The 54,305-nt window shown below is 61.0% G+C and carries 59 protein-coding genes and 1 pseudogene (2 of these 60 cut by a window edge); 23 read left to right on the top strand and 37 right to left on the bottom strand.

From position 1 onward, the window contains the following. Positions 1–501: the start of a cytosine permease gene (locus tag M2400_RS20340; protein WP_259197757.1), read on the bottom strand. The gene continues 915 nt to the left of window position 1, outside the view; the window shows 501 of its 1,416 coding nt (coding positions 1–501); it begins with the start codon at positions 499–501; its stop codon lies off the left edge, out of view. A gap of 251 nt (positions 502–752) precedes the next feature. On the opposite strand from M2400_RS20340, the gene M2400_RS20335 reads away from it, so the two are divergent. After that, on the top strand, positions 753–1,664 hold the full coding sequence (locus M2400_RS20335; protein ID WP_177041613.1) for a LysR substrate-binding domain-containing protein: 912 nt from the start codon (positions 753–755) through the stop codon (positions 1,662–1,664). A 130-nt stretch (positions 1,665–1,794) separates the two neighbouring features. On the opposite strand, the gene argE is transcribed toward M2400_RS20335, so the two are convergent. The 4 genes from argE to M2400_RS20315 are packed head-to-tail and all read right to left on the bottom strand — an operon-like array spanning position 1,795 to position 5,391. Next, complete coding sequence (gene argE / locus M2400_RS20330) at positions 1,795–2,940, bottom strand: acetylornithine deacetylase (protein ID WP_177121584.1); 1,146 nt, start codon at positions 2,938–2,940, stop codon at positions 1,795–1,797. Further along, a complete protein-coding gene (locus tag M2400_RS20325; protein ID WP_177041617.1) occupies positions 2,937–3,614 on the bottom strand; it encodes a DUF1028 domain-containing protein in 678 nt (225 codons plus the stop codon). Before M2400_RS20325 ends, argE begins: the two co-directional genes overlap by 4 nt. 10 nt (positions 3,615–3,624) lie before the next feature. After that, positions 3,625–4,035, bottom strand: a complete 411-nt coding sequence (locus tag M2400_RS20320; RefSeq protein ID WP_003207327.1) for a RidA family protein — start codon at positions 4,033–4,035, stop codon at positions 3,625–3,627. 24 nt (positions 4,036–4,059) lie between these two features. Then, positions 4,060–5,391, bottom strand: a complete 1,332-nt coding sequence (locus M2400_RS20315; RefSeq protein ID WP_405046198.1) for a flavin-containing monooxygenase — start codon at positions 5,389–5,391, stop codon at positions 4,060–4,062. A gap of 144 nt (positions 5,392–5,535) precedes the next feature. Here M2400_RS20315 and M2400_RS20310 point away from each other — a divergent pair, with 144 nt between their 5' ends. From M2400_RS20310 to M2400_RS20300, 3 genes are all read left to right on the top strand, one after another. Then, positions 5,536–5,970 (top strand): GNAT family N-acetyltransferase, encoded by a 435-nt coding sequence (locus M2400_RS20310; RefSeq protein WP_259197772.1) that lies wholly within the window; start codon positions 5,536–5,538, stop codon positions 5,968–5,970. Between the two features lie 17 nt (positions 5,971–5,987). After that, on the top strand, positions 5,988–6,455 hold the full coding sequence (locus tag M2400_RS20305; RefSeq protein WP_259197774.1) for a GNAT family N-acetyltransferase: 468 nt from the start codon (positions 5,988–5,990) through the stop codon (positions 6,453–6,455). A gap of 300 nt (positions 6,456–6,755) precedes the next feature. Continuing rightward, positions 6,756–7,085, top strand: coding sequence for a DHCW motif cupin fold protein (locus M2400_RS20300; protein WP_177076545.1), 330 nt, complete (start codon positions 6,756–6,758; stop codon positions 7,083–7,085). A 6-nt stretch (positions 7,086–7,091) separates the two neighbouring features. On the opposite strand, the gene M2400_RS20295 is transcribed toward M2400_RS20300, so the two are convergent. After that, entirely contained in the window at positions 7,092–8,006 is a 915-nt protein-coding gene (locus M2400_RS20295) for a LysR family transcriptional regulator (RefSeq protein WP_177041626.1), read from the bottom strand. A 118-nt stretch (positions 8,007–8,124) separates the two neighbouring features. Between M2400_RS20295 and M2400_RS20290 the strand changes: the two genes are divergently transcribed. After that, entirely contained in the window at positions 8,125–9,357 is a 1,233-nt protein-coding gene (locus M2400_RS20290; protein WP_177076538.1) for a cation:dicarboxylate symporter family transporter, read from the top strand. Positions 9,358–9,495: 138 nt separating this feature from the next. Here M2400_RS20290 and M2400_RS20285 read toward each other — a convergent pair whose 3' ends face one another. The 4 genes from M2400_RS20285 to M2400_RS20270 form a co-directional block, all read right to left on the bottom strand. After that, positions 9,496–11,106, bottom strand: coding sequence for an argininosuccinate lyase (locus M2400_RS20285; RefSeq protein ID WP_177041630.1), 1,611 nt, complete (start codon positions 11,104–11,106; stop codon positions 9,496–9,498). 20 nt (positions 11,107–11,126) lie between these two features. Then, complete coding sequence (locus M2400_RS20280) at positions 11,127–12,374, bottom strand: OprD family porin (RefSeq protein WP_259197792.1); 1,248 nt, start codon at positions 12,372–12,374, stop codon at positions 11,127–11,129. Positions 12,375–12,571: 197 nt separating this feature from the next. Next, the gene (locus tag M2400_RS20275) at positions 12,572–13,048 is read right to left on the bottom strand and encodes a copper chaperone PCu(A)C (RefSeq protein ID WP_177131325.1); all 477 of its coding nucleotides are present in this window, start codon (positions 13,046–13,048) and stop codon (positions 12,572–12,574) included. Further along, positions 13,048–13,653 carry an SCO family protein gene (locus M2400_RS20270; protein ID WP_259197794.1) on the bottom strand — a complete coding sequence of 202 codons (606 nt, stop codon included), beginning with the start codon at positions 13,651–13,653 and terminating at the stop codon, positions 13,048–13,050. Before M2400_RS20270 ends, M2400_RS20275 begins: the two co-directional genes overlap by 1 nt. A 382-nt stretch (positions 13,654–14,035) precedes the next feature. Between M2400_RS20270 and M2400_RS20265 the strand changes: the two genes are divergently transcribed. Continuing rightward, positions 14,036–14,419, top strand: a complete 384-nt coding sequence (locus M2400_RS20265) for a DUF2946 domain-containing protein (RefSeq protein ID WP_259197795.1) — start codon at positions 14,036–14,038, stop codon at positions 14,417–14,419. 62 nt (positions 14,420–14,481) lie between these two features. Further along, positions 14,482–15,036, top strand: coding sequence for a putative natural product biosynthesis protein (locus M2400_RS20260; RefSeq protein WP_259197799.1), 555 nt, complete (start codon positions 14,482–14,484; stop codon positions 15,034–15,036). Here the strand turns inward: M2400_RS20260 and M2400_RS20255 are convergent. Next, on the bottom strand, positions 15,011–15,940 hold the full coding sequence (locus tag M2400_RS20255; protein WP_177131329.1) for an aromatic alcohol reductase: 930 nt from the start codon (positions 15,938–15,940) through the stop codon (positions 15,011–15,013). The genes M2400_RS20260 and M2400_RS20255 overlap by 26 nt on opposite strands. Positions 15,941–16,030: 90 nt before the next feature. On the opposite strand from M2400_RS20255, the gene M2400_RS20250 reads away from it, so the two are divergent. Both M2400_RS20250 and M2400_RS20245 read left to right on the top strand, forming a co-directional pair. Further along, positions 16,031–16,483, top strand: a complete 453-nt coding sequence (locus tag M2400_RS20250) for a helix-turn-helix domain-containing protein (protein ID WP_259197800.1) — start codon at positions 16,031–16,033, stop codon at positions 16,481–16,483. Between the two features lie 107 nt (positions 16,484–16,590). Next, entirely contained in the window at positions 16,591–17,091 is a 501-nt protein-coding gene (locus M2400_RS20245; protein ID WP_259197801.1) for a DUF2165 domain-containing protein, read from the top strand. 123 nt (positions 17,092–17,214) lie between these two features. Here M2400_RS20245 and M2400_RS20240 read toward each other — a convergent pair whose 3' ends face one another. After that, positions 17,215–17,868, bottom strand: a complete 654-nt coding sequence (locus tag M2400_RS20240; protein ID WP_259197897.1) for a metalloregulator ArsR/SmtB family transcription factor — start codon at positions 17,866–17,868, stop codon at positions 17,215–17,217. A gap of 190 nt (positions 17,869–18,058) precedes the next feature. Between M2400_RS20240 and M2400_RS20235 the strand changes: the two are divergent. Then, positions 18,059–18,664 (top strand): annotated as a pseudogene (locus M2400_RS20235) (DUF1016 N-terminal domain-containing protein); the annotation flags it as partial. Positions 18,665–18,825: 161 nt separating this feature from the next. Then, complete coding sequence (locus M2400_RS20230) at positions 18,826–20,025, top strand: lysozyme inhibitor LprI family protein (RefSeq protein ID WP_259197802.1); 1,200 nt, start codon at positions 18,826–18,828, stop codon at positions 20,023–20,025. A 4-nt stretch (positions 20,026–20,029) separates the two neighbouring features. Here M2400_RS20230 and M2400_RS20225 read toward each other — a convergent pair whose 3' ends face one another. The 4 genes from M2400_RS20225 to M2400_RS20210 form a co-directional block, all read right to left on the bottom strand. Further along, the gene (locus M2400_RS20225; protein WP_259197803.1) at positions 20,030–20,317 is read right to left on the bottom strand and encodes a hypothetical protein; all 288 of its coding nucleotides are present in this window, start codon (positions 20,315–20,317) and stop codon (positions 20,030–20,032) included. 68 nt (positions 20,318–20,385) lie between these two features. Beyond that, on the bottom strand, positions 20,386–20,562 hold the full coding sequence (locus tag M2400_RS20220) for a general stress protein (RefSeq protein WP_256348026.1): 177 nt from the start codon (positions 20,560–20,562) through the stop codon (positions 20,386–20,388). Between the two features lie 104 nt (positions 20,563–20,666). Next, positions 20,667–21,143: a hemerythrin domain-containing protein gene (locus M2400_RS20215; RefSeq protein WP_177041641.1), complete on the bottom strand. Its 477-nt coding sequence runs from the start codon at positions 21,141–21,143 to the stop codon at positions 20,667–20,669. Positions 21,144–21,333: 190 nt separating this feature from the next. Then, entirely contained in the window at positions 21,334–21,891 is a 558-nt protein-coding gene (locus M2400_RS20210; protein ID WP_177041643.1) for an ATP-dependent Clp protease proteolytic subunit, read from the bottom strand. A gap of 155 nt (positions 21,892–22,046) precedes the next feature. Between M2400_RS20210 and M2400_RS20205 the strand changes: the two genes are divergently transcribed. Continuing rightward, entirely contained in the window at positions 22,047–22,268 is a 222-nt protein-coding gene (locus M2400_RS20205) for a PLD nuclease N-terminal domain-containing protein (RefSeq protein WP_003207401.1), read from the top strand. A 54-nt stretch (positions 22,269–22,322) separates the two neighbouring features. Here the strand turns inward: M2400_RS20205 and M2400_RS20200 are convergent, their stop codons facing one another. Next, positions 22,323–22,883, bottom strand: a complete 561-nt coding sequence (locus tag M2400_RS20200; protein ID WP_177114593.1) for a type 1 glutamine amidotransferase domain-containing protein — start codon at positions 22,881–22,883, stop codon at positions 22,323–22,325. A 202-nt stretch (positions 22,884–23,085) separates the two neighbouring features. On the opposite strand from M2400_RS20200, the gene M2400_RS20195 reads away from it, so the two are divergent. Both M2400_RS20195 and M2400_RS20190 read left to right on the top strand, forming a co-directional pair. Beyond that, positions 23,086–23,310, top strand: coding sequence for a hypothetical protein (locus M2400_RS20195; RefSeq protein ID WP_177114595.1), 225 nt, complete (start codon positions 23,086–23,088; stop codon positions 23,308–23,310). A gap of 15 nt (positions 23,311–23,325) precedes the next feature. Further along, positions 23,326–23,757 carry a DNA methylase gene (locus M2400_RS20190; RefSeq protein WP_177041649.1) on the top strand — a complete coding sequence of 144 codons (432 nt, stop codon included), beginning with the start codon at positions 23,326–23,328 and terminating at the stop codon, positions 23,755–23,757. Between the two features lie 11 nt (positions 23,758–23,768). Here M2400_RS20190 and M2400_RS20185 read toward each other — a convergent pair whose 3' ends face one another. The 4 genes from M2400_RS20185 to M2400_RS20170 form a co-directional block, all read right to left on the bottom strand. Beyond that, positions 23,769–24,824 (bottom strand): D-isomer specific 2-hydroxyacid dehydrogenase family protein, encoded by a 1,056-nt coding sequence (locus M2400_RS20185; RefSeq protein ID WP_259197814.1) that lies wholly within the window; start codon positions 24,822–24,824, stop codon positions 23,769–23,771. 38 nt (positions 24,825–24,862) lie between these two features. After that, positions 24,863–25,651 (bottom strand): DeoR/GlpR family DNA-binding transcription regulator, encoded by a 789-nt coding sequence (locus M2400_RS20180; RefSeq protein WP_259197815.1) that lies wholly within the window; start codon positions 25,649–25,651, stop codon positions 24,863–24,865. 337 nt (positions 25,652–25,988) lie between these two features. Further along, positions 25,989–26,930: an alpha/beta hydrolase gene (locus M2400_RS20175; protein ID WP_177041655.1), complete on the bottom strand. Its 942-nt coding sequence runs from the start codon at positions 26,928–26,930 to the stop codon at positions 25,989–25,991. A gap of 98 nt (positions 26,931–27,028) precedes the next feature. Next, positions 27,029–27,916, bottom strand: coding sequence for a LysR family transcriptional regulator (locus tag M2400_RS20170; protein ID WP_259197819.1), 888 nt, complete (start codon positions 27,914–27,916; stop codon positions 27,029–27,031). Between the two features lie 121 nt (positions 27,917–28,037). Between M2400_RS20170 and M2400_RS20165 the strand changes: the two genes are divergently transcribed. From M2400_RS20165 to M2400_RS20155, 3 genes are all read left to right on the top strand, one after another. Continuing rightward, positions 28,038–28,901 carry an SDR family NAD(P)-dependent oxidoreductase gene (locus M2400_RS20165; RefSeq protein ID WP_177076520.1) on the top strand — a complete coding sequence of 288 codons (864 nt, stop codon included), beginning with the start codon at positions 28,038–28,040 and terminating at the stop codon, positions 28,899–28,901. A gap of 87 nt (positions 28,902–28,988) precedes the next feature. Next, positions 28,989–29,576 (top strand): GDP-mannose pyrophosphatase NudK, encoded by a 588-nt coding sequence (gene nudK / locus M2400_RS20160; protein WP_259197898.1) that lies wholly within the window; start codon positions 28,989–28,991, stop codon positions 29,574–29,576. Then, a complete protein-coding gene (locus M2400_RS20155) occupies positions 29,576–30,778 on the top strand; it encodes a lipase family protein (protein ID WP_259197823.1) in 1,203 nt (400 codons plus the stop codon). Before nudK ends, M2400_RS20155 begins: the two co-directional genes overlap by 1 nt. A gap of 32 nt (positions 30,779–30,810) precedes the next feature. Here the strand turns inward: M2400_RS20155 and M2400_RS20150 are convergent, their stop codons facing one another. Further along, a complete protein-coding gene (locus M2400_RS20150) occupies positions 30,811–31,251 on the bottom strand; it encodes a hotdog fold domain-containing protein (RefSeq protein ID WP_259197825.1) in 441 nt (146 codons plus the stop codon). 143 nt (positions 31,252–31,394) lie between these two features. On the opposite strand from M2400_RS20150, the gene M2400_RS20145 reads away from it, so the two are divergent. Then, on the top strand, positions 31,395–32,012 hold the full coding sequence (locus M2400_RS20145; protein WP_177041956.1) for a TetR/AcrR family transcriptional regulator: 618 nt from the start codon (positions 31,395–31,397) through the stop codon (positions 32,010–32,012). Here the strand turns inward: M2400_RS20145 and solA are convergent. Both solA and M2400_RS20135 read right to left on the bottom strand, forming a co-directional pair. Continuing rightward, on the bottom strand, positions 32,009–33,181 hold the full coding sequence (gene solA / locus M2400_RS20140; protein ID WP_259197826.1) for an N-methyl-L-tryptophan oxidase: 1,173 nt from the start codon (positions 33,179–33,181) through the stop codon (positions 32,009–32,011). The genes M2400_RS20145 and solA overlap by 4 nt on opposite strands. Before the next feature lie 34 nt (positions 33,182–33,215). Next, complete coding sequence (locus M2400_RS20135; RefSeq protein WP_177041666.1) at positions 33,216–33,665, bottom strand: Rrf2 family transcriptional regulator; 450 nt, start codon at positions 33,663–33,665, stop codon at positions 33,216–33,218. Between the two features lie 144 nt (positions 33,666–33,809). Here M2400_RS20135 and M2400_RS20130 point away from each other — a divergent pair, with 144 nt between their 5' ends. After that, positions 33,810–34,697, top strand: a complete 888-nt coding sequence (locus tag M2400_RS20130) for an NAD(P)/FAD-dependent oxidoreductase (protein WP_177041667.1) — start codon at positions 33,810–33,812, stop codon at positions 34,695–34,697. A 4-nt stretch (positions 34,698–34,701) separates the two neighbouring features. Here the strand turns inward: M2400_RS20130 and M2400_RS20125 are convergent, their stop codons facing one another. The 3 genes from M2400_RS20125 to M2400_RS20115 all read right to left on the bottom strand — a co-directional run bounded on the left by M2400_RS20125 (position 34,702) and on the right by M2400_RS20115 (position 38,073). Further along, positions 34,702–35,232 (bottom strand): hypothetical protein, encoded by a 531-nt coding sequence (locus M2400_RS20125; RefSeq protein WP_177041668.1) that lies wholly within the window; start codon positions 35,230–35,232, stop codon positions 34,702–34,704. A 131-nt stretch (positions 35,233–35,363) separates the two neighbouring features. After that, positions 35,364–36,713, bottom strand: a complete 1,350-nt coding sequence (gene gudD / locus M2400_RS20120; protein WP_259197831.1) for a glucarate dehydratase — start codon at positions 36,711–36,713, stop codon at positions 35,364–35,366. A gap of 10 nt (positions 36,714–36,723) precedes the next feature. Then, positions 36,724–38,073 (bottom strand): MFS transporter, encoded by a 1,350-nt coding sequence (locus M2400_RS20115; protein WP_177076516.1) that lies wholly within the window; start codon positions 38,071–38,073, stop codon positions 36,724–36,726. Positions 38,074–38,362: 289 nt separating this feature from the next. Here M2400_RS20115 and M2400_RS20110 point away from each other — a divergent pair, with 289 nt between their 5' ends. Then, complete coding sequence (locus M2400_RS20110) at positions 38,363–39,073, top strand: FadR/GntR family transcriptional regulator (RefSeq protein WP_177041671.1); 711 nt, start codon at positions 38,363–38,365, stop codon at positions 39,071–39,073. 6 nt (positions 39,074–39,079) lie between these two features. Here M2400_RS20110 and M2400_RS20105 read toward each other — a convergent pair whose 3' ends face one another. After that, positions 39,080–39,922, bottom strand: coding sequence for an alpha/beta fold hydrolase (locus M2400_RS20105; RefSeq protein WP_177114609.1), 843 nt, complete (start codon positions 39,920–39,922; stop codon positions 39,080–39,082). A gap of 285 nt (positions 39,923–40,207) precedes the next feature. Between M2400_RS20105 and M2400_RS20100 the strand changes: the two genes are divergently transcribed. Beyond that, positions 40,208–40,795, top strand: a complete 588-nt coding sequence (locus M2400_RS20100) for a LysE family translocator (protein WP_177041675.1) — start codon at positions 40,208–40,210, stop codon at positions 40,793–40,795. A 1-nt stretch (position 40,796) separates the two neighbouring features. Here the strand turns inward: M2400_RS20100 and M2400_RS20095 are convergent, their stop codons facing one another. Together M2400_RS20095 and M2400_RS20090 are read right to left on the bottom strand one after the other, a co-directional pair. Next, a complete protein-coding gene (locus tag M2400_RS20095; RefSeq protein ID WP_259197836.1) occupies positions 40,797–41,621 on the bottom strand; it encodes an AraC family transcriptional regulator in 825 nt (274 codons plus the stop codon). A gap of 125 nt (positions 41,622–41,746) precedes the next feature. Next, on the bottom strand, positions 41,747–42,658 hold the full coding sequence (locus tag M2400_RS20090) for a LysR family transcriptional regulator (protein ID WP_259197837.1): 912 nt from the start codon (positions 42,656–42,658) through the stop codon (positions 41,747–41,749). A 110-nt stretch (positions 42,659–42,768) separates the two neighbouring features. On the opposite strand from M2400_RS20090, the gene M2400_RS20085 reads away from it, so the two are divergent. Next, on the top strand, positions 42,769–43,614 hold the full coding sequence (locus M2400_RS20085) for an oxidoreductase (RefSeq protein ID WP_177114615.1): 846 nt from the start codon (positions 42,769–42,771) through the stop codon (positions 43,612–43,614). Positions 43,615–43,733: 119 nt separating this feature from the next. On the opposite strand, the gene M2400_RS20080 is transcribed toward M2400_RS20085, so the two are convergent. The 7 genes from M2400_RS20080 to gloB all read right to left on the bottom strand — a co-directional run bounded on the left by M2400_RS20080 (position 43,734) and on the right by gloB (position 53,608). Beyond that, entirely contained in the window at positions 43,734–45,347 is a 1,614-nt protein-coding gene (locus M2400_RS20080; RefSeq protein ID WP_259197840.1) for an ABC transporter ATP-binding protein, read from the bottom strand. A gap of 1 nt (position 45,348) precedes the next feature. Continuing rightward, complete coding sequence (locus M2400_RS20075; protein ID WP_177041684.1) at positions 45,349–46,368, bottom strand: ABC transporter permease; 1,020 nt, start codon at positions 46,366–46,368, stop codon at positions 45,349–45,351. Between the two features lies 1 nt (position 46,369). Beyond that, positions 46,370–47,443, bottom strand: a complete 1,074-nt coding sequence (locus tag M2400_RS20070; protein ID WP_177041685.1) for a microcin C ABC transporter permease YejB — start codon at positions 47,441–47,443, stop codon at positions 46,370–46,372. Between the two features lies 1 nt (position 47,444). Then, entirely contained in the window at positions 47,445–49,283 is a 1,839-nt protein-coding gene (locus M2400_RS20065) for an extracellular solute-binding protein (protein ID WP_177131382.1), read from the bottom strand. Further along, positions 49,280–51,109 (bottom strand): extracellular solute-binding protein, encoded by a 1,830-nt coding sequence (locus tag M2400_RS20060; protein WP_259197847.1) that lies wholly within the window; start codon positions 51,107–51,109, stop codon positions 49,280–49,282. The genes M2400_RS20065 and M2400_RS20060 overlap by 4 nt, the downstream gene beginning before the upstream one ends. A gap of 220 nt (positions 51,110–51,329) precedes the next feature. Next, entirely contained in the window at positions 51,330–52,742 is a 1,413-nt protein-coding gene (locus M2400_RS20055) for a lytic transglycosylase domain-containing protein (RefSeq protein WP_259197848.1), read from the bottom strand. A gap of 98 nt (positions 52,743–52,840) precedes the next feature. Continuing rightward, positions 52,841–53,608 carry a hydroxyacylglutathione hydrolase gene (gloB, locus tag M2400_RS20050; RefSeq protein WP_177041688.1) on the bottom strand — a complete coding sequence of 256 codons (768 nt, stop codon included), beginning with the start codon at positions 53,606–53,608 and terminating at the stop codon, positions 52,841–52,843. A gap of 65 nt (positions 53,609–53,673) precedes the next feature. Here gloB and M2400_RS20045 point away from each other — a divergent pair, with 65 nt between their 5' ends. Further along, positions 53,674–54,305 carry the 5' portion of a class I SAM-dependent methyltransferase gene (locus M2400_RS20045; RefSeq protein ID WP_010171669.1) on the top strand. It continues 127 nt past the right edge of the window, so 632 of the gene's 759 nt are visible here — the first part of the coding sequence; the start codon lies at positions 53,674–53,676; the stop codon falls past the right edge of the window.

Below are 54,305 nucleotides of genomic sequence, written 5' to 3'. Positions count from 1 at the left end.
GCGGTTGAGCACGTGGATGAAGCGGTAGCCGATGATGCCGATGATGCCCGAGCCGATGGCGCCGATGACGATGCCCACCGGCACCGGGATGGCGTCGACCACGCCGTGCAGGGATTTGCCCGCCAGCACGATGTTGGAGGCGAAGAAGCCGATGTACATCACGCCGGCGATCACCACCACCAGCAGCGCGCCGAGGGAGCCGAACTGGGCGCGGCTCTGGATCATTTGCGGGATGCCCATTTGCGGGCCCTGGGCCGAGTGCAGCGCCATCAGCACGCCGCCGACAAGATGCCCGACGAGGATGGCGATGATCCCCCACACCAGGTTCAGGCCGAACAGTTGCACGGCCAGGGCGCCGGTGACGATGGGCAACGGCGCGATGTTGCCGCCGAACCACAGGGTGAACAGGTCTCTTACCTTTCCGTGGCGATCTTCCGGGGGCACGTATCCAATCGTGTGTTTTTCGATAAGCGGGGCGGAGGATGTTGCAGTGGTAACCATGACGAGCTCCAAGGCAAGGTGAGTACGTTGACGTACTTCGCTGGGCGGCGCGTGTGCGTCGCCTTTGTTGTTGGAGTGATCATGTGCAATGGTCACAGGGAGGTAAATTAGTAAGTTTGTTGCTATAGACCTTAAAAATAATATCTCGCGGTGGTTTTTGCTCCGGTATGTTGCATGTACTTGAATCAGTGTGAAAAAGCCGATTTCCACGCACTTGTTTGGGGCGAAATCCCACGTTTCTGGAGGTCCCGATGGCTGCCTATAATCTGCGCCAGCTCAAATATTTTGTAACCACCGCCGAGTGCGGCAGCGTGGCAGAGGCCTCGCGCAAGCTCTATATCGCACAACCGTCGGTGTCGACGGCCATCAAGCAGTTGGAAGACAGCTTTGGCGTGCAGCTGTTTATCCGCCATCACGCCCAAGGCGTGTCGCTGACGCCCAGTGGTGCAAGGTTTTACCGCAAGGCCCTGGAGCTGCTGCGGGTAGCCCATGAATTCGAGCAGAACGCCCTGGCAGACAACGACGTGGTGGCGGGGCAGATCGATATCGGTTGCTTCGAGACGGTGGCGCCGCTGTATTTGCCGCGTTTGATTGCCGGCTTCAAGCAGCGCTGGCCAGGGGTGGAAATCCGCTTGCGGGACGGTGAGCAGCAGGAGCTGGTGCAGGCGCTGACGGCCGGCAGTATTGATGTGGCGATGCTGTTTGAGCATGACCTGGGCAGTGCCATCGAGACCACGCCGTTGATGCCGCCGCAGCAGCCGTATGCGTTGTTGCCGGCGGATCACCGGTTTGCGCAGCAGGCCAAGGTGTCGCTGACAGATCTGGTGCTGGAGCCGATGATTTTGCTGGACGTGCTGCCGAGCCGGACGTACTTCGTGAGCATCTTTGAAGAGCGCGGGCTGACGCCGAATATTGTGTTCAGCTCGCCGTCGATCGAGATGGTGCGCGGGATGGTGGGGCGCGGGTTCGGGTTTTCGATTCTGGTGACCAAGCCGTTTTCCGAATACACCTATGACGGGCAGAAGCTGGCGTGCGTGCCGCTGGCGGAGACGGTGACGGGGTCGGGGTTGTCGGCGGTGTGGTTAAGGCGGGCGCCGTTAACCAAACCGGTGCAGTTGTTTGTGGAGTATTGCCGGGAAGAACTGGCGCAGTTGTTGGGGTAGATACAGAACCAAAAATGTGGGAGCCGGGCTTGCCCGCGATGGCGGTGCATCAGTTTGCAAATTTGCTGGCTGATACACCGCCATCGCGGGCAAGCCCGGCTCCCACAGTTGATTTGAGTTGTTTGGGGAATCAGGTACGGATCGAGAGCAACATCCGCTGCAGCATATCGTCGCAGCCGTTCAGTTGCTCCATGCTCACAAACTCATCCGGCTTATGCCCCTGATCCATGCTCCCAGGCCCGCACACCACGGTCGGAATCCCCGCCGCATCAAACAACCCACCCTCAGTCCCGAACGCCACGGTGCCAAATTCCCGTGAGCCCGAAAATGCGGCAATCAACTCCGCCGCCTGGCTACGCTGGTCAGTGGCCAACCCCGGATACGCCGACAATTCACTGAAACGAATCGAACTCTGCCGGCTCACCGCCTGCATCCGCGGCAACACCTGTTGCATCGCGTAGGCTTGCAGTTCCTCAGCCACTTCACCCGGGTCCATCGAGGGCAAGGCGCGCACTTCAAAGTCGAAGCGGCAGTCCGCCGGGACGATATTCAACGCCTTGCCCCCGGAAATCACCCCGGTTTGCACGGTGCTGAACGGCGGGTCAAAGCGCTCGTCCTGATGCGCCCTGAGACGCTGGCCAATCCGTCCCAGCTCACCGATCAACTGCGCCGCATATTCGATCGCGTTCACACCCTGAGGCGCGTACGCCGAGTGGCACGCCTCGCCATGCACATCACAGCGCATCGCCAGCTTGCCCTTGTGGCCCAGCACCGGCTTCAACTCGGTGGGTTCGCCGATAATGCACAGCAACGGTTTCACCGGCCATTGCTCCAGCACCTTGAGCAACGAACGTACCCCAAGGCAGCCCACTTCCTCGTCGTAGGACAGGGCGATATGCACCGGCATGCGCAAGTCGGCTTCGACCAGCGCCGGCACCAGTGCGAGTACGCAGGCGATATAGCCCTTCATGTCCGCCGTGCCCCGGCCATACAGCTTGCCGTCGCGCTCGGTGAGCGCAAACGCCGGCAGTGTCCACGGCTGGCCGTCCACCGGCACCACATCGGTGTGCCCCGACAGCACAATCCCGGGCACCTGCGCCGGGCCGATGGTGGCGAACAGATTGGCCTTGCTGCGCTCATCGTTGTAGATCAGTTCGCTGGCGACACCGAAACCCGCCAGGTAATCGCGCACAAACTCGATCAACATCAGGTTGGATTCGCGGCTGGTGGTATCAAACCCCACCAGCGTCTGCAGCAATTCGCGGCTGGTGCTCATCGGTCGTCTCCGGCCACGCCGTAGCCCGGCGAACGGTCCGGGGCGAGGGCGCGGTCGATGTAGTCCTGCACCTGTGGGCGGTAGGCGTCCCAAAGCTTTTGCAGCTCGGCGATCGGCTGCTCATCGGCCCAGTCCACCCGCAGGTTGATGATCGGCCAGGTCAGCTCGCCCACTACCACCAACGCGGCTGAATGCACCGGCCCGGCTTCGCCCCCGGCGGCGATGGCCGCATGCATCGCCGCCAGCAGTCGGTCTGCCAATTGGCCTTCGCCTTGTTCAAAGGCGTTGACCATCGCCTCGATCACCGCGCGGTCAGCGAGCATGTTGCCGGCGGCCACGCACTGTTCACCCGACACGGCGTTATGGGTGCCGAGGGTTTCACTGCCGCTGAAATGCACGGTGCGCCCCAGGTGATCAATCGCCGTCAGTTGCCGGTATTGGCTGTAGCCATTGCGGGTCAGGGCCTTGTCCACGGCGTCGGCCGGTGCGAGGCCTTGTTCCAGCAAGTCGAGCACCTCCGGGCCGAGGGCCGGCAGGGTGATGTTCTGGGTCGAGACCGCACCCACGCCGGGCCGCAGCCAGGGGCAACGGGCGCCCACGGCAATGCTCGATGAACTGATGGCAATGCCCATCTGGCCGGTGTCCGCGCAACGGGCGACGATTGAAAAGGTCATGTGCGGCTCCTTATTCGGGGATGACGGCGATCACATCGATTTCCATCAGCCATTGTGGCTGGCCCAGTGCCGACACCACCAGCCCGGTGGAGATCGGGAACACGCCCTTGAGCCACTTGCCGACTTCCTGGTACACCGGCTCGCGGTAGCGCGGGTCGATCAGGTAGGTGGTGGTCTTGACGATGTGGCTCAGGTCGCTGCCGGCTTCTTCCAGCAATTGCTTGACGTTTTTCATCGCCTGTTCGGCTTGCGCGCGCGGGTCGCCAAGGCCGATCAGGTTGCCGTCGAAATCGGTGCCCACCTGGCCACGTACATACACCGTGTTGCCGGCACGTACGGCCTGGCATAGGTCGTTGTCCAGGCTCTGGTTAGGGTAGGTTTCCTTGGTGTTGAACATGCGGATACGTGTATGAGTAGGCATCAAAAAAACTCCGAAAATAAGTGATCAGGCGCTGACAGGCGAGGTGTGAACAACCGGTGCGGGTTCGCGGTACTCAAGGTATTGGCGCTGGATGGCGATATGGTCGGCCACGTACTTGGCGTCATGCCACACGCCCCAGATAAACGACGAGCCCCGGCGCGACTGCCATGGCAAACCGAGGAAGTAGATGCCCGACTCGCTGGCCACGCCGCGCTGGTGCTGCGGCTTGCCGGCGGCGTCAAACGCATCGACTTTCAGCCAGCTGTAATCCACGGCAAACCCGGTGGCCCAGATGATTGACGTGATGCCGGCCTTGGCCAGGTCCAGTTCAAGGATCGGGTGCTTGATGCACTCTGCATCGGGAAACACGCGGCGCGCTTCGGGCTCTACCGGCAAGTCCAGGCCGTTGCGCTCGATATAGGCATCCGCCGCATCCAGCAGGGCCAGGTAGTTCTCGTCGCCGCGGGCCAGGTTTTCCACCAGGTTGGGTTGGAAGCTCGCAACGCTGCCGTTGAAGGATTGGGTCAGGCCGACCAGGGTCATGCCTTGCTGGGCCAGCTCACGGAAGTCGATGGTCCTGCCGCCGTGAGCGCCGCTCACCGCAATGGTCACGTGCTCGCGGCCGGGTTTCATTGCGGCCTGGTCCCACTCACCCAGCACGCCCAGCCACCAGCAGAAATCGCGGTTGCGATAGGCACGCGGTGGGCGGTCGTGGGCGCCTACCGACAGGTACACCTGGCGACCGGAGCGTTGCAGCTCATCGGCAATCTGTACCCCGGAGGAACCGGCACCCACCACCAGCACGGCGCCGGCCGGCAGTTGCGCAGGGTTACGGTAGTCGGCGGAGTGGATCTGGTGCAGCGCGGTTTCTTTAGGTGCAATCGCCGGAATCACCGGCTTCTGGAACGGCCCGGTTGCCGCCACCACGCGGTTGGCTTCGATCACGCCTTCGCTGGTGTGGATGGTAAAGCCTGGGCGACCGACATTGCGCACCACGGAAGTCACCTCCACGCCGGTGCGAATCGGCGCATTGAACTTTCGTGCATAGGCTTCGAAGTAATCCGCCACCCGCTCTTTCGGCGCAAAGCCATCGGGGGCGACGTTATCGAAGGCCAGGCCAGGGAAACGGTCATGCCAGGCCGGGCCATTGGCGACCAGCGAATCCCAGCGCCCGGTGCGCCAGCGCTCGGCGATACGGCTGCGCTCCAGCACCAGGTGCGGCACGCCTTGCTTGCTCAGGTGCTCGCTCATGGCGACGCCAGCTTGACCTGCTCCCACCACCAGCGTGTCTGTTTTTGTTATTGCTTGAGTCATGTGTCTGTCCTTGCGTAATGCAGTTGGATTCAGCTTGGGCATGGCTTCAAGGCTAGGGGGAGGGCGGTTTTTAATAAAATATTATTAAGCTGGGAAGTGAGCATAAATAACTGATGCAGAGCGGTGCAGGATGGCCGGCGGTGCTGGTAGGCTGCCCCTCAGACCCACACATCCTGGTTCAAGCCCATGCTTAACATCCGCACCATGACCCTCGACGACTACGATGCCGTCACCGACCTGATGCAAAACACCCCCGGCATCTCCCTGCGCGACGCCGATTCGCGCGAGGCCACCGAACGTTACCTGGAGCGCAATCCCGGCATGAGTTTCGTGGCCGAGGTGGAGGGGCGGCTGGTGGCGTGCGTGATGTGCGGGCACGATGGCCGGCGCGGCTATTTGCAACACTTGCTGGTGCTGCCCGATTACCGGCGCCAGGGCATTGCGAATGCGCTGGTGGAGCTCTGCCTGAACAGCCTTGCGCAGTTGGGCATCCGCAAATGCCACCTGGATGTGTTCAAGACCAACGACAGCGCCGCCCGCTATTGGCAGGGCCAGGGCTGGCAGTTGAGAACCGATATTGATCGCTATTCGTTTACCCGACCGGGTGACGAGAACGCCTGACGTCCATGGAGGGACAGATGCTCGAGATAAGACGCGCCACGCTGGACGACGCACAGGCTGCTTTTGATATTCGCCTGTTGGCGATACGTGGCCAATGCATTGGCGCTTACACGTCTGAGCAGATGAAGCTCTGGACGAGGGGCGCAGCCGAGGATGGCTATGACGCGCTGATGGACAAGCATTTTTACCTGGGATGCGTCGACGGTGAGCCGGTGGCCACTGGCATGCTGGATCTGACGAACAACGAAATCGGCGCGTTGTTTGTGCTGCCCGGCTTCATCGGGCGTGGGTTTGGCCAGCAGATGTTGGCGTACCTGGAGGCGTTGGCACAGGAGTTGGAGATAGAGGAACTGATCCTCGACGCGACGTTGAATGCGGCGGATTTTTATCGGCGGTTTGGGTATGTGGGGACTGAGCAGGCGATCTACCATTCGCCGTCGGGGTTGCAGCTGGCCTGTATTCCTATGCGCAAATACCTGTGCTGACACCCCAAAAAAACGACGGCGAGGGAGCTTCCTGTGGCGAGGGCGCTTGCTCCCGCTGGGCTGCGAAGCGGCCCCAATAGGCCTGATGCAATCTGACTGAAAGAACTCGCTGACGTACTTGGGGCTGCTGCGCAGCCCAGCGGGAGCAAGCTCCCTCGCCACAGGTCATGTGGTGTCTTACGGGTTGTGAGCAGCCAATAGTCGCTGCCCTGTATGCCGCAAATGCAGCGGATCTGTCTCTATCGTCCCGCGCACTTGATCGGTACGGTCTGCCCACACGTATTCGCAGGCGAGACCCTTATGGACCTGACCGCAATCCCCTTTGGCACCACCGATTGGTCAACCATCGAGCCGGTGCTGCACCCCGGCGAAACCGGCAGTGCGTATTGGCGCACCTGCCAGTTCGGTTCAACCCGCGTGCGCATGGTCGAATACAGCGCCGGCTACCTGGCCGATCACTGGTGTTGGCGGGGGCATATCCTGCTGTGCCTGGAAGGCGAGTTGCACACCGAACTGGAGGATGGCCGGCAATTCACGTTGACTGCCGGGATGAGTTACCAGGTGGGCAATGACATGGAAGGGCATCGGTCATCGACCACCCAGGGGGCGAAGTTGTTTGTGGTTGATTGAGGGTGTTCAACCCTTGCGATAAACCCCCGCCAACTCCCGCGCCAACCCAATGAAATTCTGCAACGGCGCCGACGGATTGAACGTGCGCCGCACCAGGGTGATCGGTGCCAGCAACCTTGGCCGCGCATCGCTGATCCGGCAATACACCACGCTCTCGCGATGCACATCGCGCATCGACGCCGGTACCACGGAAATGCCTTCACCGGCGGCCACCAGGCTGACGTTGGTCAGCATGCGTTCCACTTCAAAGGCGATTTTCGGCTCGAAGCCGGCGTTCTGGCAGGCCTTGATCAGGTTGGCGTACATCCCCGGCGCGCCGGGGCGGCGGACCAGGATGAAGCGTTCGTCCTTGAGGTCGGCCATGGTGATCCTGGGCATGTCGCCCTTGAGCAGCGGGTGTCCGACGGGCAGGGTCAGCAGCATTTCTTCGTTGAGCAGGCGGTGGAAGGTCAGGCTCTGGTGGTCACCCACCGGGGCGCGCAGGATGCCGATGTCGATGCGTTTTTCGATAGTGTCTTCGGTGACTTCCCGGGCGCTGCCTTCGTTGATCGAGAGTTCCACACCCGGGTATTGCTCGCGGTAGGCGCGGATGATGCGCGGGATCAGCGGATGGGCGGCGGCGGAGCTGGTGAAGGCGATGACCAGGGTGCCTTCGATGCCCTGGGCGGCGCGAGAGGCTTTGAGGGAGCCTTGTTCGACACGGGCGAGGATGATCCGCGCCTCATCGAGAAACACCAGGCCGCCGGCGGTCAGGTCGACGCCCTTGGGGTGGCGCTTGAACAGGTCGAAACCGAGCTCTTGTTCCAGGGCACGAATCTGTTGGCTGAGGGGCGGTTGCTGCATGTTCAAGCGAGCGGCGGCGCGGGTGAAATGTCGCTCTTCGGCCACCATGATGAAATAACGTAAATGGCGAAGTTCCATGGTGGTATATCCCGTGACAAGACTTTATTATTTGTGGCCTGAATGCGCCTTGGCGACCAATATGCCGAAAGTGGCCTGATACGACAATAACAATAAATAAAAAGACCACGGAGCATTGATGCCAGCCCGACTTTCCAATAATGCGACCTTGCCTATTTTGATTGCCATTGCACTTGGCATGGTGTTAGGGCTGCTTTATCCGGGTGTGGCAGTAGAAATGAAACTGCTCAGTGACGCCTTTATAAAAGTGGTCGGGCTGCTGATGCCGTTTCTGTTGTTTGTGCTGGTCTCCACCGGTGTGGCGGGGATCAAGCGCGAGCCCCACCATCGGCATGTAGTAGGGCGGATTGTCTTCTATTTTCAGCTGATGTCCCTTGCCGCGTTGCTGCTGGGGATGGCGACGGGGTTGCTGTTCAACCTCGATCATACGGCGGTGGCCAACCTGGATTTTGATCACCTGACACCGCCCGTTGTGCCCGAAACGCTGTTGCACGAACTGTCGATGACCTCGATTTGGTCCAGTCTTTACAAGGTTTTCACCCAAAGCCTGGTGTTGCAGGTGATGCTGGTGGCGGTGCTGTGCGGGCTGGTGCTGGGGCGTGGCGGCGAGGTCGGCAACCGCTGCCTCGGCTGGCTGGAAGCCGCGGTCGGCGGGTTGTTCTGGCTGCTGCGGTTTATCTTGAAGTTCGCACCGCTGGCCGCCTTTGGGGCGATGGCATTTGTGGTGGGGAAGTACGGTTTAAGTTCGGTGCTGCCGCTCTTGAAGTTCATTGTTGTTATTTATCTGGCTTGCGCGGTGTTCGTCATACTAGTGTTCGCCACGATTACCCGCCTGCTCGGCGTTAAATTGACTCGGCTAATTATTTACTTGAAAGAAGAGTTGTTGTTGGTGACATTTACCGGCTCATCAGTGGCTGCACTTCCCGGTTGTGTCAGCAAGCTTGAGGCGCTGGGCTGTGATCGCCAATTAGTGCGCCTGGTGCTGACCACCGGCTACACCTTCAACTTGACCGGCACCAATATTTACCTGACCACCGCAATCATGTTCCTGGCGCATCTGGCCGGGGTGGAGATTGCCGTGCCCGAGTTGCTGGCGGTGCTGGTGATCTGCCTGTTTACCTCGCTCGGGTCCACCAGTGTCGCGGGCTCGGCGCTGTTTACCCTGATTGCCACCTTGAACATCCTGCAACTGGTGCCGCTGGAAGGGGTGGGATTGTTGTTGGGGGTGGAGCGGTTGATGAAGTGTCGGTCGTTGACCAATGTGCTGGGCAATTGTGTGGCGTGCCTGGCGATTTGCGGGTGGCAGAAGTCGATTGATCGCGAGGTGTTGAAGCGGGAACTGAGCCACTGAGCCGAACACAATCTCCAGACTGACACCGAGTAAATGTGGGAGCTGGCTTGCCTGCGATGGCGGTGTGTCAGTCGATAAATCTGGTGTCTGACACACCGCCATCGCGGGCAAGCCCGGCTCCCACATTTAAAACGCATTTCAGCCCTTGGCGTTCAGCAACTTGTCGAATGCCTTGTCCAGGTTGCCTTCCGCACCTTTCAATTTCTCACGACGTTCCTTCAACCAGCTCTGGTCTGCGTCGAGGTTCTTGCGCGCCTCCACCAACATGCGCTTGACCTCTTCCGGCTGCGGCCCACCCGTGCCTTTACGGGTCTTGACCATCGTCGTCGGCGACAGCGCCGCACGGAAACCTGCCTCATCCAGCGGCAAGGTATTCGGCGTCCATTTGTATTTGTCCGCCGCTTGGGTGTACAGCTTCTGCGCGTCCGCATACGGGAAGGTCTTCGGCGTGGTGCCGTTGCTGCGCGCCTCGGTGACGATCAACGAAGCGAAGCTGTGGCCAATGCGGAACGGCACCTTGAACTGGCGCTCCAGGGTGTCGGCCAACTCCATCGAAGTCGTCCATTCCGACTCCAGCTCATCCAGGGCACGCTGCGGGTTGATTTGCAGCGCATCCAGCACGGCGTCCATGCTTTTGAACATCTCGTCGGTGGACTGGAACAGCCCCAGGGAATCAAACGCGAACTTGTAGTCGGTCATGCCGGTGGTGACGTTATGCGCGCGCAGGGTCACGGTCTGCGCCAGGCCCACCACGTCCGAGGCCGACTCGCGGGTGCGCATCAACAAGCCCGGGTTGCGCTTCTGCGGCATCGCACTGCTGGTGTAGGTGGACTCTTCGTCCAGCAGCAGCCAAGGGCGGATCTGATGGTATTGGGTATGGATATCGCCAATCATCGCGCCAATGCGGATCGCCGAAGACGCCGCCAGGTTGGCCGCCTCGATCGGGATGTCGTAGGTCGATACCTGGCTCGAATCCAGGGAGTTTTCCCGCACGCCGTCAAAGCCCAGCAACTCGGCCAGGCGTTCGCGGTTCAGCGGGTAGGCGGAGTTCGCCAGCACCGCGGTGCCCATCGGGCTCTGGTTGAGGCGGGTGTAGAGCTCGCGGATGCGCTGGCCGTCACGGTCAAACGCGGCTTCGAACGCCAGCAGGTAATGCGCATAGCTGATGGGCATGGCCTGCACGCCGTTGGTGTAGGCGGGCACCAGGGTGTCGATGTTCTTGTCGGCGATGTTCAGGATGCGTTGGCGGGTGGCGTTCAGCGCGTCGCTGTAGGCCAATACCTGCGAGCGCAGTTTGGCCAGGCGGTAGGTGGCGAGCATGTCCTGGCGGCTGCGGCCGGAGTGGATCAGGGACGCTTCGGGACCGATCTTGTCGGTCATGATCTTTTCCAGCTGCAGCACGTCTTCCGGGCGCTTGCCGTCGGGCTGGTCGGCCTGGTCGATGGCAAAGCGCACACCGCCGGCGATCTTGTGGCCCATGTCCGGCTTGACGATGCCCTCTTCGGTGAGCATCACGATCGAGGCTTTGTTGATGCGGTTCAGCCAGGCGAACTGGGTTTGGGTCGGGTCGCCCTTGGCTTTGTGGGCCGTTTGCGAGGAGCCCGGCGTGGCGCCGACTTTGGCCGCTTGGGCCGCGCACTCTTCGGTGGTCTTGCAGGGCAGCGCACCGGTGTCGGCGGCATAGGCGCCGTAACTGCTGAACAGGGCAAAGGCGACGGCCAGGTGGATCAGGCTTTTTCTGGTATTCATGTGCAACGCTCCGGGAAAAATCACAACAAGGGCAGGGTGTAGCTGACGATAAAGCGGTTCTGGTCGATATCGCTGCCGCTGCCATTGCTGCGATACGTGCCATTGCGCCATTTCACTTCAAGGTTCTTCAGGGCTCCGCTCTGGAAGACGTAGCCGATATCGGTGTTGCGCTCCCACTCGGTGCCTTCCAGGGTCCCAGTGCGCACGAAGTTGTCACCTTTGAGGTAGCGGGTCATGAAGGTCAGGCCGGGAATGCCGATGGCGGCGAAGTCATAGTCGTAGCGGGCCTGCCAGGACTTTTCCTCGGGGTTGGCGAAGTCCGGCGAGATCATCACGTAGTTCACGAGGTAGGAGTCGGTACCGTCCAGGTGGGGGAAGCCGGTGGTGCCTTTCATGCGCTGGTAGGCGGCGCCGAACGAGTGGCCGTGGAGGCTGTAGGTGAACTTGGCGCCGAAGGCCTGGTTATCGATGTTGCTGTTGCCTTCCTTGCTGGAGTCGGCGTAACGCAGGTCGGTCTTGAACGACTGGGCGTCACCCAATGGCAGCGTGTGGACCAGGTTGAAGATGTGCTGCTTGTAGTTGTTCTCGAGGTTGGCGTAGTGGTAGCCGGTGACGAAGGTTTTGGTCCAGCTGTAGCTGGCACTGGCGAAGTCGAATTTATCGCTGGGCACGGCACCTTTGATGCCTTTGCCGTCGACTTCGATGTCGGCATGGCCGCTATCGTTGCGCAGGGTGTTGCTGGTCAGGCGCCCGGCGTCGAAGGTCAGGCCGGCGATGTCCTGGCTGGTCAACTGGGTGCCGCGAAAAGTCTGTGGCAGCAGCCTGCCGTCGTTGGGCAGTACGGTCGGTAGCTTGGGGATCAGCGTGCCGAATTTCAGCACGCTTTTGGAGATGCGCGCCTTGGCGGTGGCGCCCATTCGGCTGTAGCTGTCCGGGGCGCCATCTTCGCCCACCGGGAGCAGGCCGGTGTTTTGGCGGTCGGGGCTGGAGTCCAGTTTCAACCCCTGCAGGCCGATGGCATCGAGGCCAAAGCCCACCAGGCCTTCGGTGTAACCCGACTGGTAATTGAGGATCAGGCCTTGGGCCCACTCGTCGCGTTTGGACTGGGTGGCGTTGGGCTGGCGGTAATCGCTGTTGAAGTAGAAGTTGCGAAATTCGAGGTCGGCCTTGCTGTCTTTGAAAAAGTCAGCTTCGGCAAAGGTTGGAAAGGCGAGGGTCAAACCCAGGGTGGCCGAAGTCAGGCCCAGGGTAATGGGGGATTTGCTCATTGTTATTCCCGTTGTCTGCTGCTTGTTTTTAGAATTATTTGGCCGGACGTCGACAGGGAGACGCGTCCGGCTTGCGCAGGCTAACGAGTTGGTTTGCAGATTGAAAATATATAGAAAGTGTTGAAGCGAGATGTTTTCAGTATGGAGACCTGCCTGGCAGATGATGAGGGAGTTGCTCCCTCATCACAGGCGTTTGATCAATGCATCTTGCTGTGATCCATCGGCTCCATCGCATTCAACGCCCGGGCCTCGGCCTTGACCTCGATCGACTGCTTTTCACCCTTGGCATTTTCCACGGTGACGGTCAGCGGCACCTGGTCGCCTTCCTTGATCTGCGCGGTGAGGTCGATCAGCATCACGTGATAACCGTCCGGGTCGAGCTTGACGGGCTTGCCGGCCGGCAACGGAACCGAATCCACCGGGCCCATGCGCATCACGTCATCTTTCATGGTCATCTCATGGATCTGCACGGTCTTGGCGACCGGCGACGCCACACTGAGCAGTTTGCTGTCGCTGTCGGCCGTCACGGTCATGAACGCGCCGCTGGACGGCTGGCCCGGTACCGAGGCGCGTACCCAGGCGTCGGTGACCACCGCCTGTGCACTGGCGTGTGCCGCGAGGCCCAGCAGGGAGAGACCGAGGGCGATGCGCTTGAAGTGTTGAACGGCAGTCATTAGCAGACCTCCATGACGGTGAGCAGGTCTTCTGCGCACTCTTTGGCGTTAAGCGAGGCGGACAGGCCCAGGCGCAGGGTGCCCCGGGTGTCGAACACAAAGCTGGTGGCGGTGTGGGAGAGGGTGTAGCTGTCGCCGGCGGGAATCTTTTCATAAAAGATCCCGAACTCTTTAGCGGCCACGGCGATTTCTTCCGGGGTACCGTACAGCGCTTTGAAGCTCGGGTCGAAGGCCTTGACGTAGGCGTCGAGAATCTCGGGGGTGTCGCGTTCGGGGTCGAGGGTGATAAACACCACCTGCATGATCTTGCCGTCGCGGCCCATCAGTTTCTTCGCCTGGGCCATGCGCGCCAGGGTGGTCGGGCACACGGCCGGGCACTGGGTGAAGCCGAAGAACACCACCGGCATCAAGCCACGGAAGGAACTCAAGGTGACGGTTTCGCCGTCAGTGTTCTTGAGCTTGAAGGTGCGGCCCATGATCTTGTCGCTCAGATCCTTGCCGTACTTGAAGTTCAGTTTCGGGCTGTTGTCACAGCCGGCCAGCAGGCCCAGGCCCAGCAATCCCATGCCGGAGAGGACTTTGCGGCGGGTGAATAACGTACTCATCAACTGTGCATCCTGTGAAGCGCCTGGGTACCACGAAGCGTTAAATCAGGCGAGGAGAGCGTGGCATTCTAACAACCCCTGCCTGCGGGCGTAATCTGCGACGTTCTGTCACAGGCCCTGCCGGGCAAGACCAAACTCTGTAGGAGCTGTCGAGCTTCAGCGAGGCTGCGATGGGATCGCCTCGGTCTCCCTGCAAGACCGCAGCGCCTGCATCGCGGGCAAGCCCGGCTCCCACAGTTGACCGCAACCCCCTGTAGGAGCTGTCGAGCTTTGGCGAGGCTGCGATGGGATCGCCTCGGTGTTGCTGCAAGGCCATGGCGCCCGCATCGCAGCCTCGCTAAAGCTCGACAGCTCCTACAGGGGGAGTGGTAAAGTCGCCGCCATGAAACTCTCCCGCCCGGACCGTTCACTCATTGCCTGGACCCTGTATTTTTGCGTCCTGTTCAATGTGTTCGTCTGCGGTTTGGGCCATGGGCAGATGATGGGCCTGGAGCTCAGCGGCCTGGGTGGGCAATTCTGTTCAAGCCTGGGCACCAAGGCGCCGGCCTCGGACTCAGGCCTCGGCAATCCGACGGCCAGCAGTTGGTCGAATTTCTTCGCGTGCCCGGTGTGCTCCGCCGTGACCCTGGGCATCGTCTTCCTGTTTTGCCTGGCCTGGCTGCTGGGGCTCGGGCAAAAGCCGCGCCCGGCCCATGAGCGGCGCAACAAGGCCCCTCCGCGTTACTCCTGGCCCTCGGCCAACCCTCGCGCTTCACCTGCATTCTGACGTGTGCCCCGGGCTTCCTGGTACCAGGAGGCGTTCTATCGTCACGAGTGTGAGTGCGTTCCATGAGCTCTATCCTGCCTTCCGGCGCTGCCCGTCTGGTCAGCAAGGCGTCGCGCCGTCCGTCCCGCAGCGAAGTATTGTTGCCGTCTGTCGAATACCCGAGTAACGCCCGTTGTTTCGTCCACCTGGATGCACGTTTGCTGCCGTATTGGCACACCTTGTTCGACATCTGCCCCGGTTTGCTCAAGCTCGACCCGCCAGAGGGCTTGAACCTGTTTCGCAGTTTCATGACCTGGGCGTATCGCAACCGTCCGTCGCTGAACTGGACCTATCACGTGAACGTGTGCCGTTGGTTGCTCGGTTCGGTGTATCGCACGCAGATCGATGAAGAGCCCATCGAAGCGTTCATGACGGCGGCGGCGGCCCGCTGGGTCAGCGATGACACTGGCCAGGCCCGGGGCGTGGTCCTGGCCTGGCAAGGTTCGCCCGTGCCGGTGCTGGACTGGAAACCGGGCAGTGGCGGGCAACTGCCAATGTTGCCGCCACCGCCCGGGGATTTCGCCTGGTGCGCGCTGGATGGCCAGGGGCGGTTCAGCGGGTGGTTGCCGGTGCCTTGAGGTTCTGCTCAATCCACTGGGCAACGCTGGTCACGGCGATTTGCTGTTGCGCATTGAAGGTCACGGCGGGGTCCCAGGCCACGCCGTTGCCCTGGGCGAACGCCACCCGGTACTTCATCAGGTTGTCCTCGGGCGCAGCAGCCAGTTCGGCTTCCAGGTACGGCACCGACCAGCGTTCGCGTTTCAGCGTGCGCGCCAATTGCGCATCCACGGTATCTGCCAGTTCGCCATAGGTCAGGGTATCGCTGGCGGTGTACACCACCTGATCGACGATCGGCGGTTCGCTGAACAGGATGCGTGCGGTCAGCAGGCCGATGTCTTCAGGGGTGGTGACGGTGACGGCGGTGTCCCAGTCCCCCAGTGCATGCACGGTGTTTTGGGCCAGGTCGACGACGCCGAAGGACGGTTCAAACAGGAAACTGGTGAACATCCCGGTGGATACGATCACCCATTGCGTGCCTTGCTGGGCGCGCAGCAAGTCGCGTACGTCGAGCTGTTCATCCCACAGGTCCTGGGCCGAGCCACGGCCGATCACGTCGTAATCCACACCGAACTGCCACGGCACATACCGCTTCACGCCGCCGGCGATGGCGGCGCGGGTCAGTTTGCGCTGGGTGCCAACGCCTGCGGCGAAGCCGATGCAACTGATCACGGTGTGGTAGTCAGCGAATATCGCCGCCAGTTCGGCCTCGGAGTCGTTGGCCAAATCACCCGCCAGCAGCTCAATGCCGAGGGCGCGCAGTTCAGTGATTTCCCGTTGTTTGGCCGGGTCTTTCGAGTTCAGTGTGGCGGGGCGCAGTAACACGGTCACCGGCACATTTTTCGGGGCGGCCAGGCGTGACAATTGGCGCAGTACCGCCAGGCCCAGTTCGCCGGCGCCCAGTACAAGGATCGAAGCAGTCATAGGGTTCTCGGTTCAGGTGAAAGTCGTGCCATGCTTGCAGAATTGCCGACCGCGCATAAGAAGGCACACCAGTGATACCGGGAGTAGAAGGTGGATAACGACGAGATCATCAGGCGCTCACAGGCCGCCTGCGAAGCCCTCAGCGCCGATGAAGACGGGCTCAAGCGCCAGGTGCTGACCCACGCGGGAAACCGCTGGTCGTTGGGCATCGTGCACCTGCTGGGAGTTAACGGGCGGCTGCGTCACGCCGAGATTGGCCGGCGCATGGAAGGCGTCACCCAGCGCATGCTCACGCGCACCTTGCGCCAGCTGGAACGCGACGGCCTAGTGTTGCGCCATGACTTTCAGGAGGTGCCGCCCAAGGTCGAATACCAGTTGTCCGAGCTGGGCAAACAGCTGTTGGTGCACATGATTCCGCTGTGGACCTGGGTGGTGGAAAACGCCGACGGATTCAGGTGTTCCCGGGAACGGTTTGATGCTGATCAGGTGCTGAGTTCAGAGCTTGGGCCGCCAGTGCCGAATGTGCATGAGGCTGCCAATTAAGAAAGTATTTGCTTGTGTAATTAAGCGGGCTCTACGTATTATCCAAATGTATTCTTGGGTATAGGCCCAAGAGCGGGTTTTCGCTTTTAGTGAGCAAGGAGCTTTGGATGAGCGTGGAGGCGTTTTTGCCGGGCGGTTCAGCGGGTCTGTTCCTGGGGACGCAAGCCCTGGGCTTGAGTGTCTGGCTGACCCTCGCCGTGGTTAACAACGGGCAGGCTTTTCGCAGCTCGGTGGGGGCGGTGGGCGCGACCATGGCCATGGCGCCGCTGCACCAAAGTCCGCCTATCGACACGCCTTTGCTGAGGCGTGCGGTGCGCTCGCCGCGCCTGCATCAGTTCGCCCTGCTGGTGGTGCTGGTCCTGCAAATCGTCGCGGCCGTCGCGGCATGGGTTGGCAGCTACCAGCTTGTCCTGGGCGATGGCCTGGCGGTGGCCCGGCCATGGCTCAACCTGGCACTCAGCGGCTTTTCTGCGTTCGTTTTCGCGATGCTGCTGGGTGGCTTGTGGTTTGGCTACTGGATTCGTCAGGAAGGCCTGCAACTGACGCACCTGGTGCTGTCGGCCTGGGCGCTGTTGGCGTTTGCGCTGTTCAACCTGCAATGGGCCTGATGTCGGCCTGAGGCTAAGGCTGCGATGGACTGCGCAGCAGGTGTGACACCTGAACCGTTGGTGTATCCGGGACACTGCGGTGATGGGGTTACGTTTGTTGCGCAGCCCATCGCAGCCTTTTTCTTACTTGCGGGGCTGGATGCTGTAGGCGCAGCGCCGGTCCCCGGAAATCATGTGTTCGCACCGTTCTACGACGTTCTCATCCCCCAGCGCCGCCTGGAAAATCTGCAGCTCCGAGCGGCAGAACCCCTGGCATTTGCGCGCGGCCACGCAGATGGGGCAGTGGTTTTCCACCAATAGCCAGCCTTCGTCCAGCGGCTCCATCTGCGCCATGTAGCCGGCGCGTTCGCGAATCTGTACCAGGATCTCGACTTTCTCCTGCAGGGTCGACGCGGCGGAGCAGGCCTGGATGTATTCGTGCTTGGCGGTTGCTTCCATGCTGGCGATGACCTTTTCCACGCCTTCGCTGCCAAAAATGCCTTCGATGGAGTCGATCAGGTGCAGCGTCAGCACGCTGTGGGAATCCGGGAATTTGCCCTGGGCGGTTTCGGTCAGCGCCCACTTCAGCGAGGGCCGGCCGGCACCCGAGATGGGGGCCGATACGCCGACGATCAATTCCGCGACCTGTAGCTTCTGGATTTGCTGGCGAGCGGCTTCGGAGGTGATGTCCAACAGCGCAGCCAGGTCCGTGGTTTTCAGTGGGCCACGGGTCTTGAGCAGGAACAGGATGCGGTCCCCGGTGGATGCCTGGCTGTCGTCGGTGGGTGTGGCGTTCATAGATCGGGAATAACCATGGAAGTGACCGGTCCATTTGACCACAGCGGGCACGCCGGGGCACCTCTTGATCTGCATTAAGGCGCGCTGATGGAGGGTTCCAGCTGATTTGTATCGAAAGCATTCTGCTGGCCCATTCTGCATTTTCCCCTCGCTACCATCGGCCGCCTGCCAAACCCATGAGGGAAAAGGAATGAGTGAGACCTGCGAAAGCCTGACCACACCACCCGAGGGGTACAGCGACTGGCTGACCGACCTCAAGGGTCGGATCCACTGCGCCCAGCAACGCGCCACGTTGGCGGTAAACCGCGAGCTGGTGCTGCTGTACTGGCAAATCGGCCAGGATATCTTGACCCGGCAAGCACAGCAGGGCTGGGGGAGCAAGGTGATTGGGCGACTGGCGCAGGATCTGCGTTCAGCCTTTCCGGAGATGAAGGGGTTTTCGCCGCGCAACCTGAAGTACATGCGTGCGTTTGCGGAAGCATGGCCGGATCCCGAATTTGTGCAACAGGCTGCTGCACAATTGCCTTGGGGTCATAACCTGGTGCTGCTGGACCGCCTGCCCGGCCCTGAAACGCGTCGTTGGTACATTGCCCAGGCCATCGAACACAACTGGTCGCGCAACGTCCTGGTGATGCAAATCGAAGGTCGCCTGCTGGAGCGCAGCGGCAATGCCGTCAGCAACTTCGAGGGCCTGCTGCCCAAAGCCCAGTCCGACCTGGCGCGCGAATCGCTCAAGGATCCCTACCGTTTCGACTTTCTTGGGCTGACGCTCGATGCGCAGGAGCGTGAAATCGAATGGTGGAATCCCTGCCGGCAGAGTTGCAAACCAGCCTGCCCAGCATCGAACAGATTGAGCGTGAACTGGCGAGCAATTCGTAGCGCTGCGCCGCCAGGCTGGACATTGGCAATGGCCTCGGCACAATGGGCGCCTTGAAAGGAACTCATCCAAGGAATGCCATGGCCCGCCGTGTAAATACCGCCTGCTCACTGTTGTTGCTCACTGGACTGCTGATGGGGGCAGGCATGCCTGCCAGTGGCGCGTCCTTCGAGTGTAAAAAGGCCTCCACATCGGTGGAAAAGGCCATTTGCACCAGCCCCGAGTTGAGTGAACTCGACAGTACGCTGGGCGTTTACTACAGCCAGGCAATGGCCAAACTGGCACCCGACCAGCGGGACGAATTACGTCGCGGCCAGCGCGCCTGGCTGCAGACTCGCAACGCATGTGCGAGTGAGCCGCAAACACTGGCCGGCTGCCTGCAATCCCGACTGAGCCAGCGAGTGGTCGAGGTGGGGTCGATCAGCCACAAGGATACGGCGGCCCTCGACGCAATCATTGCCAGTATTCCTTATCACCCGGCACACGCAGCAGAAGGGCTCAGGCGCTTCCCGATGAACGACCTGGCGGCCGCCTGGCTGGTCTACCTGCAGCGCTTTGAACCCGACAGTGGTGTGACGGAGAGCGAGGCCGAGGAGAATCGCAAGCAGATCCTCGTAGCGCTCAAGGAAGACAACTTTCCCTGGTCGATCTGGCAGGACCTGCAAAACGATCCCGCCGTCAGCCGTGATCGGGTGACGTTGACCTTGCTGCGCATGATGATTGAGCGCGAGCAATACGAGCTGTTTGCCGACCAGCGCCCCTATGTGCACTGCTTTGTTTTCAGCCGTCAGGGCGAGGTTGCGTATGAGTCGTTCGGGTCGCTGTACGGCTCCACCCGGGACAGCTTTGCGCCGATTTGCGCGCCGCAGGGTGACCTGTTTGCGCAGCCGGCGTGGAAGCGGCTGGACGATAGCCTGAGCGAGCCTTTGTCCACGGCAGGGCAGAACGAGGGCACCATCCGCTTTGCCAGCTATGCCGATTGGAGCGCTCTTTCGCTCAAGGCCACCGCATCGCCTCGGCTGTTTCTCCAACCGGCCACTGCTGGGCAGAACCAGGATCCTGAACTAACCCTGCGCGACTGGGGTGTTGATAAGCAGTGGCCCGCCAGGCAACGCCAGCAGACGCTGGCGGCTGTTGAGCCGGCACGGCAAGTGACCAGTGAGTGGTTGCAGCGCGAGCGCGGCTTTACTGCCGCTGATGCCCGCCAAGCGGCCCGGGAAATCGTCAGGCAGTGGTTGAATCTGCGCCTGGACTTTATCGGTGGCCCAAGCGAACTCTGAACACTCAACTTCCCGATTGGGGAACGGCTTTTTTACCGGTCTTGCTGGCAGGATGCTGGGGCGAGGAACCCTTGTGGCGCGTTCCTTTCACGGTTTTTGACGGAGCTGGCGCTTTTGTTTCGGCGGCCTTGCTGCCACTGCTGTCGGCACCGGACGGGCTGCTGGGGTAGGTGCCCGGCGGCAGAGCCGAACCCGGGGCGGTGTTGTCGCCGAAGGCTGCATAGGCGGGGGCATACAGTACGAGCGTCAGGCTGGCGGCAAGTACAATCCTTTGGGAAATGCTGGTCTTCATGACTCAATCCCTCTTGTTGCGGTGAGGACCGAAGCCCGGACCACATCCAGGCTTCGGCAACGCCTCAATCAAGACTTCCTGGAGCCTGGCGCGTGGCTTTGGGCCCCGCCTTTTTTGCCGGCTTCAGATGCCTTTGCGCGGTCATTGGCGACGTTGCCGCCGGAACCCTGGCCGCCGCTTTTACGGGGAGTGTCTTGCTGGTCTTTGTGACCAGCCCCTGGGGTGGTTTTTCCGCTGTTAGCCATTTTCAAAACCCTCAATGATGAGTGAATCAATGGTGTCGCCTAATTGGGAAGCCGCCAGCCAAATCAAAGTTTGAAAAAGTTTGGCCGCAGGCGACGAATGGGCATCAAGCAGCCATTGGCTTGGCGCCGAGCGCCTTCTTGTGCGCGGCTTTCATCGCTTCCATCTCTGCACCCAATTCTTCCAGCAAGGCCTTGCCCAGCAGCTTTTTCGCCTGCGGGAACATCTCGCTTTCTTCTTCCTCGATATGGTGCTCCAACAGTTCCTTGACCACTTTGACGCGCCCGGAAAACTCGGTGGTGGACGGGGAGGTCTGCTTCAGGTCCGGCAATACCAGGGAGTCGACCGTGCGATGTTCTTCCTTGGCTTCGTGGTACATGATTTCCTGGTCCTTGCCCCCCGCCTTGCGGAAAGCCGGGTAGAGGATTTCTTCCTCAAGCCGGGTGTGAAGGCTGATTTCCATCTCCAGTTTGGCCAGTAGCTCAGTGCGCTTCTTGACGCCGCGCTCAGTGGACTCACTCAGTTGGCTCAAGATGGCTTTGACGCGTTCGTGGTCGGCCTTGAGAAGATCAATGGCATTCATGGGTGACACCTCACGGGTAGCAGAAGGGCGGGTCGGAGTGCCCGCCTGTCCAGAGCTCTGCAGCATGAGTTGTACCAAGTTGAACTGAATATTTATTTGTTTAAAAATCAATAGGTTAGCGATAGTAAGTGTCGGCTTTGGTCGTGCAGGTTGCACGGTCCCGTGGCCTCTGGCATGCATTAAACAATGCCTATCCTCCGCTGACTTTCCAGTGCTTGATGTCTTCTGCAAACACAATCTGCTCAACCTCATGGGCAATCCCGTAGGCCAGTGACTCGTGAGCGGCAATCACTTTTTCCTCGGCCGACAGGCACTTGAAAATATCCAGGTGCGTCTCTGCGGTGGCGGTTTCCAGTTCGTAGATTTTCACGTAGCGCGCCAGGTCGTTGTCCAGGCTCGACAGGTACTCGCGCAGGCGCTGGTGGTCGACGGAGTTCTGGTTGAAATACCAGTTCATGGGATGAATCAAAAATCGCGAGTGGGGCGTAGTGATCCGGCGATTGGCCGCCAGGAACATGATGATGCCCATGGACTCGATATTGCCCGCATTGATCGCACACAGCGGCACCGGCAGGGACTTGAGGAAGGTGTAGAGGGTAAAGCCGAAATTGGTGCTGCCGCCGGTGGTGGAGAGGTTAAGCAGCAACGAGCTGGCGCCTTGCTCGATCGCATCTAGACAACAGTCACGAAAGCGCTCGGTGGTGCCCTGATCGATCTGGCAGTGAAAGTGGATGATGTGCTCGGTCATCCTGGGCCTCCGTGGGGTGGGAGTGACGTTGCGTTGAGTCTAGAAGGTTCCGCCAGGCCTGCCGCAACCGTTGGGCGAGAGCCATCCGCTGCAATTTTAATGAACCCTCGGGCGTGTAGCTTGACCTAATGGATACGACCTCAGGAGGATGAATCATGCAAATCGAATATGTCTGGATTGGCTTGGCAGTGATTCTGGTACTGCTGGAACTGTGGGCGATCAACAGCGTGCTGCGCAGTGGCAGTGGCTGGGAAACCAAGGGGTTATGGCTGGTGGTGCTGATCTTCATGCCGCTGCTGGGGCTGATCCTCTGGGCGCTGTTTGGACCCAAGGGTGTGAACCGGGCGACCCATGCCACGGAGCATGGCAAAGGCTGATACGGAATTTACAAAAAACAGGCGCCCGAGGGCGCCTGTTTGCATTGGCTCGCGTCAAGCCGCCAGTGCTTTGGCAATCGCCTGGTTGAACGCCGGCAAGTCATCGGGCGTGCGGGAGGTGATCAATGTCCAGCCATTGGCCGGGCATTCCTTTACCTCTGTATCCACCCAGTTTTCCGCCCCGGCATTCACCAGGTCGGTGCGCACGCTTTTATAGGAAGTGAGGGTCTTGCCGCCGATCACCCCGGCATCGATCAGCGCCCAGGGGCCATGGCAGATGGCAGCTACGGTTTTCCCGGCCTTGACGAAATCGTTGATCAGCCGCAAGGCGTCGCTGTCCTGGCGCAGAGTGTCGGCATTGACGGTACCGCCGGGGATGACCAGTGCATCGAAGTCGCTGCCCTTCAGCTCCGAGAGCTTGGCATCGGACTCCACGGTCCGGTCTTTCTCGGTGTCCTTGAGGAAGGTCTGGGTACTGCCACCCTTGCTGGAACCGTGGGTCACCGTGGCGCCGAAACCGCGCAGGGTTTCCAGGGGCTTGAGCAATTCGTCGCGCTCGATACCGGTGTTGGAGGTGATGATCAGAATCTTCTTGCCGTGCAGTTGCGAACTCATGGTCGAGTGTCTCCTGAGTAGGGTGTACGAATGCTGCTACCGGACTGTTGAGCGGGCGCCTGAGCAAAAGGTTTAAATTAATTTGCGCTTATTTCCCGGGGCTGCGCCCGGTTCAATTTCCTTGAACTATCGAAAAACCATGGGCTCTGCTGCATAACGGCTCCGCGCTGGAGCGTTAGCTTTTCAACAGGAGGAACACCCCATGGGCACCGCAAAAAACGCCGACAAAACTCCCGATGCAATCAGCTCCGAACAGGCACAGAAAGGGCGCCAGGTTGATGACCAGGACAGTGCCTTGCAGCGGCCCAACCCCAAGACCGAAACCGTCGATAAGGTGATCACGCCGACGTCCATCAAGGACACACAGCGGCAAACCGACCGCATCAATGAGCAGGCCGCCAAGGCCGAGCGCAAGCTGGGCGAGTGAGAGGCGGAGGCAGTCATGGGCCGATCCATCAGCGCCAGTGAATTGGGGATTGAACTGCGCCCCGGTGACGACAGCGCGCTGTTCAAGTGGTTTGTCGCCAGCTTCCTGATGGGCAAGCGCATCCAGGCGCAGATCGCCGCCCAGGCTTATCAGGTGATTGTGGTGAAGCATGGCCGGGACACGCCGCGCAAGCTGCAGCACTGCACTTCCCGCGAGTTGGTGGCGATGCTCGGCGAGGCGCATTACGTGCGTTACGACGAAACCACCGCGCAGCGGCTACTGGACCTCAGCAGCAAGTTGAACGCGGAGTACGCAGGCAAGATCAGCCATATCCACGACGCCAGCACCGACCGCCAGGCGTTCGAGAAGCGCTTGAACGAATTCGAGGGTGTCGGACCGAAGACCGTGGAGATTTTCATGAGGGATGCGGCGTCAGTGTTGTTCTGATGCCGATGCCCTTAACCTTCAAGCATTGACTGTCGAAAGGCCTGAATCTGCTCAACGATCTGCGTTGACGCCTGGATGATTGCCGTGCGCGTGTTGCCGGCAATATGCGGGGTGAGTATCGCGTTGGCGACGCCAGTCAACGGTGAGTCGAACTGATCTTTTTCCTTGGCAAAGGTATCGATGGCGACGCCCTTGATATGGCCGGGAAAACGCTTCATGAACAGTGCCAACTGGCTTTCGTCGACGATGCCGCCACGAGCCGTATTGATCAGGATCGCCCCAGGTTTCATCCGGCTGAACGCGGTGCTGTCGAACAAGCCTTTGGTCAGCGCCGTGAGGGGTGTGTGAATGGACACCACGTCGGCTTCGTCCAGCAACTCGCCAAGGGTGGCACGCCATTGCAGGCCCAGGCTCGCAGCGACGGATGGGGTGAAGCGCTCGGAGCCAGTGACTATCACCTTCATGCCCAGGGCCTGGGCCTTATGGGCCAGCGCCTGGGCGATTCTGCCCGAGCCCACCAGCCCCAGCGTCAATTCGGCGATTTGCAAAGCAGGTGCGAGCAGGCCTTTTGACCATTGGCCTTGCTGAGTCTTGGCGTTGTAGAGATTAAGGTCTCGGGACAGGAACAGTGTTTGTGCCAGCACATATTCGGCCACAGCCGTCGCGTTGGAGCCTGGAGTATTGAGGACGGTCACGCCACGCTCGGCGGCGGCGTGCAAATCGATATGGTTGACCCCAACTCCCGCCTGGGCGATGGCCTGCAAAGGGCTGCCCAAATCGGGCGAGGCAGCGGCGTTGATCAGCGCGGCGCCCAGGGGAATGTTCAAGCGGGTCTTGATGACGCTGTAGCCTCCGGCCTTTACCACGGCACTGATCAAGGCCGGTGTGTCGTGGCCGTTGATGTCCACGAACCGAATGCGCCCGGCGTAGTGGATTTTGATGCTGCCTGGGTCGGCGAAGTAGTGCAGGTTGAGGGTGATGTCCAGCCCGTATGCCAGGCACTGCTCGATTTCTTCATGGAGCAAGGGCGGGTTGGGAGCATCCAGGATCAGCACGGGAAACACCATGGGTCTATTCCTCTGCAAAGGGCTACCGGGCCGACTGGTTACGCATCCACCTGCATCACCTCAAGCCCCAGGCACTCATAAGCCTCGACACTGCCCGGCGGCACATGCCATTCGGTAATCAGCGTGTGAATCCGACTGCACGGCGCCACCACAAACGGCTCCACCGCGCCCAGCTTGTCGGCCAGGGTGACGGCCACCACGTGGGAGGCGCTGTCGAGCATAGCCTGTTTCACCGCAACCTCTTCGAAGTGCAGCGAGCTAATGCCCACCTGTGGATGCAGTGCACACACGCCGGTAAACAACAGGTCCGCCTTGATACCCTGGATCAGCCGCAGCGCTTCATGCCCGCTGGCGGCCATGGTCACGGGGTTGAGCTGCCCGCCGGCAAGGATTACCGTCACATTGGGATGCTCGGACAACGCGATGGCAATCATCGGTGAATGGGTGACGGCGGTCAGCTTGATGGCATGCGGCAAGGACTGGGCAATTTGCAGGGTGGTGGTGCCCGAGTCGAACAGCACGATCTGGCCGTCTTCCACGCGGTCGGCGGCGAGTTGCGCCAGGTGGCGTTTGGTCGCGGTGGTTTCGCCAAACCGGGTGAAGAAGTCTTTGCCGGTGTCTTTGGGCCTCGGCAGTGCACCGCCATGCACCCGTTGCAGCAGACCGGCGGAGGCGAGCTCGCCAAGGTCGCGGCGGATGGTGTCCTGGGAGACGGCGAAATGCTCCACCAATTCCGAGGCGGTGACTTTGCCGTCGCGCTCCAGCAGCAACAGGATTTTCTGTTTGCGCAACGAAGGCAGGTCGATGGCGGCATGGGTGTTTTGCATGTTTATGCTCGTTATTGCGTGTTTATGCGAGATTAATCAGGCTGTGGACCAAACGCAATGGGTGGCCGCATTTCGACGGCATGGGTGCGTTTGGAGATGCAGGAGATTTTGCCGCCCGGGACCGTTCCAGCAGGAAGTTATTGAGCAAAAAAATCGTAAAAAATTAAAAAGAGTTGTCCACGAAAACCGTGGGTATCTCTGTGGATAACTTCCCTTGAGCCCGGCGGGTATGGCGATTTAACCCGCGGTTAATATTTGATCAGTCGCGGTTTATAGCCAGTATGGGCAGGCTTTGCGCCTTGACAGGCACCGGAGAAACCGGTGCCGGAATGCAGATTTACGAGTTGTCCGGGTGCAGGTTGGAGGGCCCGGCGACCTGTGCTGGCCGCTTCGTTTGCATCAGGCTGTCCAGTGCCTGGCGATAGCGGCTGCCGGCCAGGCGCATGCTGTCGTTGTGAGTCGCCCCCGGCACCAGCAACAAGCGTTTGGGCTCTTGCGCGGCATCAAACAATTGCTGGCTGAAACGCGGTGGCACAAAGGCATCGGCGAGCCCGTGGACCACCAGCAACGGCATGTGGATGTCGGCGATCTTGTCGATGGAATCGAACTTCTGCGACAGCAGCCAGCGCACCGGCAGCGAGGTGTTAGCCACGGCAGTAGCCACATCCGCCAATGAAGTAAACGTGGATTCGATCACCAGCCCGCGCACCGGCGGTGGCTCATGGTTATCCGCCGCCTGCTTGCCCAGCTCGGCCGCCAGGTCGATGGCCACCGCGCCACCCAGGGAGTGCCCGTAGATCAGGCGCTTGGCGGGGTCGGGTTGCAGCACCTGGAAGCGTTCCCAGGCTATGCGTGCGTCTTCGTACACGCTGGTTTCGGAAGGCAGGTCGCCCTGGCTTTGGCCGAAGCCGCGGTAGTCGATGGCCAGTACCGAGAAACCCAGGGCCCGCAGCTGTTCAATGCGAAACAACTGGCCGGTGAGATTCCAGCGTACGCCGTGCAAATAGAGAATGGCGGGCGCATCTTTCCGGGCTGCCGGCCACCACCAGCCGTGAATGTTTTGCCCGGATTTGAAACTCGACGGTTTCAGGTCGAATTCCTGTACGTCACGGGGCAAGCCGCTGTACCAACTGGCAGTGCCCGGTTCCACGCGAAACAGCAACTCGCGCTCCTTGTGTTGAAGCACGGCGCAACCCACCGGCAGGCCAATGATCACGGCGGCCATGCACAACAAGGGAAACCAGCGCAGGCCGAGGCGGGACAGAAAACGTGAAAACATGAAGGTTCCAGGACAGAGGCGAAGCACGGGTTTTAACAGATGCCCCGGCCGCGCAGGAAATATTTAGACAGCCGTGACCGGGCATTGCTTGCAAAGTATTACAGCGTGCTTTCCAGCAGTGAGAAGAACTGCCGGGCTAACGGCGAAGGATTGTCGGTGTTCCAGCTCAGGTAGAGCCCGATGCTGGAAGATTCGGCGGCAAGGGGACGAAACACTACCTTGTCGCTGTTCATCGAACGGGCAATCGACGCCGGCACCAGCGCCACGCCAAACCCGCAAGCCACCAGGCCGATCAGCGTGTGCAATTGATCGGCTTCCTGCACCACGCGCGGATAGAAACCCGCCGCCTCACACAAGCCGATCAACTGATGGTGATAGCCGCTGCCCAGTACTTGTGGGGTGAACACAAAGTCGGCGTCGGCGAAATCCTTCAGCTCGATAACGGCATCACCGGCGTTGGGGTGGTCCATCGGCAGCGCCATCAGGATCGGCTCATCCAGCAACAGCCGGGATTCGATGTTATCCGCCTGGCCCGGCAGGTAGCGCAAAAAGGCGATGTCGGCCTCTCCACTTGCCAGGGCCTTGGCCTGACTGGCCGAGGGCATTTCCTTGATCACCAACCGGATCTTGGGAAGCGTCAGGCGAAACCGCCTGAGGGTATCGAGCAGCCACGGATAACCGACAATCGACACCGAGGTGAGGGTGAGTGTGCCGGCGACGCCCTCGGACACTTGCCGGGTGTGTTCAACGCCTTGCAGCAATTGCCCGAGGACGGTGTACGCCGTCTCTAGAAACGCCGCCCCGGCGGGCAGCAGCTTCACCCCGCGCCGGTCACGCTCCAGCAGGGCAAACCCCAGCTTCTCCTCCAGCCGGTTGATCGCCTGGCTCAACGCGGGCTGCGCCATGTGCAGGCGCAACGCGGCCTTGTGAAAGTGCAGCTCTTCGGCTACTGCAATGAATTGGCGCAGCAGGCGGGTTTCGATCATCTGGTCTGTTCCTTCAGATAGAGGAGCTGATACGGCGCAGGTATCAACATCGCTGTTTTTCAGTATTAAACAGGACGGTCAGCGGTTGTTAGGGTGGAGTGCCTATCAGGAGAACGCAACGATGGACTTTACAGGTAAAACCGCAATCGTGACCGGCGCCGCCCGGGGCTTGGGCTTCAGCTATGCGCGGGAGTTGGCGCGTCTGGGGGCGCAAGTGGTGATCAGTGATATCGGCGCCGACACGCTGGGCGAGGGGGCCGACCCACAGGTGGTGCAGGCCGCCGCGCTGGCGCTTCAGGGCGAAGGGCTGCAGGTGGTCGGCCACGCAACCGACCTGTCGGGTGAAGCGGGTTGTCGAGCATTGATCGAGTGCGCCATCAGCCATTTCGGGCAGCTCGACATCCTGATCCACAATGCCGGCTGGGTCGGTTATCAACCCATCGAGGCCGCCGACGCGGCATTTATCCGTAGGGCCATGGACATCAATGTCTACGCGCCGATCTGGCTTGGCAAACACGCATGGCCCTACCTCAAGCAATCCGCCGCACCGCGCATCGTGCTCACCACCTCGGACCGCGCGATGTACACGCAATATGCCCAGCCGGGCCTGGTGGCCTACAGCGCCGGCAAGATGGCGCAACTGGGGATCATGAATGCGTTGAGCGGGGAAGGGGCCGAGGCGGGGATCCTGGTGAATGCCATCTCGCCCGTGGCCAAGACCCGCATGTGGGGCGTGACCGGTGCGCCAGCTAACCTCAAGCCAGAATCGGTAACCCCCGGCGTACTCTTCCTGGCCTCGGCGCAGTGCCAGGACAGCGGCTACATCCTGCGGGCCAGTAACGGGCAGTTCACTGCCACGCGTTTTGTTGAAAACCCGGGTGTCAGTTACCCGGTTGATCTGGCGCGGCCCAAGGCCTCGACCGCCGAGCAAGTAGCAGCATCCTGGACCCGGATAAAGGCGCATCCAGATCCCGGCGCACAATGATTTGCGGGTGCCCTCACACTGGCTTGAACTTGACGATGCGCAAGGCAGGAGGACATGCTCGACACCCTTCCGATTAAAGGCTCGACCATGGACAACAGCCCCGTTCGCATCCACACCGAAGAACTGCTCTCGGACAACTGGTACGTGCTGAAAAAGTACACCTTCGACCTGCGCCGCCGCGACGGCAGTTGGCAGTCCCAGACCCGCGAGATCTATGACCGGGGCAATGGCGCGACCATCCTGCTGTACAACCGCGAGCAGCGCACGTTGTTGCTGATTCGCCAGTTCCGCATGCCCACTTTCGTCAATGGCTACCACGGCTACCTGATCGAGTCCGCCGCCGGCCTGCTGGACAACGCCAGCCCCGAGGAGCGCATTCGCCTGGAGGCCGAGGAAGAGACGGGCTACCGCGTGGGCCACGTGGAAAAAATCTACTCGGCCTTCATGAGCCCGGGCTCCGTCACTGAGCGCATTCACTTTTTCATCGGCGAATATCAGCCGGGCGACCGGGTCAGTGATGGCGGCGGGCTGGAAGAAGAAGGCGAGGACATCGAGGTGCTGGAGCTGGGGTTTGAGGCCGCGTTGTCCATGGTGCAACGTGGCGAGATCGTCGACGGCAAGACCATCATGCTGTTGCAGTATCTTGAATTGCGGATGTTGAAAGAGGGCTGGTGATGTCGCGTCGGTTGTCGGTGGTGCTGGCGGTGTTGTTGGCCGGATGCGGTGGTGCGAGTGCTGCGCAAACGCCGGTCGGTGACGGTGGTGTTCCCGCGTTCTATACCTGGGCCGACAAGATGCCCGCATCGCCCGGGCAGATGCTGCGCAGCGAGCCGTTGACGGCCGTGCAAAGCCTGGCCGAGGCGGGGCAGAATATCCGGATCCTGTACACGTCCACCGATGGCATCGACCCCCGCAAACACGTGGTTGTCTCCGGTGCGCTGTTCCTGCCCAAGGGCACGCCGCCGTCGGGTGGGTGGCCGCTGATGGCGTGGGCCCATGGCACGGTGGGCAGCGCTGATGTTTGCGCGCCCTCGTTCACCCGCCGCAGCCCGCGGGACACGCGTTATCTCAACTATTGGCTGGGACAAGGCTACGCCGTCGTTGCCACCGATTACCAAGGGCTCGGGACGCCCGGCCTGCATCTATATGGGCTGACCAGCCCGCTGGCGTATGGCGTGCTCGACAGCATCCGTGCGGTGATCGCCGGTGGTTTTGATCTCTCCAAACGTGTCGTGGTGTTCGGCCAGTCCCAGGGTGGGCGTGCCGCCTTCGCCACGGCGGTCTATGCCAAGGACTATGCGCCGGAGTTGGACATCGTCGGCGTTGTCGCCACCGGTACGCCTTACGCTGCGACCCATAAAACCGGAGACAGTGCCGAGCTGGAAAAAGCCCGCAGCTCGGTGGTACCGACCTTCGCCTACAACCTGCTGCGCCTCGGCACGGTCACGTTGTTTGATCCTTCGTTCAATCCCGCCGACTATTTGAGCGCGCGCGCAATGCCGGCGTTCGGGATCAGCCAGCGCGGTTGCTTGCATGCCATCGAGCAGCGGGTGGTCGCCGACGGGCTGACCTTCAATGACAGCTTCAAGCGCTCGCCGAAAGCGGCTCTCGACAAGGTCTACCGCGAGTCGGCGTATCCGACGCTGAAGACCGATATTCCGGTTTTCATCGGCACCGGGGGCAAGGACCAGGACGTGTTTGTGCCCGGGCAGAAGGCCCTGGTCAGGGACGCGTGCAAGGCGGGGGACAGGATCGAATGGCATTTCTACCCCGAGCTTGATCACTCGGCCACGGTCAATGGGTCGCTGGCGGACTCGACGCCGTTTGTGCGCAAGGCGTTTGCCGCAGAGCGGATTCCCGGCAACTGCGGGTTGTAAAAGCAGGAGCCGCCCGGCTCCTGCAACGGCCTTCAGGCCAGCTTTACGTCCATGGTGATTCGCGCGGTAAATACCAACTTCCCCTCCGCATCGAGCATGTCCACCGGCACTATCTTGTCGCCCGCCGTCTGCCAATCAATCCCCTCGCCATTGGCCGTTGCCGTAACGCTGCTTTTGGCCTTGGCCAGGTATTGCACCGTCATCCCCTTGGGAATCCAGCGCGCGCCAGTTGGCACGGACACATCCGTCATTGTCCCTGCCGCCAGTTCCGCAGCGTTGCACATGGCGATCGCATGCACCGTCCCCAGGTGGTTGGTGACGGCCTTGCTGAACGGTACTTCAACCACCGCCAACCCCGGGCGCAACTGGGTGATCAGTGGGTTGATGGTGCTGAAGTAGGGCGCCATCTGGCACGCCAGTTTGCTGAACGCTTCGGGGCCGACGCTGTTGAACATACTCAGGTACTGACTCATGGTGCTGCCTCGCTGATGATTCGGATTTACGGAATGTTGTTCCGTTACAGAATAATATTCTGTAACGGAACGGTATTCTGCTCATGGGAAATCTGTCAAGCTGCCCCGACGTATCCCTTTCAACGATTGAGTTCGTGTTCAGCATGCAAACCCCGGATCTGCTCCAGCGCTGCTTCCCCGGCCGAAGGGCCGAATTGAAGCGCGACATCTTCACGGCCGCCCTCGACCTGTTCAACGAACAAGGCCTTGAAGCCACCACCATCGAGATGATTCGCGCCCGATGCGACACCAGCGTCGGCGCCATCTACCACCACTTCGGCAACAAGGAAGGATTGGTCGCCGCGCTGTTCTTTACCGCGCTGGATGATCAGGCCGAATTGCGTGCGCGCTACCTGGAATCAGCGAGCACGGCGAAGGAGGGGGTTTACGCGCTGGTGCACAGCTATGTGGATTGGGTGGACAGCGAGCCGCAGTGGGCGCGTTTCCAATACCACGCGCGTTTCGCCGTGACCAAGGGCCCGTTCGCTGCCGAGCTGGAAAGCCGCAACCAGTCGCGCAATGGGTTGCTGAAGGAGTGGTTGGCGCTGCCCGGGCGTGGTGATCAGCTCAACCAACTGCCCGCAGAACTGTGGCCGTCACTGATCATCGGCCAGGCCGACAGCTATTGCCGCGCCTGGTTGGCCGGACGGGCGACCAGCAGCCCGCGGATTTACCGCGAGGTGCTGGCCGAAGCAGCGTGGCGTTCGGTGGGTGGCCGTTAGGCGAACCGGCGCAGCGAAAACGCCGACAAGTCGATGGCGCTTTTGCCGTCCACGCATTGCTGCGCCAATGCTTCGCCGATCGCGGCCGAGTGCTTGAAACCGTGCCCGGAGCAGGCGCTGACCACCGTCACGTTTTCCAGGTGCGGATGCTGGTCGATGATGAAACCGTAGTCCGGTGTCAGGGTGTAAGTGCAGACAGCCGTTTTCAGTACCTGAGAAGTCACACCGCCAACCTTGCCCGCGAGATGGGCGCTGAACATGGCGTCAGATTCGGCAGGGCTGACCTGTCGATTGACCGCCTCGGGCGTGGTCGCGACGGCACGTTGCTCGCAGGCGACCTTCATACTGTGTTCCCCGGCAATCGGCGGGAAGCCGTAGCAGTTGTCGTCCTCGCCCGGCCCGTGGGCAAGAATGAAGGTGGGTGAGTTCGGGGGGAATACCGATGGCTCGGCCAGCTTGAACCAGTACAGGTTCTGGCGGCACACCGTCAGCAGCGTATCGAAGGGGGCGCCGAGCAACTCGGCGCTCCACATGCCGGCGCAGACGATCACCTTGCCGGCGCGCACTGTGTGCGTCTCTGTGCTGATGGTCACCTCGCCGTTGTCCGATTGCAGCTGGCTGACCACGGCGCCGGTCAGTGTCTCAGCCCCCAGTTGGCGGGCAAGGGTCAGTTGGGCCTCAATGCAGCGCTCAGGCTTGACGTAGCCGCCACCCGGTTCGAAATAGCCCACGGCATTGTCTTCAAGCCCGGCAAATTGCGCAAAGCGCCCGCGAATCTGTTCGGCGTTCAGCACCTCATGGGGAATGCCGTAGGCCTTGCCCAGCGCGATGGTCTGGCGGGTGAAGTCCGCGATACCGTGCTGTGGCGCGGCAGGTTCGCCACTGCTCATGACCAGCACGCCGCATTGCTCGAACAGGCTCACATCAAGCTCGGCTTCCAGCTCGCGCCAGATCTGTTGCGAGCGGATCACCAGCGGCACATAGGCCGCCCCTTCGCCGACGGCTTGGCGGGTGATGCGCGTGTCGCCATGGCTGGAACCCTGGTCATGGGGTGGCGCAAAGCGGTCGATGCCAATGGCGTGAACCCCGCGCCGGGCCAGTTGATAGAGCGTGGCAGCGCCCATGGCGCCGAGTCCGATCACGGCTACGTCGTAGTGCAGCGCTGGCATATCCTGACTCCTTCAGAAGGGGGAGCCGACCGTATCACGCACACGGCACCGGCGTCGTCGCCACTTGATAGCGTTGATCAAAATCATCCGCCAACTGCTCCAGCGTCACCTCGCCCAAACGCTGCAGCAATAACGCCTGGGCGTCATCAAAGGCCTGGTTCAGCGCGGCATTCACGGCCTGTTCCACCAGGCACTGCGGGTGATCGGTAGACAGGCCGACCGCAAAGATCGACGAGGTGCCCAGGGCGTTGTGGATGTCCAGCAAGGTGATTTCGCTCAGCGGCTTGCCCAGCATCCAGCCGCCCTGGTGGCCTTTCTCCGAGCGTACATAACCCTTTTCCTTGAGCAGGCCCAAAGTGCGGCGTACCACCACCGCGTTGGTACCGAGCATCTGCGCGATGGTCTCCGAGGTGGCGCGTTCTTCATGGCGGCCCATGTGGATCAGCACGTGGAGCATGCGTGATAGGCGGGTGTCGTTTCTCATCTGCAGGCCTCTGGATTTCCTGCCCGAAAGTATCGTTCGTAACGATTGGAGTTGCGAGACTCTTGACGAAGTATTTTTATGTAACTTATGGTGTGTCGTGAGTGCCCGGCAACCGCTGCAAGGGCCACCAGAGAGGTCATCTTCATGGTTTACGACGTGATTATCGTGGGCGGCAGCTACGCCGGAATGTCGGCCGGCCTGCAACTGGCGCGGGCCCGGCGCAAGGTGCTGGTGATTGATGCCGGGCAGCGGCGCAACCGTTTTGCGGCCACCTCCCATGGTTTCCTCAGCCAGGATGGGCAGCCGCCGGAGCTGATCGCGGCTGAAGGGCGAGGGCAGTTGATGGAGTACCCGACGGTGACCTGGGTGCAAGACACGGCCGTCGAGGCGACTCGCAGCCAGGACGGTTTTTGGGTGCAAACCCGCTGTAATGGTGGGTTCAACGCTCGGCGCTTGATTCTCGCCACCGGCGTGGTGGATGAATTGCCCGAGGTCGACGGCCTGCAAGAGCGTTGGGGCAAACATGTATTCCACTGCCCCTATTGCCACGGTTATGAGCTGGATCAGGGCCGCATCGGCGTATTGGCGACTTCACCGTTGGCGATGCATCACGCGATGCTGCTGCCGGACTGGGGCACCACCACGCTGTTCACCAACGGCGTATTTGTGCCGGATGCCGAGCAGCAGGCGCAGCTGGATCGGCGCGCAGTTCGTGTTGAAAGCCAGTGGGTGCGGCGGATTGTCGGTGAGCGGGCGGATGTCGAATTGGCAGACGGCCGGGTGATCGCCCTGGACGGCATCTTCACGATGTCCCGTACCCGCATGGCCAGCCCGTTGGCCGAGCAGTTGGGGTGTGAATGTGTCGAAGGACCGACCGGGCCTTATCTCCTCACCAACGACACGCGCCAGACCACAGTGCCCGGCGTGTATGCCTGTGGAGATGCCAACCTGGCCGGCGGCTCGGTAGCGCTGGCGGTCGGCGAGGGTGTGCGCGCCGGGGTAGGCGCGCACTTTTCGATGATTTTCAGCTGAGGTTTCAGTGCTGGGTTGAATCGGTGATATTGAATTTCCCATCGCCGATTTCTGCAGTTTGCTCATCGCCAAAACGATCAATCCATTCGAATTTGCAGTGGTTGAAGGTCCCTTCAATGTGTGGCGTGTGGGGCTTGAGTGTAAATTCGACGGTGCCTTGATGGGCTTTGACGATTACACCGCTGGTTTGGCGGATATAACGTAGTTCAACGTCGGTATTGCCTGGGCCCAAATGGTGTACGCCGTTCGGGGTGCCCTCGAGAATCCTGACAGCAATGATGACCTTGGGATCATTGATGGGAGGGTCGTATTCGTCTTGTATGCCATTGAAGACCCAATACGCAGGGAACTCGGGTGATGGGGATTCTTTCCAGAGGTTGACAATCTCTGCATCGAATTTTTTGTATGACGGAACTGAGGCGTTCACCTTGGCCGTGAGTGTTCCGCGCGCAGCAGGCGTGGCGGTGTTGATCCAAGGTTGGCTGAGCTTTTCAATCTCGGCCGTGGGCGTGGGGCGATTGGTTTTCTGAGTCATGGTTGTCGCTCCTGAGGGCGGGCTCACCCTTGATGGGGTGAGATCGCCCTGATCTTAGGCGCGACAGGTGTCGTCAGATACTGTCAACGTTGACAGGTATCAAAGGCGAGAAATGCATAGAAGCAGGCTATTCAGCGCACCAGGCACGGGCGCTTGTTATCGAACGTCCAGCCCGGAATCATGAACTGCATCGCCACGCTGTCATTGCGTGCACCCAGGCCCATGCCTTTGTACAGCTCATGGGCGTGGGCCACGGCATCCATGTCGATATCCACCCCCAGGCCCGGCTTGGCCGGAACCTTGATATGCCCGTCGACAATCTTCAGCGGCGCCTTGGTCAGGCGCTGGCCGTCCTGCCAGATCCAGTGGGTGTCGATGGCGGTGATTTCCCCCGGTGCGGCGGCGGCCACCTGGGTGAACATCGCCAGGGAAATGTCGAAGTGATTGTTGGAGTGCGAGCCCCAGGTCAGGCCCCATTCGTGGCACATCTGCGCCACTCGCACCGAGCCTTGCATGGTCCAGAAGTGCGGGTCGGCGAGGGGAATGTCCACCGACTGCAACTGGATCGCGTGGCCCATTTCCCGCCAGTCGGTGGCGATCATGTTGGTGGCGGTGGGCAGCCCGGTGGCACGGCGGAACTCGGCCATGACCTCGCGCCCGGAGTAGCCGTTTTCCGCGCCACACGGATCTTCGGCGTAGGCCAGTACATGATGCTGGTCGCGGCACAGGGCGATGGCTTCTTTCAGCGACCAGGCGCCGTTGGGGTCCAGGGTGATGCGCGCATCGGGGAAGCGTTCGGCCAGTGCGGTGACCGCCTCGATTTCCTCGGCGCCGCGCAGTACGCCGCCCTTGAGTTTGAAATCGTTGAAGCCGTATTGCGCCTTGGCCGCCTCTGCCAGGCGCACGATGGCGTCGGGGGTCATGGCTTGCTCATGTCGCAGGCGGAACCAGTCATCGGCCTGTTCTTCGCTGCGATAGGCCAGGTCGGTTTGCTGGCGATCACCGATGTAGAACAGGTAGCCGAGCATCTTCACCGCGTCGCGCTGCTGGCCTTCACCGAGCAATGCCGCTACCGGCACTTCAAGGAACTGGCCGAGCAAATCCAGAAGTGCTGCTTCCATCGCCGTGACGGCATGGATGGTGATGCGCAGGTCAAAGGTCTGCAAACCCCGGCCCGCCGAATCCCGTGCGGCGAAGGTCTGGCGCATGGCATTGAGAATGCTCTGGTACTGGCCGATGGGCTTGCCGATCACCAGGCTGCGGGCGTCTTCCAGGGTCTCGCGGATGCGTTCGCCGCCGGGCACTTCACCGACGCCGGTACGGCCGGCGCTGTCGGTGAGGATCACGATATTGCGCGTAAAAAATGGCCCGTGGGCGCCGCTGAGGTTGAGCAGCATGCTGTCGTGGCCGGCCACCGGGATGACTTGCAGGCCGGTAACCACCGGGGCGCCGTTGGCGTGGTGCTGGTGTTCTGTGTTCATCGTGTAGTCCTTATTTGCTCAAGACGGGGGCGGGTTGCAGCACGCTGCTGGTGGTCGGGCCGGGCAGGGTCCTGGCGAAGAACACCAGGATCGCCGCAAGGATTGACGTGCCCGCCAGGCCATACAAACCGCCCTGGATCGAACCGGTGGTCTGTTCCAGAAAGCCGAAGGTGGTGGGCGCGACAAACCCGCCGAGGTTGCCGATGGAGTTGATCAGCGCGATCACTGCGGCGGCGATCCGTGCATCCAGGTAACCCTGGGGAATCGGCCAGAACAGCGAGGACGCCGACTTGAAGCCAATCGCTGCAAAGCAGATGGCGATAAACGCAAAGATCGGCCCGCCGGTGGTGGACAGGAACATGCCGATCGCAGCGATCACCAGTGCAGCAGCGACCCAGGCCTGCTGGAACTTGAACTTGCCCGCCAGTGCGGCGAAGGCGTACATCGCGATGATCGAAATCAGCCACGGGATGGAGTTGTAGAAACCCACCTGGATGTCGCTCAGGTCACCCATTTTCTTGATGATGCTCGGCAGCCAGAAGGTGGCGGCGTAGATCGTCAGCTGGATGCAGAAGTACAGGGCGCAGAACAGCATGATCTGGCGGTCCTTGAGCAGCTTGCCCAGGGTCGGCTTGACCGTGGTGGCGGCGTCTCGCTCACGCTGTTCGCGGTCGATCTCGCCCACCAGTGCGTCCTTCTCTTCAAGGCTCAGCCACTTGGCGTCATGGGGCTTGGAGTCGAGCCAGAACCACACGAAAAAGCACAGCAGCACCGAGGCCATGCCTTCGATGATGTACATCCATTGCCAGCCATGCAGGCCCAGCCCGGTGATTTGCAGCAGCACGCCAGACAGGGGGCCGGAGATCAGCGAGGCGAGGGCCGAGCCGCTGAGGAAGATCGCAATCGCCTTGCCGCGTTCGACGCCAGGCAGCCAGCGGGTGAAGTAGTAGATCACTCCGGGGAAGAAGCCGGCCTCGGCCACGCCCAGCAGGAAGCGCAGGATGTAGAAGTGGGTTTCGTTCTGGATGAAGGCCATCAGCGTGGCGGTGATGCCCCAGGTGAACATGATGCGGGTCAGCCAGATGCGCGCGCCGACTTTTTGCAGGAGCATGTTGGAGGGTACTTCGAACAGCGCGTAGCCGATGAAGAACAACCCGGCGCCGAAGCCGTAGGCGGCTGCACCAATGCCCAGGTCGTGTTCCATGTGGGTACGCACAAAGCCGATGTTGACGCGGTCGATGTAGTTGACGATGAACATGATCACGAACAGCGGGAGCACGTGGCTCTTCACTTTCTTGATCGCGCGGGCCAGGACCGGGTCGGTGGCAGGCGCAGCTGTCGCAGGGCTGGAAGGGGTCACGAGGTAAAACTCCCACTGATTATTGTTGTGCGGGGGATAGGCTCGGGTTGCCGGAGATGTCTGACAACTTGATAGACATCATACAACTGCAATTTCAGAGATGGCAACACTTTGTAGGAGCAAGCTTGCTCGCGATAAACGCCAACGATTACGCGGATATTTTGGGGAATTACGGGGTGGCGGGTTTTTCCGCGAGCAAACTCGCTCCTACAGGTATTTGTTTGTTGTCATACAAGTAGGTGCGCATAAAAATGCTAGTATCGCCAGGCGCCCCTGAACGGAATTCCTGATGCAAACCCCAACCTCGGCACCTCAGCGCAAGCGCTCTCCGGGCCTTGCCCATGACATCGTCACCGCCTTGACCCAGCAGATTCTCCTGGGGCAAATGGCACCGGGCGAGAAGCTGCCGTCCGAGTCGGCCATCGTCGGCGAGTACGGCGTCAGTCGCACGGTGGTACGCGAAGCGCTCTCCAAACTGCAGGCTGCCGGGCTGGTGGAAACCCGCCACGGTGTCGGCACCTTCGTGTTGGAACGCGATGAGCGCCACGGCCTGCACCTGACCCACGACACCGCCGCCAGCGTGCGCGGTATTCTGGAGTTGCGCATGGGCCTGGAAACCCAGGCGGCCGCGCTGGCGGCCTTGCGTCGTACCGATGAACAACTGCAGCAGATGCGCCAGGCGCTGGATGATTACCAGGACTCACTGGCCAACAACGACAGCGCCGTTGAGCCCGACGTGCGCTTCCATCGGCTGATCGCCCAGGCCACCGGCAATACCTATTTCACCGATGTGATTTATCACCTGGGCAACTCGGTGATCCCGCGCACCCGGATCAACGCCGAAGAGCGCGGCGACGCGGATTTGATGGAGCTGGGGCGGCTGGCGAACCTGGAGCACGAAGCGATCCTGAAAGCCATCCGCCGCCAGGACCCGGACGCGGCCAGAGCCGCCATGCTGCTGCATTTGAGCAACAGCCTGGAGCGGATGACCGGGGAGTAGGCGAGCTTATTTGCTGTCCAGGAAGTCCAGCAATGCGGCGTTGAACAGGGCCGGGTCCTGCAGGAATGCGAAGTGGCTGGTGTTCGGCAGAATCAGCAGGCCCGCACCCGGAATGGTCGAGGCGATGTACTCGGTGTGTTCACGCTTGATCGCCTCATCGTGGTCGCCGTCGACAATCAGGATCGGGGTCTTGATGGCAGCCAGTTGTGCGTCTGTCCAGTTAGGCTGGCTGGCCCACATGTGGCTGATCTGCTCGACGAAGGCGTCGTACTCTTTCGGCGTCGGCGAGAGTTTGGCGTACTCTTTGCCGGCGCGTTCGATGAAGGCAGCGAAGGTCGGGTTCTTCTCTACGCCATCCTTGACCCCGGACGTCTGGGTGTTGGCGGCAAAGGCAAACACCTTGCCGATTCGGTCCGGGTGGCGCAGGGCAAGATCGATGCCGATGATGGCGCCGTCGCTCCAGCCGACGATATCGGCACGGGGGATTTTCAGGCTGTCGAGCACAGCGACCACATCATCGGCCATCAGGTCGTAACCGTAGGGTTTTTCGTCCCGGGAGCTGCGCCCGTGGCCACGACTGTCGAGGCTGATGACCGTGTGTTTGGCGGCCAGCGCCTTGACCTGGTTGCCCCAGTAGTCGGAATTGGACAGGCCGCCGTGCAGCAGGATGACCGGCGAGCCATGCCCGGTTTTGGTGTAGTAGACCTTGATGCCGTTGACGGCTGCATAGCCGGTCTTGGCGCCCGCAATCGGTGCCGGGGTCGGCGGAAGGGCCTCCCACCGTTCTGCGGCATTAACCGCAGAGAAAGACAGCAAAAGGCAGGCGGTTGCCAATAAGCGAAGTGACATGGCGATTCCTTTTTCAGTGTGCAGCGAGAAGTCATCCCGACGGATGTGGGCTCGACTCTAGCACCCTGCGAGCTGTCGAAAACACGCATTTTTTCCTATCAAAATCCGCCGTTGAAAAGAAAAAAATAGCGTTATATCAATGGAATAAAATCGTCTTTTGCATAGTGGAGCAAAGGTTTCAACTGGTGGTTTTGCGTCGTTTCTCTCCAGGGGCATTTTCTTCAATACCTGGATTCATCCGCCCCTTAAGGTTCAGCTCATACCGCACAACAAAAAGGAACTGCAATGAGCTTGATCATTTCCATGGCCGCCTTCGCCCTGGCCACATCCATCACCCCGGGACCAGTGAATGTGGTGGCCATCAGTTCAGGAGCGCGCTTCGGGTTTGCCGCCAGCCAAAAGCACGTAGCCGGCGCCGCGCTGGGATTTACCTTGTTGCTGGTACTGATTGGCCTGGGGCTGCATGAGGTGCTGGTGCGCTGGCCGTTGCTGACCCAATTGATTCAATGGGGCGGGGTGGCATTCCTGTTGTACATGGCCTGGAAGCTGGCGGTCGACGATGGGCGCCTGGAGGCAGACGGCACTGCCACGGCGCCATCGATGCTCTATGGGGCGATCATGCAGTGGCTCAACCCCAAGGCCTGGCTGGCGTGTGTGGCGGGGATGGGCTTGTTCGTGGCCGATGGCGATGCGCAACAGGTCTGGCTGTTTGCGACGATCTACCTGGTGATCTGCTACCTGTCGGTGGCGTGTTGGGCCTACGCCGGGACGTTCCTGCGGCGCTACCTGAGCAACCCTCGGGGCATGCGCCTGTTCAATCGCTCGATGGCGGGGTTGCTGGTGGCCAGCGTGGGGTATCTGTTACTGGCCTGAGTCAGCCGCGATATTGACCCGGTGTTGCCGCCAGGTGCTGCTTGAACGTGCGCTGGAAGTGCGCCTGATCGGCAAACCCGGCGGCCAGTGCCACGTCGGCGATCAGCCCGCCATTGCGCAACTGGGTGCGCGCAAACTGGATGCGCCGGTTGACCAGGAACGCATGGGGTGTCATGCCGTAATACTGTTTGAACGCGCGGATCAGGTACGACGGTGACAACTCGGCCGCCTGGCAAATGTCCTCAAGCTTCAAGGCCTCGGTGCAATGCTCGTGTATGTAGTCGGCGGCCCGTTCCAGCTTGTGGTTGACCTCGCGCACCGGTGTTACCGACGGGTTCAGGCGTTGTTGCACCTCAGTGAAAAAACTCACCACCGCGCTCTGCTTGTGCAGGTGCTCGGCCTGCTCGTCCAGCAGCACTTCATACAGTTCGATCAGGCCGTCATACAGCACGACGTCACGGGTATGGGTGGCGGTAAAGGCGCGAAAGCCTTCGTCGGTGCTGAACCCGAGCTGGTGCTGCAGGTCCGTCAGCCAGGCCGTGTCGATGTACAGCATGTGATACGACCAGGGCTGGTCGTAAATCGGATTGCAGGCGTGGACATCGCCAGGGTTCATCAGCACCACGGTGCCGGCGCTGATCTGAAAGGTGGACGCCCCGTGGATATACAGGCTCTGCCCGGCGGTGATCGCGCCGATCGAGAAATGCTCGTGGGAGTGGCGGGTGTAGCAGACCTTGCGCCCGTCGGCGATGGTCCGTGCCTCGATAAACGGCAGGTGTTCATCGCGCCAGAAAGAGGGGGCAGGGTGGTGAGGATTCAGTGACATGATCGACCGTTCACAAGGGGATGCGCGGGGCACGACAATGATTTTTGCATAAAAATCGCCATTGGGCTGCACCGATCGATGCAGCGTGAGCCAGCCTTCATGGTGGGCACGATGGCGCTGCAGCGTTAGAACCCGCGCTTCTCGGCAATCCAGGCGGTAGCCAGGTCGATAAAGGCCCGCAGTTTCGGCTGGCTCTGGGTTTTGGCGGGAAAATACAGGTACAGCCCGCTGCTGGGCGGGACAAAGGTTTGCAGCACCTGCACCAGCGCGCCCGAAACCAGATCCTCCATCACTTCAAAATCACTCACATAGGCCAGGCCTTGGCCGGCCCGCGCCGCGGCGATCATCAGGTTGCGGTCATTGACGATCAGCCCGCCCTGGACGCCGACCGTGAACTCCCGGCCCGCGCGTTCGAATTCCCAGCGGTGCGCCACGCCCGAGGTCAGGAAGCGATAGCCGATGGTTTGATGGGCGGTCAGTTCTTCCGGCGTTTGCGGCTGGCCAGCCTTGGCGAAGTAGCCGGGCGAGCCCACTACCGACCAGTTCAAGTCCGGTGTGAGGCGCACGGCGACCATGTCCTTGTCGATGGATTCTCCCAGCCGAATCCCGGCATCGAAGCCTTCGGTCACCAGGTCCACAGTGGCATCGTCGAGGGAAATATCCAGCACCACCTCTGGAAACGCCTCGCGAAAGCGTGGGATCAACGGCTCGATCAGCAACTTGCCCGACAGGCGCGGCACGGTCAGGCGCAGGGTGCCCATGGGCCGGTCGCGGTAGCCACTGAGGGCCGCGAGGGCTTCGTCGATTTCCCCGGCGGCGGGGCGCAAACGGCTATACAGCGTCATGCCGGCCTCGGTCAGCGCCACTCGCCGTGTGGTGCGCTGGAACAACACCACGCCCGTGCGCTTCTCCAGGGTTTTCACCGCGTGGCTGACGGCCGTCGGCGTGACGCCAAGGCGTGCGGCGGCCTGGGTGAAACTCTTCAGTTCGGCCACGGCGAGAAATTCGGTCAGGCCATTGAACGGATCAGGGTTCATCGGTGTTCCATTATGAAATTCAGTTTCATAGTGCTTGTAGCACGAGCGGGTTTTTCAGGCTAATGCGGCGGCGTACCTTTACCTCACTTTCACTCCAACAGGTACGGATCATGACAACGGCACATTCCTTCAAGCGTGTTTGGCTGGTAACCGGGGCTTCCCGGGGTATCGGCGCGAAAATCGTCGCGGCGGCGCTGGCCCATGGCGATGCGGTAGTGGCCACGGCCCGCAATGCTCAAACGGTCGTTGAGCGATTTGGCGAGCAGCCCGGCCTGCTGGCGGTGCAACTGGATGTGACCAACGAATCCCAGGCCGCTGACGTGGCCCGCGCCGCAGTCGAACACTTCGGGCGTATCGATGTGCTGGTCAATAACGCCGGTTTTGGCGTGTTGGGCGCGGTCGAGGAAGCGTCTGCCGACGAGGTTCGGCGCTTGTATGAAACCAACGTCTTTGGCCTGCTCAACGTCACGCGGGGTGTATTGCCGTTCATGCGCCAGGCGCGCCGTGGGCATGTGATCAATATCTCGTCGGTGGGCGGCTTCCGTTCCGGTGCGGGATTTGGCGCCTATTGCTCGACCAAGTTTGCCGTCGAGGGCTTGAGTGAGGCGCTGCATGCAGAGCTTGCACCCTTGGGCGTCAAGGTCACCGTGGTGGAGCCGGGCTACTTCCGTACCGACTTCCTGGACAGCAACTCCCTGGTGGAGTCGCCGCGGGTCATTGATGATTACGCGGCCACCTCCGGCGAGGTGCGCAAGCTGGCCAAGGTCTACAACCAGCAGCAACCGGGTAACCCGGAGCTACTGGCAGTGGCCATGATCAAGCTGGTAGAAGCGCCGAATCCGCCGATGCGCCTGGCACTGGGCACCGACACTTTGCAGGCGATTGAAGCCAAGCTGGCTTACGTCAAGGAAGAGATCGACGCCTGGCGCGAGTTGTCGGCCTCAACCGATTTCTGACACCCAATGGCGTAGCAGCTGTCGAGCGCCAGCGAGGCTGCGTCAGGCGCACCTCGTTGCAATGCCTGGCTCGATAACAGCGGTGCGGCCAACGCAGCCTCGCTGGCGCTCGACAGCTGCTACGGTGAATCGGCTGAAGGCACCAGGAACGCCGCCTCCAGCAATTGCCGCGTGTAGGCATGCTGGGGGCTGGCGAAGATCGCCGGGGCATCGCCCTGTTCCACCACCTGCCCATGCTTGACCACCATCAACTGGTGACTCAAGGCCTTCACCACTGCCAGGTCATGGCTGATGAACAGGTAGGTCAGGTTGTACTTGGCCTGCAGGTTACGCAGCAATTCCACCACCTGGCGCTGCACCGTGCGGTCGAGGGCCGAGGTGGGTTCATCCAGCAAAATCAGGCGCGGCTTGAGCACCAGGGCTCGGGCAATGGCGATGCGCTGGCGCTGGCCGCCGGAGAATTCGTGGGGGTAGCGGTTGCGGCTTTCCGGGTCCAGCCCCACTTCCTTGAGCGCGGCAATGATCGCCGCTTCCTGTTCGGCCGCAGTGCCCATCTTGTGGATGCGCAGGCCTTCGCCGACGATTTCGCTCACGCACATGCGCGGGCTCAGGCTGCCGAACGGGTCCTGGAACACCACCTGCATTTCCCGGCGCAGCGGGCGCACCTGTTGCTGGCTCAGTTTGTCCATCTGGTGGCCTTCGAAGCGGATGCCGCCCTTGCTGGCGATCAGTCGCAAAATCGCCAGGCCCAGGGTGGATTTGCCCGAGCCGCTTTCGCCGACGATGCCCAGGGTCTGACCCTGTGGAAGGCTGAAGTTGATGCCATCCACCGCCTTGACGTAGTCGATGGTATTGCGCAGGAAGCCTTTCTTGATCGGAAACCAGACGCGCAGGTCCTCGACTTCCAGCAATGGCGGGCCGATTTCATTGGTGGCCGGCTGGCCGCTGGGTTCTGCAGCCAGCAGCTCCTGGGTGTAAGGGTGCTGCGGTGACTGGAACAGGGTTTCGCATTCTGCCTGCTCGACGATGCAGCCTTGTTGCATCACGCATACCCGGTGGGCGATGCGCCGCACCAGGTTCAAGTCGTGGCTGATCAACAGCAAGGCCATACCCAGGCGCGCCTGCAATTCCTTGAGCAGCTCCAGGATCTTTAACTGTACGGTGACGTCGAGTGCCGTGGTCGGCTCGTCAGCAATCAACAGCTCCGGCTCGTTGGCCAGAGCCATGGCGATCATCACCCGCTGGCGCTGGCCGCCGGAGAGTTCGTGGGGCAGGGCCTTGAGGCGCTTGTGGGGTTCGGGGATGCCTACCAGCTCCAGCAATTCCAGGGTGCGCTGGGTGGCGACCTTGCCGGTCAAACCCTTGTGCAGGCCGAGCACTTCGTTGATCTGCTTCTCGATGGAGTGCAGCGGGTTCAACGAGGTCATCGGCTCCTGGAAAATCATCGCAATGCGGTTGCCGCGAATATGCCGGATGGTTTTTTCTTTCAGGGTCAGCAAGTCGTGGTTGGCGTACTGGATCGTCCCGGACGGGTGACGCGCCAGCGGGTAGGGCAGCAGGCGCAGAATCGAGTGCGCCGTCACCGATTTGCCCGAGCCGCTTTCGCCCACCAGCGCGAGGGTTTCGCCGCGCTTGATATCGAAGCTGACGTTGTTCACCACTCGCTGGTGGCTGTTGCCTACGACGAACTCGACGGAGAGGTCGCGGACTTCGATCAGATTGTCCTGATTCATCTCATTTCCTCGGGTCGAAGGCATCGCGAGCGGACTCGCCGATAAACACCAGCAAACTCAACATGATCGCCAGCACGGCAAAGGCACTCATGCCCAGCCACGGCGCTTGCAGGTTGGATTTGCCCTGGGCCACCAGTTCACCCAGGGACGGCGAGCCTGCAGGCAGGCCAAAGCCCAGGAAGTCCAGGGCGGTGAGGGTGCCGATGGCACCGGTCAGGATGAACGGCATGAAGGTCATGGTGGAGACCATGGCGTTGGGCAGGATATGGCGGAACATGATCGCGCCGTTCTGCATCCCCAGCGCCCGGGCCGCCCGCACGTATTCCAGGTTGCGCCCGCGCAGGAACTCGGCGCGCACCACATCCACCAGGCTCATCCAGGAAAACAGCAGCATGATTCCCAGCAGCCACCAGAAATTGGGCTGCACGAAACTGGCGAGGATGATCAGCAGGTACAGCACCGGCAAACCGGACCAGATTTCCAGGAACCGCTGGCCGGCGAGGTCGACCCAGCCGCCGTAGAAGCCCTGCAGGGCGCCGGCGATCACGCCGATGATCGAGCTGAGTACGGTGAGCGTCAGGGCGAACAGCACGGAAACCCTGAAGCCGTAGATCACCCGCGCCAGCACGTCGCGGCCCTGGTCATCGGTGCCCAGCAGGTTGTCTCGCGACGGCGGGGCCGGTGCCGGAACCTTCAGGTCGTAGTTGATGCTCTGGTAGCTGAACGGGATTGGCGCCCACAGTGTCCAGGCATCCTTGGCCTTGAGCAGCTCCTGGATATACGGACTCTTGTAGTTGGCCTCCAGCGGGAATTCGCCGCCGAAGGTGGTTTCGGGGTAGCGCTTGAGGGCTGGGAAATACCAGTCGCCGTCGTAGTGCACCGCCAGCGGCTTGTCGTTGGCGATCAACTCGGCGCCCAGGCTCAGGCCGAACAGGATCAGGAACAGCCACAGCGACCACCAGCCACGCTTGTTGGCCTTGAAACGCTCGAACCGGCGACGATTGAGGGGGGATAGATTCATCTCAATGCTCCCGGCTGGCGAAGTCGATACGCGGATCGACCAGGGTGTAGGTGAGGTCGCCGATCAGCTTCACCACCAGCCCCAGCAGGGTGAAGATAAACAGCGTGCCGAACACCACCGGGTAGTCGCGGTTGATCGCCGCTTCAAAGCTCATCAGGCCCAGGCCGTCGAGGGAGAAGATCACTTCCACCAGCAACGAGCCGGTAAAGAAGATGCCGATAAAGGCCGATGGGAAACCGGCAATCACCAGCAGCATCGCGTTGCGAAACACATGGCCGTACAGCACGCGGTGGTTGGTCAGGCCCTTGGCCTTGGCGGTGACCACGTATTGTTTGTTGATCTCGTCGAGGAAGCTGTTTTTGGTGAGCAGGGTCATGGTCGCGAAGTTGCCGATCACCAATGCCGTCACCGGCAATGCCAGGTGCCAGAAGTAATCGAGGATCTTGCCGCTCCAGCTCAGCTCGTCAAAGTTGTTGGAGGTAAGCCCCCGTAGCGGAAACCAGTCCAGATAACTGCCGCCGGCAAACACCACGATCAACAGGATCGCAAACAGGAACGCCGGGATCGCGTAGCCGACGATGATTGCCGAGCTGGTCCACACGTCGAAGTGGCTGCCGTGGCGCGTGGCCTTGGCGATCCCCAACGGGATCGACACCAGGTACATGATCAGGGTGCTCCATAACCCGAGGGAGATGGACACCGGCATCTTTTCCTTGATCAGGTCGATGACCTTGGCGTCGCGGAAGAAGCTGTCGCCAAAATCCAGCCGGGCGTAGTTCTTGACCATGATCCACAAGCGTTCCGGCGCCGACTTGTCAAAGCCGTACATTTTCTCGATTTCCTTCACCAGCGCCGGGTCCAGGCCCTGGGCGCCGCGGTAGCTGGAGCCGGCCACCGAGACTTCGGCACCGCCGCCGGCGATCCGGCTGGTGGCGCCTTCAAAACCTTCCAGCTTGGCGATCATCTGCTCCACCGGGCCACCGGGGGCGGCCTGGATGATCACAAAGTTGATCAGCAAGATGCCGAACAGGGTCGGAATGATCAGCAGCAGTCGGCGAACAATATAGGCCAGCATCTCAGTCGCCCCCGCTCGCCGGATCGGCGCTCTGGTTGGTGTCCACGGTTATCGCCGGCTTGGCGTCGGGTTTGCTCCACCAGGTGGCGGTGCCCACGTCATACCGTGGCGAGACCTTCGGATGGCCGAGATGGTCCCAATACGCCACGCGGAAGGTCTTGATGTGCCAGTTGGGGATCACGTAGTAGCCGAACTGCAGCACGCGGTCCAGGGCCTTGGCGTGGGCCACCAGGCTCTTGCGCGAATCGGAGTCGATGAGTTCTTCCACCAGTTGGTCGATGGCCGGATCCTTCAGGCCGATGTAGTTGCGGCTGCCAGGCTTGTCGGCGCTGGATGACTTCCAGTACTCACGCTGCTCGTTACCCGGCGAGGAGGACTGCGGGAAGCTGCCCACCACCATGTCGAAATCCCGGGAGCGGATGCGGTTGATGTACTGCGAGATGTCGACCCGGCGAATCACCAGGTCGATCCCCAGGTCTGCCAGGTTGCGCTTGAACGGCAGCAGGATGCGTTCGAACTCGGTCTGGGCCAGCAGGAACTCGATGGTCACCGGCTTGCCGGTGGTGTCGACCATCTTGTCGTCGACAATCTTCCAGCCGGCCTCTTGCAGCAACTGATAAGCCTCGCGCTGCTGGGTGCGGATCATGCCGCTGGCGTCGGTCTTCGAGGGCTCGAAGGCTTCGGTAAAGACCTGGGGCGCGATCTTGTCTCGCAGTGGCTCAAGAATCGCCAGCTCGGCCGGGCCGGGCAGGCCGGTGGCGGCCATCTCGGAGTTCTCGAAATAGCTGCGGCTGCGGGTGTAGGCGCCGTTGAACAGTTGCTTGTTGCTCCATTCGAAGTCCAGCAGCAGGCTGATGGCCTTGCGCACCCGAACGTCCTGGAACATCGGTTTACGGATGTTGAACACGAAACCCTGCATGCCGGTAGGGTTGCCGTTGGGAATTTCTTCCTTGATCAGGCGGCCCTGGGCAACGGCGGGGGTGTTGTAGGCATTGGCCCAGTTCTTCGCGCTGATTTCCAGCCAGTAATCGAACTGCCCGGCCTTGAGCGCCTCCAGGGCCACGGTGTTGTCGCGGTAGTAATCGGTGACCCGGTAATCGAAGTTGTAGAAGCCCTTGTTGATCGGCAGGTCCTTGGCCCAGTAGTCCTTGACCCGCTCATAGCGGATCGAACGCCCGGCCTTGACCTCGGTCACCTTGTACGGGCCGCTGCCTAACGGGATTTCCAGGTTGCCCTTGGAAAAGTCGCGAGTCTCCCAGTAATGCTTGGGCAATACCGTCAGTTGCCCGAGGATCAGCGGCAGTTCGCGGTTGTTGGTGCGCTTGAACTTGAACAGCACCCGCAGCGGGTCTTCTGCGACCACTTCATCGACGTCGGCGTAGTAGGTTTTGTAGATCGGCGAGCCGTCCTTCATCAGCGTCTGGAAGCTGAACACCACGTCTTCGGCGCGGATCGGGTGGCCGTCGTGGAAGCGCGCTTCGGGGCGGATGTAGAAGCGCACCCAACTGTTGTCCGGGGCCTTTTCGATCTTGCCGGCCACCAGGCCGTATTCGGTGATGGGTTCGTCCAGGCTTTGCTGGGCGAGGGTGTCGTAGATCAGGCCGATATTGTCCGCCGGCACGCCCTTGCTGATAAACGGGTTGAGGCTGTCGAAGCCGCCCATGCTGGACTCGCGAAAGGTGCCGCCCTTGGGGGCGTCCGGGTTGACGTAGTCGACGTGCTTGAAATCGGCGGGGTACTTGGGCGGTTCGTTGTAGAGGGTCAGGGCATGTTGCGGGGCCGCATTGGCCGCAGCGCAAAACAGCAGGCTGCCAAGGATCGCAGTACGCAAAGGTATCATTGGGCTTTCTCCGAAGCTTTCAGCCACCATGCGCTCAGGCCCAGGCTGTAGGGCGGCGTGGTGACGAAGGCGAACCGGTTGCGGTACGCCAGGCGATGATAGTTGAGGTACCAGTTGGGAATACTGTAGTGCTGCCACAGCAGGACGCGGTCGAGCGCCCGGCCGGCGGCCAATTGTTGTTCACGGGTTTGCGCCGCCAATAGCTGGTCCAGCAGGTGGTCGACCACCGGGTTGGCGATGCCTGCGTAATTCTTGCTGCCCTTGATCCCCGCCTGGCTGGAGTGGAAGTACTGCCACTGCTCAAGGCCGGGGCTGAGGGTCTGGTTGAGGGTCATCAGAATCATGTCGAAGTCGAATTGATCGAGGCGTTGTTTGTACTGTGCGCGGTCTACCGTGCGCAAGCGGGCGTCGACGCCGATGCTTGTCAGATTCTCGACATAGGGTTGCAGGATGCGCTCCAGGTTCGGGTTCACCAGCAGGATTTCCAGCCTTAGTGGCTGCCCGTCACTGTTAAGCAAGCGCTGCCCGGACAGTTTCCAGCCGGCTTCGGCCAGCAGCGCGAGGGCGCGACGCATGGTGTCCCGGGGAATGCCCCTGCCGTCGGTCTGGGGCAGGCTGAACGGCTGGGTAAACAGGTTGGCCGGCAACTGGTCGCGATAGGGCGAGAGCATCAGCCACTCATGGCCGGTGGGCACGCCGGTGGCGGAGAATTCGCTGTTGGGGTAGTAGCTGAGGGTGCGTTTATAGGCACCGCTGAACAGGGTGCGGTTGGTCCACTCGAAATCGAACATCAACCCCAGGGCTTCGCGGACCTTGGCCTGGCTGAAGGCCGGGCGCCGGCTGTTCATGAACAGGCCCTGGCTTTGGGTCGGGATCTGGTGGGCGATCTGCGCCTTGATCACTTCGCCACGGTTGACCGCCGGGAAGTTGTAGCCATTGGCCCAGTTCTTCGCCTGGTGTTCGATATAGATATCGAACTCGCCGGCCTTGAATGCTTCGAAAGCCACGTCGCTGTCGCGGTAGAACTCCACCTCGACCTTGTCGTAGTTATAGAAACCACGGTTGACCGCCAGGTCCTTGCCCCAGTAATCCTTGACCCGTTCGAACACCAGCTGGCGTCCCGGCGAGACCTTTGTGATGCGGTAAGGCCCACTGCCCAGCGGCGGCTCGAAGGTGGTGGCCTTGAAATCACGGTTTTTCCAGTAGTGCTGGGGCAATACCGGCAGCTCGCCAAGGCGCAGGATCAGCAGCGGATTGCCGGCGCGCTTGAACACAAAACGAATGCGATGACGGTTAAGAATGTCGACCCGGGCCACTTCCTGCAGGTTGGTGCGGTACTGCGGGTGGCCTTCGGTGAGCAGCGTGCGATAGGAAAACGCCACGTCGTAGGCGGTAATCGGCTTGCCATCATGGAAGCGTGCTTCGGGGCGCAGGTTGAACACCACCCAGCTGCGGTCCTCGCTGTATTCCACCGATTGGGCAATCAGGCCGTAGCTGGACGTCGGTTCATCGCCGGAAGGGGCGTACTGGCCGGTGCCGACCATCAACGGCTCATTGAGCTCATTGACCCCGTATTGCAGGAAGTTGGCGGTGGAAACCGGGCTGGAACCCTTGAAGGTATAAGGGTTGAGGGTGTCGAACGTGCCAAATGCCATGACCCGCAGTGTGCCGCCTTTTGGCGCTGCGGGGTTTACCCAGTCGAAGTGGGTGAATTTGGCCGGATACTTGAGCAGGCCGAACTGCGCATAACCGTGGCTCTCGGTAATGGTCGCGTTCGCGGAAAAGCTCAAGGCCAGACTTATTAGTAGAAGGAGGGGACGCTTCAAGTCAGAGATCCGATCCAGGCGGCTTGGGCTTTATAAGCCGTACAGTAACAGCTTGTTCCGATTGGAAAAAGGCTGGCGCCGTGGGATGGGCTGAGGATCGATTAAACCTGTAGGAGCGAGCTTGCTCGCGAAGGACGCCAACGATAACGCTGGCATTCTGAATTAACGCGGTGCCCTTGCGTTTTTCGCGAGCAAGCTCGCTCCTACAGGGTTTGCGGTGTTATCTAGGCCCGGAAACCACCAGCATCTGCCCCGGCTTCAGCGCCTGGCCAGTGCGTGGGTTCCAGCGCTTGAGATGTTGCATCTCGACGTTGAAGCGCTTGGCGACGATGTACAGCGAATCGCCTTTCTTGACCTTGTATTGCACCGGCTTCTTGCTGTCAGCCTTGGCCACCAGCTTGCGGGTGTCCTGCATCACCAGGGTCTGGCCGACCTTGAGCGCCTGGCCATTGAGCTTGTTCCAGCGCTGCAAGTCATGCACCTCGACCTTGTTGGCCTTGGCGATGAGGGTCAGGTTGTCACCGCTGCGCACCTTGTAGTTGCGGGTGCGACCGGCAATGGCCTTGTGCTCAACATCGTCGAACACCGGCTTTTTCGGGCGCATGCTCAGCAATTCTTCCGGCTTCATCGCCGAAAGGCTACTGGCCAGCAACTGCGCCTTGGAGGTGGGCACCAGTAAATGCTGCGGGCCGTCCAGGGTGGTGCGCTGCTTCAAGGCCGGGTTGAGCTGGAACAGTTCGTCTTCGTCAATCTCGGCGAGCGCGGCGACCCGTGACAGGTCCATGCTCGTTTTGATTTCTACCACTTCAAAGTACGGCGTGTTGGCAATCGGGTTCAGGTTGACACCGTATGCCTCGGGGGCCAGCACCACCTGCGACAGCGCCAGGAACTTGGGCACGTAGTCCTTGGTTTCCTGGGGCAGTGGCAGGTTCCAGTAGTCCGTCGGCAAGCCGAGCTTTTCGTTACGCTCAATGGCCCGGCTGACCGTGCCTTCACCGGCGTTGTAAGCCGCCAGTGCCAGCAACCAGTCGCCGTTGAACATGTCATGCAGGCGTGTCAGATAGTCCAGGGCCGCGGTGGTGGAGGCGGTGATGTCACGGCGGCCGTCGTAGGCGCGGGTCTGGCGCAGATTGAAGTAGCGCCCGGTGGCGGGAACAAACTGCCACAGGCCGACCGCATCGCTGCGGGAATAGGCCATTGGGTTGTAGGCGCTTTCAATCACTGGCAGCAGCGCCAGCTCCAGAGGCATGTTGCGTTCTTCAAGGCGTTCGACGATGTAATGAATGTAGAGGCTGCCGCGTTCGCCGGCGTTCTCAAGAAAGGAAGGGTTACTGGCAAACCACAATCGTTGCTGTTCAATGCGCGGGTTGACGCCTAACCCGTCCTGCAATTGAAAGCCCCGGCGCATGCGTTCCCAGACATCCTGGGGCACTTCCGGGCTTGGCTTCTCTGATAGCCAAAGGGGTTTTTGCTTGATCTTGGCGGTAAGGTTTGGCTTGGGTTGCACGGTGGATTGTGCGGCAAAATTGGTCGATTGGCAGCCCGCCAGAGTAGCGGACACAGCCACCGCCACGGCTTGAGCCAGGCGGGTCAATGCGTCTGAATGGTTGGTTTTACGAATAGATGACGACATTGGCTGGAAGTAAGTTCCGGGCAAAAATGTCGGGCGATTCTAGAAAGCGCTTGGGTTGCGGTCAACCATTCAGAAATTACGTACTAAATTTCGCGCCCTTAGAACGTATCTTTCCAAGACCTCAAGCTAGCAAACACCTCGCTCCCGGCCCGGTTATCCCGCCCATTCCGTTCGTCCGCTTTTTCTTTAACGGATGTTTCAGAGGTCCGTAAAAAAGGGTTAGTGAGTTTTTCCAGCGCCAGGGTCGAAGGCAGCGTGATCTCGCCGTTGGCCCGCAGTTGCCGCACGTTCTCCACTCGTTCGGCGATATCCGCGTTATGCGGTTCCACGGCCTGGGCGAATTTCAGGTTGCTTTGTGTGTATTCGTGGGTGCAGTACACCAGCGTGTTCGCCGGCAATGCTGCCAGGCGTTCCAGGGAGGTGTGCATTTGTTGTGGAGTGCCTTCGAACAGGCGACCACAACCGGCGGCGAACAGGGTGTCGCCACAGAACAGCACGCCCTGGTGATAAAAAGCGATATGGCCGAGGGTATGACCGGGGACGGCAAACACCTCGAAGTCCCAGCCCAGCACGGTGATGCGGTCGTTATCCTGGAGCGCGACATCCCGCGCCGGGATCTTTTCATTCGCCGGGCCGTAGACCGTGGCGCCGGAAACACTTTTAAGTTGCTCGACGCCGCCGACATGATCATGGTGATGGTGAGTCACCAGGATGTCGCTGAGGGTCCAGTCGGGGTGCTGCTGGAGCCAGGCCAGCACGGGCGCGGCGTCACCGGGGTCGACCACGGCACAGCGCTTGTTCGGCTGATCCTGTAACAACCAGATGTAGTTATCGGTGAAGGCGGGCAGGGCACTGATCTGTATCATTCTTTGATTCGCCAAGCTGAACACATTGGTGCATCTTAGAACTTCTTGGCGAGTTGGAGAATGCAATGACTGATAAAGCGTTCGCCCAGGCCGATCCCGAGTGGCTGGCACTGATCGGTGCCGCCCGTGAATGGCTGTCCGGGCCTATCGGGCAATTTTTGCTGGATGAAGAGCGGCGCATGCTCGAAGACGAGCTGGGTCGGTTCTTTGGTGGTTACCTGGTGCATTACGGCCCGTCGGCGCAAACCCCGCCGTCGGCGCCCCAGGTGCAACGCAATGTGCGCCTGGGGGCGCCGTTGCCGGGGGTTGAAATCGTCTGCGAGGAACAGGCCTGGCCGTTGAGCGAGCATGCCGCCGACGTGGTGGTGTTGCAGCATGGCCTGGATTTCTGCCTGTCGCCCCATGGTTTGCTGCGTGAAGCGGCCAGCAGCGTGCGCCCTGGTGGCCATTTGCTGATCATCGGCATCAACCCCTGGAGCAGTTGGGGCTTGCGCCATGTGTTCGCCCATGACGGGTTGCGCCAGGCGCGCTGCATCTCGCCGTCGCGGGTGGGCGACTGGTTGAACCTGCTGGGCTTTGCGCTGGAGAAACGCCGCTTCGGGTGCTATCGTCCGCCGCTTGCGTCTGCCAAGTGGCAGGGGCGATTGGCCGGTTGGGAGCGCAGGGCTGGTGCCTGGCAATTGTCCGGCGGTGGCTT

Origin of the sequence: Pseudomonas sp. BIGb0558 (assembly GCF_024807515.1) — a bacterium.
Lineage (GTDB): Bacteria > Pseudomonadota > Gammaproteobacteria > Pseudomonadales > Pseudomonadaceae > Aquipseudomonas > Aquipseudomonas yamanorum_A.
This window is presented reverse-complemented; position numbering and strand designations above follow the sequence as displayed.

Bases quoted from the DNA above. Each gene is read 5' to 3' on its own strand.
- M2400_RS20335 (WP_177041613.1), top strand. From the start codon at position 753: ATGGCTGCCTATAATCTGCGCCAGCTCAAATATTTTGTAACCACCGCC.
- argE (WP_177121584.1), bottom strand. From the start codon at position 2,940: ATGAGCACCAGCCGCGAATTGCTGCAGACGCTGGTGGGGTTTGATACC.
- M2400_RS20325 (WP_177041617.1), bottom strand. From the start codon at position 3,614: ATGACCTTTTCAATCGTCGCCCGTTGCGCGGACACCGGCCAGATGGGC.
- M2400_RS20320 (WP_003207327.1), bottom strand. From the start codon at position 4,035: ATGCCTACTCATACACGTATCCGCATGTTCAACACCAAGGAAACCTAC.
- M2400_RS20315 (WP_405046198.1), bottom strand. From the start codon at position 5,391: ATGCCCAAGCTGAATCCAACTGCATTACGCAAGGACAGACACATGACT.
- M2400_RS20310 (WP_259197772.1), top strand. From the start codon at position 5,536: ATGCTTAACATCCGCACCATGACCCTCGACGACTACGATGCCGTCACC.
- M2400_RS20305 (WP_259197774.1), top strand. From the start codon at position 5,988: ATGCTCGAGATAAGACGCGCCACGCTGGACGACGCACAGGCTGCTTTT.
- M2400_RS20300 (WP_177076545.1), top strand. From the start codon at position 6,756: ATGGACCTGACCGCAATCCCCTTTGGCACCACCGATTGGTCAACCATC.
- M2400_RS20295 (WP_177041626.1), bottom strand. From the start codon at position 8,006: ATGGAACTTCGCCATTTACGTTATTTCATCATGGTGGCCGAAGAGCGA.
- M2400_RS20290 (WP_177076538.1), top strand. From the start codon at position 8,125: ATGCCAGCCCGACTTTCCAATAATGCGACCTTGCCTATTTTGATTGCC.
- M2400_RS20285 (WP_177041630.1), bottom strand. From the start codon at position 11,106: ATGAATACCAGAAAAAGCCTGATCCACCTGGCCGTCGCCTTTGCCCTG.
- M2400_RS20280 (WP_259197792.1), bottom strand. From the start codon at position 12,374: ATGAGCAAATCCCCCATTACCCTGGGCCTGACTTCGGCCACCCTGGGT.
- M2400_RS20275 (WP_177131325.1), bottom strand. From the start codon at position 13,048: ATGACTGCCGTTCAACACTTCAAGCGCATCGCCCTCGGTCTCTCCCTG.
- M2400_RS20270 (WP_259197794.1), bottom strand. From the start codon at position 13,653: ATGAGTACGTTATTCACCCGCCGCAAAGTCCTCTCCGGCATGGGATTG.
- M2400_RS20265 (WP_259197795.1), top strand. From the start codon at position 14,036: ATGAAACTCTCCCGCCCGGACCGTTCACTCATTGCCTGGACCCTGTAT.
- M2400_RS20260 (WP_259197799.1), top strand. From the start codon at position 14,482: ATGAGCTCTATCCTGCCTTCCGGCGCTGCCCGTCTGGTCAGCAAGGCG.
- M2400_RS20255 (WP_177131329.1), bottom strand. From the start codon at position 15,940: ATGACTGCTTCGATCCTTGTACTGGGCGCCGGCGAACTGGGCCTGGCG.
- M2400_RS20245 (WP_259197801.1), top strand. From the start codon at position 16,591: ATGAGCGTGGAGGCGTTTTTGCCGGGCGGTTCAGCGGGTCTGTTCCTG.
- M2400_RS20240 (WP_259197897.1), bottom strand. From the start codon at position 17,868: ATGAACGCCACACCCACCGACGACAGCCAGGCATCCACCGGGGACCGC.
- M2400_RS20230 (WP_259197802.1), top strand. From the start codon at position 18,826: ATGGCCCGCCGTGTAAATACCGCCTGCTCACTGTTGTTGCTCACTGGA.
- M2400_RS20225 (WP_259197803.1), bottom strand. From the start codon at position 20,317: ATGAAGACCAGCATTTCCCAAAGGATTGTACTTGCCGCCAGCCTGACG.
- M2400_RS20220 (WP_256348026.1), bottom strand. From the start codon at position 20,562: ATGGCTAACAGCGGAAAAACCACCCCAGGGGCTGGTCACAAAGACCAG.
- M2400_RS20215 (WP_177041641.1), bottom strand. From the start codon at position 21,143: ATGAATGCCATTGATCTTCTCAAGGCCGACCACGAACGCGTCAAAGCC.
- M2400_RS20210 (WP_177041643.1), bottom strand. From the start codon at position 21,891: ATGACCGAGCACATCATCCACTTTCACTGCCAGATCGATCAGGGCACC.
- M2400_RS20205 (WP_003207401.1), top strand. From the start codon at position 22,047: ATGCAAATCGAATATGTCTGGATTGGCTTGGCAGTGATTCTGGTACTG.
- M2400_RS20200 (WP_177114593.1), bottom strand. From the start codon at position 22,883: ATGAGTTCGCAACTGCACGGCAAGAAGATTCTGATCATCACCTCCAAC.
- M2400_RS20195 (WP_177114595.1), top strand. From the start codon at position 23,086: ATGGGCACCGCAAAAAACGCCGACAAAACTCCCGATGCAATCAGCTCC.
- M2400_RS20190 (WP_177041649.1), top strand. From the start codon at position 23,326: ATGGGCCGATCCATCAGCGCCAGTGAATTGGGGATTGAACTGCGCCCC.
- M2400_RS20185 (WP_259197814.1), bottom strand. From the start codon at position 24,824: ATGGTGTTTCCCGTGCTGATCCTGGATGCTCCCAACCCGCCCTTGCTC.
- M2400_RS20180 (WP_259197815.1), bottom strand. From the start codon at position 25,651: ATGCAAAACACCCATGCCGCCATCGACCTGCCTTCGTTGCGCAAACAG.
- M2400_RS20175 (WP_177041655.1), bottom strand. From the start codon at position 26,930: ATGTTTTCACGTTTTCTGTCCCGCCTCGGCCTGCGCTGGTTTCCCTTG.
- M2400_RS20170 (WP_259197819.1), bottom strand. From the start codon at position 27,916: ATGATCGAAACCCGCCTGCTGCGCCAATTCATTGCAGTAGCCGAAGAG.
- M2400_RS20165 (WP_177076520.1), top strand. From the start codon at position 28,038: ATGGACTTTACAGGTAAAACCGCAATCGTGACCGGCGCCGCCCGGGGC.
- nudK (WP_259197898.1), top strand. From the start codon at position 28,989: ATGGACAACAGCCCCGTTCGCATCCACACCGAAGAACTGCTCTCGGAC.
- M2400_RS20155 (WP_259197823.1), top strand. From the start codon at position 29,576: ATGTCGCGTCGGTTGTCGGTGGTGCTGGCGGTGTTGTTGGCCGGATGC.
- M2400_RS20150 (WP_259197825.1), bottom strand. From the start codon at position 31,251: ATGAGTCAGTACCTGAGTATGTTCAACAGCGTCGGCCCCGAAGCGTTC.
- M2400_RS20145 (WP_177041956.1), top strand. From the start codon at position 31,395: ATGCAAACCCCGGATCTGCTCCAGCGCTGCTTCCCCGGCCGAAGGGCC.
- solA (WP_259197826.1), bottom strand. From the start codon at position 33,181: ATGCCAGCGCTGCACTACGACGTAGCCGTGATCGGACTCGGCGCCATG.
- M2400_RS20135 (WP_177041666.1), bottom strand. From the start codon at position 33,665: ATGAGAAACGACACCCGCCTATCACGCATGCTCCACGTGCTGATCCAC.
- M2400_RS20130 (WP_177041667.1), top strand. From the start codon at position 33,810: ATGGTTTACGACGTGATTATCGTGGGCGGCAGCTACGCCGGAATGTCG.
- M2400_RS20125 (WP_177041668.1), bottom strand. From the start codon at position 35,232: ATGACTCAGAAAACCAATCGCCCCACGCCCACGGCCGAGATTGAAAAG.
- gudD (WP_259197831.1), bottom strand. From the start codon at position 36,713: ATGAACACAGAACACCAGCACCACGCCAACGGCGCCCCGGTGGTTACC.
- M2400_RS20110 (WP_177041671.1), top strand. From the start codon at position 38,363: ATGCAAACCCCAACCTCGGCACCTCAGCGCAAGCGCTCTCCGGGCCTT.
- M2400_RS20105 (WP_177114609.1), bottom strand. From the start codon at position 39,922: ATGTCACTTCGCTTATTGGCAACCGCCTGCCTTTTGCTGTCTTTCTCT.
- M2400_RS20100 (WP_177041675.1), top strand. From the start codon at position 40,208: ATGAGCTTGATCATTTCCATGGCCGCCTTCGCCCTGGCCACATCCATC.
- M2400_RS20095 (WP_259197836.1), bottom strand. From the start codon at position 41,621: ATGTCACTGAATCCTCACCACCCTGCCCCCTCTTTCTGGCGCGATGAA.
- M2400_RS20090 (WP_259197837.1), bottom strand. From the start codon at position 42,658: ATGAACCCTGATCCGTTCAATGGCCTGACCGAATTTCTCGCCGTGGCC.
- M2400_RS20085 (WP_177114615.1), top strand. From the start codon at position 42,769: ATGACAACGGCACATTCCTTCAAGCGTGTTTGGCTGGTAACCGGGGCT.
- M2400_RS20080 (WP_259197840.1), bottom strand. From the start codon at position 45,347: ATGAATCAGGACAATCTGATCGAAGTCCGCGACCTCTCCGTCGAGTTC.
- M2400_RS20075 (WP_177041684.1), bottom strand. From the start codon at position 46,368: ATGAATCTATCCCCCCTCAATCGTCGCCGGTTCGAGCGTTTCAAGGCC.
- M2400_RS20070 (WP_177041685.1), bottom strand. From the start codon at position 47,443: ATGCTGGCCTATATTGTTCGCCGACTGCTGCTGATCATTCCGACCCTG.
- M2400_RS20065 (WP_177131382.1), bottom strand. From the start codon at position 49,283: ATGATACCTTTGCGTACTGCGATCCTTGGCAGCCTGCTGTTTTGCGCT.
- M2400_RS20055 (WP_259197848.1), bottom strand. From the start codon at position 52,742: ATGTCGTCATCTATTCGTAAAACCAACCATTCAGACGCATTGACCCGC.
- gloB (WP_177041688.1), bottom strand. From the start codon at position 53,608: ATGATACAGATCAGTGCCCTGCCCGCCTTCACCGATAACTACATCTGG.